Source organism: Amycolatopsis iheyensis (assembly GCF_024703995.1).
Lineage (GTDB): Bacteria > Actinomycetota > Actinomycetes > Mycobacteriales > Pseudonocardiaceae > Amycolatopsis > Amycolatopsis iheyensis.
In genome coordinates, this window is record NZ_JAMXQV010000029.1 from 54848 (window position 1) to 110671 (window position 55824).

Sequence of the window (55824 nt, forward strand, 5' to 3'; positions counted from 1 at the left end):
CGAGCGCGGAGAAACCGCTTCGAAGCTTCGCGCCCTGGCGGACCGGCGGGGTGAACTTCTACCGCTCAGAGACGCGTGGACCGGCATCACCGTCGAGGTCGCCACGGAAGCCGTCGGTGCGGCTGAAGAAGATCTCGCCCAAACCCGGGTCGATCGCCGAGATGCCGAGCAACGGGTCCGTGAAGCAGAAGCGGAGCTGAATGCGGCACGGGCGGGCGACGGCGGCCCGGCCGGCGCGGCGCTCGCCCGGCTGCGCTCACGGGACATCCCGGCGGCATTGCTGCTCGACGAGATCACGCTGGCTTCGGAAGTACGTGCATCGTGGGAGCCGCGCTTGTGGCCGCACCGTCATGCCGTGGTGGTCGGCCCGGATGACGAGGCAGCGGCGCTGGGGCTGATCGGGACCTTCCCCGGCATCGGCATCGTCGTTGCCGACGCGCCGCTCACCGCACTGCCGGCGCGGCTGCCCGAGGGCGTCACCGCCGACGTGCCGGTGGCCCGGTTCCTGAACACCCTCGAGGCCAGGACCGACTTCGTGACCGTACCCGAACGAGCGGTCGACTCGGCACTCGGCGAAGCCGTCATCGGCCGCTTCGACGAAGAAATCGCCGGACGAGCCGCTCGGGTCGCCGCGGCGGAACGCAAAGTCCAACGCACCACGGCAGAACTCGAGGAAGCCCGCATCGCGCAAGGGACGGCGGCGCTGGCCCTCGACGCAGCACGCGAAGCCCTCGGCGCCGCGAAAGCCGCCGCCGAACTGGACTCGATGGCTGAAGAAGAACGCGCCTTGCAAGCAGTCATTGCCGAGCTGGATACCGCTCTGGAGACGTTGCACTCGGCCGTCGACGAGGCGCAAGAAGCGTGGCTCGCGGCCGCGACTGCCGTGCAAAGCCACCAGCTGCAGGTCAATGCCGCAGCGGCAGCAGTGGACCAGCTCGACCGGGAACTGCGTGGGATCCGGGACAAACTCGGGCAGCGGCGAACCGAACGGGACAACCTCAACGTCTCCTACTGGCTGGCCGGGTGGGCTGATACCCCGGATGCCGCTACGGAATTGCTGGACGCACAACCGGACCGCGTCCGGGTGTTGCGGCCACGATCCCTGCGGCACCGTGCGGCGGAAAAGCTCAAAGAAGCCCTCGACGCCTACCTCGATGCGTCTCCGCGCGTCCCAGCCGAGCTTGCCGAAGCGAAGGAACGGCGACAGCGCTTCGCCGACGGCGAACCAGGGGTCGCCGCGCGCGACTCGGACTTCACGAGCATCGCCCAGCCGCTGCGGGACCTGCTCGACTCGCGCAAGGACTCGGACCGCATCCTGGAAGACCGCATCGTGCGGTCGCAGCGGGAACGAGCCACCCAGATCGAGGAGATGACCGCCGAAACCACGGCACTGGACGAGGAGATGGAACGGCTCCAGGACGCGATCAGCAGCCGGCTCGAAGCCTCCCTCGACAAGATCAGCAAGGCCCTCGACCGGCTCAACCGAGCTCGCGGTGGCTTCGGTGCCGAGCTGCGCGTCACCCAGACCCGACCGCCGACTGCCACCTCCCCGTGGACCTGGGAGGTCTCACCCCGATGGCGGCGGTCGCCCTCCGGCGGGATGGTCTCCTACCGCGAAGTCGCGAACGGGGCGCAGGTGAAGGTCTTCGCCATCCAGCTCGTGCTGGCCGCGCTCCTCGCCGCGGACGGCGCCCGGGGCCGGGTCCTGGTGCTGGACGAGCTCGGCAACAGCCTCGGCGACGTCAACCGCAAGGACGTCCTGCGGGACCTCAACGAAGTGGCCGCCCAGCAGCAGGTCACGATCCTCGGCACGTGCCAGGACTCGGTGATCGGCGACGCCGCCGGGGTGTGCGGGGAGATCCTCTGGTTCTGCCACCAAGCACACACCGAGGCCTACAACCAGCCGACCCGTGTCTGGGGCTACGACGCGAACGGTGAACGAGTGGAACTCGTGCGCGACTGGCTCACCGCCGGACGGTCCCTTGTCTGACCAGCGCATCCCGATCGACGGCCTGCCCGCCGGAGTCGTCGCCACCGCCGTCGCACGCAAAGACGGCAGCATCCCCCGAGACCGACGCGGCCGGACGAAAACGACGCATGTCCGGCTCACGTCCGGCGGTACCGGCGTCCCGCCGGGAAGGCCGATCGACGGCATCGCGGCCAACGACCTGAAGTGGGTCCTCGACAGCTCCCGGAGGTACTGGAGTTCCCTCGAGCGGCGCTTCGGTCCGGCCGCGCGCGACGTGGTGCTGCGCTTGACGGCAGCTGGAGTCGTCGACGCCCTGTGCTCGGTCGGCGAAGACCTCCGCATCGACACCGTACGGCGCTGGGATCTCACAGCTGCTTGGGAAGCCCACCGGCGAACCTGCGAGGATCACGAACAGAACCGCGCTGAAACCTGGCGGTCCCGCGCGGAAGCCGCGGCCGGGCGTGTCGTGGCGATCGATCCGGGGCTGGCGCAGGCGCTGACGAGCAACCCGTCGGCGAACGCGCGGTTGGCCGTCCTCGTCCACGCCGCCGAAGACCTCGCCGACGGCATCACCCACGACGGGCCACGCGCCTTCAGCCAAGCCCACTTCGACGGCACGAAGGACCGCGAGGACGCCGCGGACATCCTGGCCGCGTGCGGCGTCCAGCAGAGCACCCTGCTGGCACTCGGCGTGCTCCGGAGCGCGTACCTCGGTCTCGGCGGCCCGATGGTCGTTCAGGACCCGAACGGACAGGAGTTCTCTCTTGCGGGCCTGGCCGGACCGGTCCGGTTCCGCGCCACCGGCTTGTCTCTGCTCGCTCCCGCGATCGTCGGCGGCACCCCGACGATGGCCGTGATCGAAAACCTGCAGGCGGCCGAGGCGGTGTGCGACCGCTTCCCCGAGGTCGCGGTGACGTGGTGTGCGGGGCAGCCCGCTGAGGTGGTCGTCGGCCTCATCGCGAAGCTCGCCGCCGGTGTCGAGCACGTGATCGTGGCGACCGATGCCGACCTCGGCGGTGTCCGCATCGCGAACCGGATCGTCACGGCGTTGACCGGCCAGCCGGATGTGCTGATCGTCGATGCCGGCGCTCATGCCCACCCTGCGCGATCACCATTCGGCAGAGCAAGCATCGATGGCCTCACCGCGCTAGCCGAAGGGCCCGGTCCGATCGCCCAGTTCGCCGAAGCCTGCCTCAACCGCGGTTATCCGGTCGAACAGGAAGCGACCATCCGAGCGGCGCTCAACGCAATCCTAGGATCATGACTGCTGTCCTCGCCAGCTGGGATCGACAGCGGGCGCCACCAGCGGTTCGACGTACACCGGGCCACCGATCCGATATCTCCCGGTAACCGATCACGGATGGCCAGTCACACCGGCTCGTCCAGGCCGATCAAATCACTCCGGCTTTCCCGCAGCCACCTCCCGGCCGGTTGCCGGGCCGGACCGGAAGCCAGCTGACCGAAATACTGTTACCTAAAGATTCTATTGCAGTATGCAACACTTGTCCTGGCTTCGCGAATCAGCTGAGCACGAAGTACCGCAGCCAGAGGCAGGGCGCGGCGATCAGCACGGTCCTCGTAGTACAGCTCGATCGGCGCGGAGTTCTCGTGGCCGACGGTCACGCTGGGCATGGGGTCCTCCAAGCGGTCGAATTACCTCGTCCACAATTTGGCGCCCGCGACCGACCTGCCTTAAACACCTGCGTCGCCCAGCCATGTGTCTCCACGGCCTTGCCCGAAATATGAAGCAGTTGCCCGATTTCGCGATAGGGCAGCGACCATGCGCAAGACGGCGCGGAAAGATCCACCGCCGGCAGTACCCGCTCCGCCAACCGATGTCCCTTCCAGTGCCAAACCATCCGTGGTCATCGACATCGAAGCTAGGGCGCCGGGATGACCTCGACGACTCCCTCGGTGGTTCCGGTGACGAACAGGGTGCCGGTACCGGGGTCGACGGCGACCGTGTTCGGTTGCCGCACCGTGGGCAGCCTGCTCGTCTCCCGCGGTGACGCGCCGGACAAGTCGATGCCGACCACCTCGTTCCGCGCGGTCAGCGTCACCCACAGCCGGTCCCGGGCCGGGTCATAGGTGACGCCGTAGGGCTTGCCAGGCAACGCGAGGCGGCCCAAGGCGTGCGCGGGAGCAGCGGGGTCGTAGGTCAGCACGGCATCGCCACGGGTATCGGTGACGGCGAGGTGGCCGCGGCGGTCGGCGACGACGTGGGTCGGCCCGGCTCCGGCCGGCAGCCGCGCGACGCGGGTCAGCGACGCGGCGTCGTAGACGGTCAGGTCGTTCTGCCGGACGTCGACCAGGGACACGAGGGTGCCGACCGGGGCCAGACCGGCCGGCTGGGTGACATCGGTGAAGGTGTGCACGACGCGGCCGTCCTCGACCACGGCGACGCTGCGGCCGTTCTCGTTGGCCACGAAGATCCTGCCGTTGCCGGCGCGCGTCGCGTCGTGCGGCGACGAACCGGTCGGGACACTGCCGGTGACCCGGCCCGAATCCGGCGCGACGGTCAGCAGCCGTCCGGACGTCTCGGCCGGCACCAAGACCGGGCCGCCGGGTGCGGCCAGCTGAAGGTGCCGCACGTGCCCCGGCAGCGCCACCGAGGTGACCACGGCACCGGTGCCGGCGTCGAGCAGCACCAGCCGATCCGGATTGCGCACAGCCACGGCCACCCGATGGGTCACGCCGTCGGCGACGATGCCTTCGGGCAGACCGCCGACCGGCACCGTGCGTCCGGCTGGAGCCCGGGCGACCGGCGGGGCAACCGCCGGTTCGGCGGCCGGCGGCAGCTGCGGCGGCGCCGGTGACGGGGGGTTCGTGCCGCAACCCGCCGTCAGCAGGACAACACAGAGCAGGACGCGAATTCGTGTCATGGTGGGCACACCGTAATCCCGTTGGCCGCGACGAGCCGCGCCCGTAATCGACCGGTAAGAAAATATGGACGGTTCCCTTTTTGCCGATGTTTAAACATCGGCAACCGAATAAATATCGGACTGACTTTTTGCGCGTTTTCACCAATCCGCGTCGCCGGTGCGGCCGAACTCCCGCTATGGAAGCCGAGTGCGACGTGATCCTTCCCTGTCTGAACGAGGCCGAGGCATTGCCGGCGGTGCTGGCCTCGATGCCGCGCGGCTGCCACCCGGTGGTGGTCGACAACGGTTCGACCGACGCCACCGCCGAGGTCGCCCGAGTCTGCGGTGCCCGGGTCGTCAGCGAACCGCGCCGCGGCTACGGCGCGGCGGTCCACGCCGGAATCCTGGCCGCTCGGGGCGCGTTCGTCGCGGTGCTCGACGCCGATGGGTCCATGGATCCCGCGGTGCTGCCGGACCTGCTGCGCCCGGTCGCCGAGGGCCGGGCCGACCTCGTGGTGGGGCGGCGGCGGGTCGCCGAGCGCGGGGTCCAGCCGTGGCACACCCGGGCCGGCAACGCGGCCGTGGCCTGGCAGTTGCGCCGCCGTGGCGCCCCCGTGCACGACATCGCCGCCGCACGTGTTGCCCGCCGCGACGAACTGCTCGGCCTCGACGTCCGCGACCGCGGCTTCGGCTACCCGCTGGAGCTCCTGCTGCGCGCCGCCCGGGCCCGCTGGCGCATCCAGGAAGTCGACATCGCCTACCGCGCCCGCGCCGGCGGCCGGTCCAAGGTGTCGGGCTCGGTGCGCGGAACCGTCCGCGCCGTCCGGGACATGACCCGGGTGGTGGTCCGCGCCCGATGACCGACGTCCTCGTGCTCATCCTGGCCAAAGCACCACGATCGGGCCGGGTGAAGACGCGGCTCTGCCCGCCGGCGACTCCCGACCAGGCCGCCAGGATCGCCGCCGCCGCGTTGCTGGACACCCTCGACACCGTGCGAGCGCTCCCGTGGGCCCAGCCGGTCGTCGCACTCGCCGGGGATTTCGCCGACGGCGTCGCCGCGCGGGAACTCGCCCAGGCGACGCGGGACGTCCCCGTGGTCAGCCAGCGAGGCACGACCCTCGGGCACCGCATCGCCGCCGCCCACGCCGACGCGGCGAAGCTGTTTCCCGCCGCCGCGGTCCTGCAGATTGCGATGGACACCCCGCAGGTGACACCGACGCTGCTGACCGGCTGCCGCGACGTACTGTTCGCCCCCGGGGTCGACGCCGTGCTCGGCGCGGCCGACGACGGTGGCTGGTGGCTGCTGGGCCTGCACGACCCCCGCCACGCCGAAACGATCGCGACGGTACCGACCTCGCGACCGGACACCGGCATCCGCGCTCACGAAGCGTTGCAGTCGAACGGTTTCCGGGTCTGCGCGATGTCCACTTTGGCCGACATCGACACGATGCCGGTGGCCCGCGAGGTCGCCGGAACGCTGCCCGGCTCGCGGTTCGCCGCCGCCGTGGAGGAGGTCCGGTGACCACGCCCGTGGACCGGCACGCCCCCGGCCGGGCGTTCGACGTCGCGCTGCGCGGCGCCGCGACGACGTTGGAGCTGGACGACGATCGAGTACTGCCCCTGCATCCCCGCCGCTTGGCACCGGCCGGCCTGCCGCGGCGACCGCTGGCTGCTCGGCCGCTGCCGAGGCCGCACCCTCGACCTCGGCTGCGGGCCCGGACGGCTGGTCGCCCACCTCGTCGCGCACGGGCTTCCGGCGCTGGGCGCCGACAGCTCGGCAACGGCCATCCGCCTCTGCCACGATCGCGGCGCCCCCGCGATCCAGCGCGACGTGTTCGCAGCCTTGCCCGGCGAAGGCGACTGGGACACCGCCCTGCTGGCCGACGGCAACATCGGCATCGGCGGCGACCCCCTGCGCCTGCTGCGCCGAACCCGTGGCCTGCTGCGACCGGCCGGCCGGCTGCTGGTGGAGACCGAACCCGACGGCGGGCTGTGGCGCGGCCAGGCCCGGCTGCGCGACCACCAGGGCAGCACCGGCTCCTGGTTCCCCTGGGCGACCGTGGACCCGGAGGCGCTGCGCCGGCTGGCCAGCGCGGCCGGCTTCCGGGTGGGCGCGAGCTGGGCGCGGCACGACCGCTGGTTCACCGAGGTCCGACCGGGCACCGATCGTGGACGTGTATCCCCTCACTGACCGGGTACCCGCCGCCAAACGGGTGATCGGGGTGGGCCAATGACAGTAACGGACATGCGCCGGGATTCGCAGCCGGCTTGCCACCTGAGGGTGGCCGACGGGGCGATCTCCCTCCACGTGGTCGGCGCGGTGCCGGAGGAAATCGGCGCGGCGCAGGTGATCGGCGAGCTGGCGGAGGCAATCGAACTGTGCCACGGCACGGTCCTGCTCGACCTCACCCGCTGCCGCATCGACCGGGACCTCGCCGTCACAGTGGTCCACGAAGCCCGGGTGCAGGCCGGTCAGTGCCGTTGCCGGTTGCGTGTCCTGGCCGGCGATCCGAACGTCGCGGCCGCGGTCACCCGAGCCGCGGCAGAACGCACCGCGCACCCGGTGGGTGTGCGATGACCGCCGTGGCCGGGGCGTCACCGGAGTGGGCACGACCGGTCAAGGTCCCGGCCGCGGACCGGCTCCTGGCGACGACCTACCTCGTGGTCCGGCGATCCGGTCTGCGGGACCGAGCCGTCCACCGAACCTGGCGCAAGGTGCTTCGCCGGCTGGGCACCGACATCGGCGTGGACGACCCGCACGTCCAGGGACACGCTCTCGACGCGATCTGTGCCGAGCTGTCCGGCACCACCGCGCCCGCCGCGCTCGAGGCGGCGGTCGCGGACGCGGTCCTGCTGGACGGAATGCTGTCCTTGCCGCCGAGGCAACGCTTCGCGCTGCACGCGGCCCTGGCCTGGCAATGGTCGGTCACCGACATCGCCACGCACACCGGCTGGACCCGCTGCCAGGTGCACCGGCTCCTGCGTGCCGGCCTGACCACCGTGACCGCGCGCAGCCGGCCATCCGCGCTCGGAACTCCGCCGTGACCAGCGGGCCGACCGGTTCCAGCTCGCCCCGCGAACCGGACGAGGCGAGCTACGGCTTCCCGGTCGCGGCGTGGCGGTGGCTGGCCCGGCACCGGCCGCCCGGACCATTCGGCGGACGCGCGTGGCGCAGCCCGCTGCGCGGGCCGTGGCTGACCTCGGTGTTCGGCGCGGCGCTGCTGGTCACGCTGCCGATCGTCATCCTCACCGGGCTTCTGTCCTACCTCGCCTACGGCCCCCAGTTCGGCCAGGCCCTGCCCGCCGGCGTCGGCTGGCTCCGGCTGCCCCCGCTGACCTGGCCCGCCGAGCCGTCCTGGCTCTACCGGCTCACCCAGGGGCTGCACGTCGGCCTCGGGCTCGTGCTGATCCCGCTCGTGCTGGCCAAACTGTGGCCGGTCGCCCCGAAGCTGTTCACCTGGCCACCCGCCCGCTCGATCGCCCAAGTGCTGGAACGGCTCTCGCTCCTGCTGCTGGTCGGGGGCATCCTGTTCGAAATCGCCACCGGCGTGCTCAACATCCAGTACGACTACCTGTTCGGCTTCAGCTTCTACACCGCGCACTACTACGGCACCTGGGTGTTCACCGCCGCCTTCCTCGCCCACGTCGCCCTCAAGCTGCCCCGCATGATCCGCGCGCTGCGCTCCCGCTCCTGGCGCGCCGAACTGCGCACCACCCGCGCCGAGACCCGCCCGGAACCCCTCGATCAAGACGGCCTGGTCGCCCACGATCCCGCGGCACCGACGCTGAGCCGCCGCGGCGCCCTCGCCGTGGTCGGCGGCGGTGCGCTGCTCGTCTTCGGCCTGACGGCCGGGCAGACCATCGGCGGCATCACCCGCCGGACGGCGCTGCTGCTCCCCCGCGGCCGCGACGTCGGCGACGGCCCGAACGGCTTCCCCGTCAACCGCACCGCCACCGCCGCCGGCATCGACCCGGCCGCCATCGGTCCTCAGTGGACACTCGAGCTGACCGGTGGGCCCCAGCCCGTGCGCCTGACCCTCGCGGCGCTGGCCGCGCTGCCCTAGTCCACCGCCGAGCTGCCGATCGCCTGCGTCGAGCTCGACCGTCAACCGCACGACCACGGCCTCCCCGAGCCGGGAAGCCACGACTTCGGCCAGGCCGTTGCAGTCGCCGTTCATGAAACCCCTCGTCGCACGCAAGAGGACTTCCCGTTCGGGAACCGAAGTTCAGCGTCGCACGGGCGAGCACGCCCCGCAGCGCCGCGCCCGGTACGCCGCCATCATCGACCGGTCGAACACAGAATCCGGGCCGGGCCACCCCAACCGACGCACGATGAAGCATTCGATTTCGGATGCGAGAGGACAACTGAACGCGGAGCGTGTTCAGGCAGTAGCGGTCAAATCCTGACCGCTACTTCAGGCAAAGTGAGGTCAGCTACTCGAACGAACCGCAGGGAGCACCGATGGCAGTAACCACACTCACCCACCTCAACTTCACCGGCAACGCCCGGTCGGCGCTGGAGTTCTACCAGTCCGTGTTCGGTGGCCATCTCATGGTCATGGCGCACGGCACTCAGCTCGAGAGCCAGACCGACGACCGCGACACCGGCTACGTGCCGATGGCCGCGGACGACCCCGACGCCGGCCGCGTCGCCTTCGGCATGGTGGTAGCCGAAAACGGGTTCCGCATCGCCGCCTACGACGTCCTCGGCACCACCGGCACCAACCCGGCCGGAGGCATCGCCGCACCGCCGGGCCAGGCAGCACCGCGCGCCCGCGGCGTCACCCACACCGAGCCTTTCTTCGTGCTGCTCAACGGCGACTCCCTCGACGAGCTGACCCCGCTGTGGAACGGCCTGTCCCAGAACGGCACCGTGATCGCCGACCTCGGCCCCGCCCCGTTCGCGCCGGTTTACGGCATGGTCACCGACCGGTTCGGCATCACCTGGGTCTTCGGCCTCACCCAGGGTGGCTGATCCCGGGGTTCAGGCTTCGAACCCCGCCAGCGGCCGTACCTCGATCGGCACGCCGATCGCGGCCGTCACGCGACCGGCCCACTCCAGGGCGGCGTCGAGGTCCACCGCCTCGACGAGGTAGAAGCCGCCGAGGTGCTCCTTGCCCTCGGCGAAGGGACCGTCGGTGACCAGCAGTTCGCCGGCGGACTCCCGCACCACCCGCGCCGCTCCGGGTTCGCTGAGACGGGCACTGAAGAGCCACGACCGGGCCGACTTGAGATCCTTCTCGACCTCGCCGAGGCAGGACATCGACTGGCGCATTTCCTCCTCAGTGGGCGGTTCGCGCACTTCGCCGTCGACGCCGTGCACGGACAGCAAGAACTGGGCCATGACATCGCTCCTCCCGACGGACCTCTGCCGCCGCTCACCGTCGATACGAACGAGCGTGACCCGGATCGACAGGTCTCACCGAGCTGTTTCGCCAGTGTCCGGCACGGCTGGCCACAAGCGAAGCGGCGCGGGCATCCGCGCCGAGATCGACGACAGGCCCGCATTCAGCAGCCGGATCGCCCGCGGTCCGGCAGCCGGCCGAAGACGCGGACGAGAACGAGCAGTGCCCGGACAATCTGGTAACCGAAAACCAGGTGGAACAACAGTTGCTGATTCGTCCACCTGGTTCCCTCCGACGGCCGGCGAAGATCCTCCGGAGTCCGCCGTCCACGAGTTCATGAAACGCCGCCCGATCCTTCTCCCACTGCTCGTGCACTGCCTGACGATCCATCGTTCCGCCCTCCCCACATACGGAGTTCGCAGCGGTCAAGCGTCGCACACGCGGCAAGACGATCGACGAAATGCTCGCACGACCGCCGCATTCGCAGCGCAAACGGGGTCCCACTGCCGCGTTCGCGGAGGCCCGACCGATAACATCGATCATCTCCGATCGATTACGACATTCGTTGCTAGGAAACGGTTCCGACACTCTCTAGTGTGGATCGACGTGTGTCGATGGAGTCGCGCGCTGTGCCCGTTTCGTCTTCTGGGGGTAGGTCCTTATGGACGATTTCACCGGTCTGTCACGCAGAGGTTTCGTACAAGGCGCCGTCATCAGCGGCGCCTCCCTGTTCGTCAACCCGGCGCTCGCCGCCGCTGACCCCGGCTCGGCGGAGATCCCGAAAGCCGGACGCCCAACCGGTGGGGAGCTCAGCTTCACCACCGACTCCGCCGCGCTGCACCCGGACACCGTGGTCTCCACGGCCTGCCAGTTCTGCAACTCGAACTGCCGCCTCAAGGTCGGCCTCCGGGCCGGGCGGGTCATCAGCGTCTCCGGCGATCCGGATGACCCGGTACAGGCCGGGAACTTCTGCGTGAAGGCGTCGATGATGCCGGAGCTGGCCTACAGCCCGCTCAGGTTGAGCACTCCCCTGCGCCGCGTGTCCGGCGCCAAGGGGTCGAAGGACTCGAAGTTCGAGCCGATCTCCTGGGACGACGCCCTCGACCTCGTCGCCGACCGGCTCCTGCAGCTGCGCGACAGCGGCCAGGTCAAGACCATCGCCAATCGGACCACCGGGCGGCTCCCCCGTGGCACCGGCTCGCTGGTCGCGCGGCTGTTCGCGCTGCTCGGCAGCCCGAACAACACCGACGTCGGCCCCGTCTGCAACGACGCCGGCGGGAACGCTCTCGCCGCCACCTTCGGGCTTGGCAACTTCACCAACGGCTATGGCGTCGACGCCGCCACCGGGCGCGAAGACCTCGGCGCCGCCCAGTACTTCCTCTTCCTCGGCACCAATCAGGCCGAGACGCACCCGGTCACCTTCGACTACCTGCTCAGAAGCAGAGCGAAAACCAAGGCGAAGCTGGTCGTCGTCGATCCGCGGCGGACGCCGACCGGCGCGGCCGCCGACACCTGGATCGCCCCGAAGCCGCACACCGACTCCGCGCTCGTGCTCGGCATGCTCCAGCACATCATCGTCCGCAACCTCCACGACAAGGTGTTCGTGCAACGCTGGGTGCTCGGGTTCGCCGAGCTGCGCGACCACGTCAAGGACTACACCCCGGACTGGGCCGCCGGCGTCACCGGCGTGCCCGCCGCGACGATCCGGCAGCTCGCCGAGGACTACGCCACGGCCAAGCCCGCCGCGATCTTCTGCAACGCCGGGATCTCCCACCAGCTCGGCGCCTTCGACACCTACCGCGTCCTGACCTTCCTGGCCGCGATCACCGGCAACATCGGCGTCCCGGGCGGCGGCTGCAACTTTCATGCACAACACCTGGCCCGGCGACCTGCGCCTGCCCGAGCTCACGGTCAGCACGCCGCCGCTGGAGCAGGCGCTGCCGGTCGGGCCGGACTACTTCGCCGAGTCCATCCTCACCGGCCGCCCGTACCCGCTGAAGGCCCTCATCACCGAGGGCAACCCGCTCATCTCGTCAGCGAACACGAACAAGGTGCGCGCGGCGTTCAAGAAGCTGGACTTCTACGTCTACACCGGCCTGTTCATGGAGGAAGCGGCCTACTACGCCGACGTCATCCTGCCGGTCACCAGCGGCCTGGAGCTCGACGGCGTCTACATGCGACGCGACGACCGTGCGATCCGCTGGCAGCACGCCGCGGTGCCGCGGGTCGGGCAGTCCAAGCCGGACTGGGAGATCTGGATCGACCTCGCCCACGCCTTCGGCCGCCGCGACCGCAAGAAGCCCACCAGCTACTGGACCGACGCGTTCCCCCAGAGCTGGAAGGACTACTCGAAGCTGTGGGCGGAGTTCGTGAAGCACACCCCGGCGATGGGCGGGATGACGCAGGAGCGGATGGACGCCCGCGCCGAGCCGCTGCGCTGGCCGTGCCCGAGCCCGTCGCACCCCGGCGTGAGCACTCTCTACCTGGACCACCCCTCCTGGTACGAAGCGGCGGCCGCGCTCGGCGCGCCGGGCAAGCGGTTCCTCACCCCGAGCGGGAACGTCGAGATCTTCACCCCCGAGCTGGACCGCAAGCTCGCCGCATCCGGCCACCGGGCGCTGCCGGTCTTCTACACCCACCCCGAGGTGACCGGCGCGAACCCGACGATCGCCTACGAGCCCGGGTTCGTCACCAACCCGGTCAACCCGCAGGCGGTGACGCACAAGGTCCGCCTCGGCGTCCCGGGCTCGGACGCGGTGCACCGGGACTTCCCGCTGATGGGCATGACCGGACGGCCGAGCGTCGTGCACTTCGCGAGCGTGACGCACTGGACGCCGACCGGCGAGCAGCTCAACGGGATCCGCCTGGTCCAGGTGCACCCCGACACCGCGCGGCGGTTCGGGATCGGCGACCGCGACACCGTCGTGGTGGAGAGCCCGCGAGGGAAGGTGACCGGGACGGCGTTGTTCTGGCCGGCGATCCGGCCGGACACGATCTTCGTGCCCAACACCTTCGGCCCGGCCCAGCAGGTCGGCGACCAGTTCGGCGACCCGCGCTACGAGGCCGCCAACGGGCTGGTCGACGACGGCCTCTACGACAACCTGTCCGGCCAGCAGGCGTACAAGTGCTTCGCCTGCCGGATCAGCAAGGCCTGAGCGTTCAGAGCTGGGAGGCGCGGCGCCGTTCGAGCAGGACGGTGTCTCGCCACCGGCCGTCCAGCTCGCCGATGCGCTCGCGGATGCCGACGGTGCGGAACCCGGCGCCGTGGTGCAGGGCGACGCTGTTGCGGTTTTCGGGGAAGATCGACGTCTGCAGCGTCCACAGCTCGCCCTCGTCGGCGGCGGCGACCAGGTGGTGCATGAGGGCCTTCCCGACGCCGCGGCCGCGGAACTTCTCCCCCACGTACACCGAGGTCTCGGCGACCCCGGCGTAGCAGTCGCGAGTGGACACCGACCCGGCTGCGGCCCAGCCGGCGATCTGCCCGTCGACCTCGGCGATCCAGCGGTGTCCGCGCAGCCACTTGGCCTCCAGCTCGGCGCGCGGCGGGACCTCGGTTTCGAAGGTCGCGTCGCCGGTGGCGATGCCCTCACCGTAGATGCGCCGCACGGCCGGCCAATCTTTGGCGCGCAGCGGCCGGATGGTGACGTCCGGGACGAGGTCGCCGGGCTCGGTGGGCTTGGGTGCGAGCAGACCCATCACGACGTCGGCGGCGTGCGGGAGGCTCACCGCGCAGGAGGCGTTGACCGACACGAGAGTGGCGGTGCCGACCTTGCGCAACCGCACGAAACCGACGTCGGCGAGCTTGCGGACGTGGTGGGAACAGTTGGACTGGCTGATCGCCATCTGCTCGGTGATCTCCCCGATGGTGACGGCCTTGCCCGCGGCCGCGACGGCGTGCAGGATCCGCACCCGCGTGGTGTCGGCGAGGCACGCGAACCATTCGGCGTAGGTCGCGGCGTCCTCGACGGGCAGCAGCGCAGCGTCCGGCGCGGTCGTCGTCATACCCCGATTGTGCCTCACCCGGGTGAGGGATCGACGGCCGTCGATGGTTCAGCTGCTGTGCAGCTCGACGAGCTCCTCGGCGTCAGCCAGGTCGGCGACCACCTGGCTGTGGTCGTCGCCGACGGCGATGACGTGTCCGTAGCGGGCGAGGTAGGCCCTCGGCGGGAGGGCGAGCTTCGTGCCGGGCCCGGCGGTGCCGAGGGCCTCGTGGACAGTGGGTCCGAACCGCTCGGGGTGCACCGCGGTGGCGGCTACCTCGCAGTCGTGGGCCGGGTAGAGGAAGCGGATCGCGGCGGTCCGGCGCAGCGGGCGCCGCGGGGCCGGTGGGCGGCCGACGGCGACCTGACCAGCGGCGACGACCGGGTCGGCGCCGCCGGCGAGGATGCCGAGCCGCGGGATGAAGTCGCCGCCGAGGCGAGCGTTGATCTCGACCAGACGCGGCCCGCGCGGCGTCAGCTTGAACTCGGTGTGGGTGGCGCCGTGGGTGAAGCCGATGCCCTTGTGGACCTGGTCGAGCTGGTCGAGCAGCGCGGCGTCTTCGAACAGCGGGTCGTCCGCGTCGACGACGTGGCCGGTCTCCTCGAAGAACGGCTCGAAGCCGGTCTGCTTGCGGGCGATCACCAGGGGGTGGCAGACGCCCTGGTCGACGACGGCGTCGACGCTGATCTCGGGCCCGGTGAGCAGCTGCTCGACCAGCACGTCCGCGTCGTACCGCGGCACGCCGGGCCAGGACGCTCCGGCGGCCGCGGTGAACGCCTCGGCGACCTGCTCGGCGGTGTCGGCGCGCAGGACGCCGAGGCTGCCGGCCAGGCCGCGGGCCTTGACCACCACCGGGTAGCCGATGTTCCCGGCCGCGGCGACGGCGTCCTCGGCCGAGGCGACCGGGCGGGACGTCGGCTGAGGGACCCCCGCCTCGGCGAGCACGGCCCGGGTCGAGGCCTTGTCCCGGCACGCCTGGACGGCTTCGGGCGGGCTGCCTGGGAGTCCGGCCTCCTGTGCGAAGGCGGCGACCGCGGTGACCAGGGATTCGTCGTAGGTGAGCACGCCGTCGGGCCGGAACTCGAGCTCGCGCACAGCCGACGCCAGCGCGTCCGGCGAACGGGTGTCGACGACGGTGACGCCGTCGACGTGTTCGGTCTGCCAGGTCGGCTCGACCGAGTCGAGCAGCCACAGCCGGAAGTGCGGCCGCAGCGCGGCGAGGATGTACTCGCGGTAGCGGCGGTCCCCGCTGCCGACCAGCAACAGCGCCGGGTGCTCGGTCACGACGTCCTTTCCAGCGGAATCGGATCGTTCCCGTCGCGGGTGGCCAGCAGGCCGAGGACGACGTTGGCGGCGGTGGGCAGGCCGACTTCGCAGCTGTGGTTGATCGCGTAGAGGATGCTGGTCCCGGCTCGGCGGCGGGTCACGAACCGGACCTGGGACAGGATCTTCAGGTGGTGCGAGACGGTGGGCTGGGAGATGCCGAGGTGGTCCACGATCGCGCCGACGGGAACCGGGTCACGTTGCTGGGCCAGGAAGTGCACGATCATGACCCGGTTCGCGTCCGACAGCGCGTGGAACCAGCGGGCGTAGGACTCGGCGGTCTCCCGCTCCAGCTTGTGCTCGCTCACTCCCCCAGGCTAGCGAGCCAAGATGAACACCAGCGCCGCGACGACACCGGCGACGGGCGGGGTGACCAGCCAGGCGATCAGGAAGTTGCGGATCGTCCCGCCGGAGATCCGGCTGAGATTCGGGCCGGCGGATCCGGCGATCGCCCCGGTGGACACGTGCGTGGTCGACATCGGCAGCCCTGCACCGGCACCGACCCCGACGAGGGCGGCGGTGGTGAGGTTGGCGAGGAAGCCTTCGCGGTGGTTCATCTTGACCACGCCTTCGCCGAGCTTCTCCGCGACCCGCATCCCGCCCAGCAGCGATCCGGCGGCCATCGCGGCGGTCACCAGGACCATGATGTGCCACGGCTTCATCCCGGCCGGCACCAGGGCGAACGCGCCGATGGCGACGATCTTCGGGGTGTCGTTGAGGCCGCGGGCGAAGCCGGTGGCGCCGCTGGTGAACCAGTGCGCCGCGGTCATGATCCGGGACGAGGTCTTTTCCGGCGTCACCGCGGGAGCGGTCTGCACGGCGACGTCGCCGCCCTCGGAAGCCGGCGTGGCCGAGGGGGTACTCGCGGCTCGGCGCTTGTTCGCGGCACCAGTGGCGACCGCGAGGATCATCGTGATGGCGTAGGCCACGACGATGCTGACCAGCAACGGCGTGACGAGCTTGCTGCCGACGGCGCTCCAGGACACGCCGCCGGTGCTCATCAGCAAGCCCGCACCGACCATGCCGCCGATGAGGGCGTGGGTGGTGGAGACCGGCAGCCGCAGCACGGTGGCCAGGCCGACCCAGAACGCGGCGCCGGCGAGCACGGCGACGGCGAACGCGTCGGTGGTGGCGCCGGTGATGATGCCCTTGGAGAACAGGGCGGTCATCTTCGACGCGAGACCGAGCGAGCAGACGCAGCCGATCAGCGTCGTGATCGTGCCCCAGATGATCGCTGTCTTGTACTTGGTGACCCCGGCTCCCGCCAGGGTCGCGACGCCCTTGGGCACGTCGTTGCTGCCGTTGACCGCGGCCAGGGCGGCCACGAGAACGAACACGATTATCGCGGTGAAAGACATCCGTACTCCCCTCAGTGATCGAAAACCTCGATGTTCAGCAGCAACCGCTGTTCGGTCCGCAGTCGTCGGCACCGGGCTTGCGGGCGCGGATGATCGCGGAGTGCATGCCGTCGGCGGCGTCCTGGGTGAACACGACCTCGGCGCCGGTCAGCCCGACCTCGGCCAGCAACGAGAGGTACTCGGCCTTCGACAAGGCGCCGGCGATGCACTGGCTGACGCCGCCGCGCTCGGCCCGGTCGGCGGGCGTGAGGTGGTCCTCGGCGACGACGTCGGTGATCCCGAGCCGGCCACCGGGCGCGAGCACGCGCGCCATCTCGGCGAACACCGCGGGTTTGTCCACCGACAGGTTGATCACGCAGTTGGAGATGATGACGTCGACGGTGGCCGCGGGGAGCGGGATCTGCTCGATAGTGCCCTTGAGCAGGATGACGTTGTCGCTCTCGGCGTCTTCGATGTTCTGCCGGGCGACGGCGAGCATCTCCTCGAGGAAGTCCAGGCCGAAGACCTGCCCGTCCGGGCCGACGCGGCGCGCGGACAGGATGAGGTCCAGCCCGGCGCCGGAGCCGAGGTCCAGGACGGTCTCGCCGTCGCGCAGCTCGGCCACGGCGGTCGGGTTGCCGCAGCCGAGGCTGGCCAGCAGCGCGGCGTCGGAGGCTTCATCGGCGCCGATGTCGCCGTAGGCGCCAGGCCCGAACCGTGTCGGGTCCGGCGCGCAGCAGCTCTTCGCCTCCGCGGCCTCGGCGGCCTTCCCTCGGTAGTAGTCCTGGATCTCGGTGGTGGTGTCGGTCATGGTCGTCTTTCGGGTCAGGCGCCGGTGGCGGCGAGCCGGTGGACCGGGGTGGGGTAACCGGGTTTGAACGACACCGGCGCGGTGGCCGCAGAACGGGCACCGGTGGCGGCGTTCGCCGTGGCCACGGCATCGCGGACAGCAGCATCGAGTTCGGCGGGCTCGCAGGCGACGCGGGCGTTGACGATCACCCGGGCCGTCGTGGCCGGCTTCTCGGCGGCCCGGTCGACCGTCGGCTCGGCGCCGGCCGCGGTGAGGCTGAGTTTGGCGAAGTCGCCGTTGGCGGCCTCGACGGTGAGCTTGGCGTGCCCGACAACGGCGCCCGCGCAGCTCGCCCAGCTGCCCAGGGTCGCGAGCATCTGCCGGCCCCACGCGGTGAGGTCGAGCGGCGCTTCCGAGGTCAGCTGCACGTCCTGGTTCATCCAGGCCAGCTGAGCCTCGGCGGCGGCGTAGCGGTCGTAGTCGACCTGCAGGTCGACCGCCTGGTTGCCGGACGGGCCGTCCCACGCCTTCACCAGCTCGTCGACGCGGTCGCCGGACTTGGCGCTGTAGCCGACGACCGCCGCGTTCGGGTAGTCGGCGGCCAGCCGCGTCATCAGCTCGGTGGCGCGATCCGGCGCGATGGTGTCGAGCTTGTTCACGGCGATGACGTCGGCCTCGATGAGCTGCTGCCGGAACAGGTACGACAGGTCCGACTCCGGCTCGCCCCGCTGTGTCGCGCGGTCGAAAGCCATATACCGCAAGGGGTCAATGACTGTCGTGAGTGGACTGACGACCATGCTGTCGCCGTAGTAGGCGCGCAGCGGCCGCACCACGGTCGCCTGCAGGTCCGTGCACGAACCAACCGCCTCGGCGATCACCGTGTCCACCGGGGTGTCGCCGGCACCGTCGACGAGAGCGCGGATGGTGTCGACGAGGTCCTCGAAGCGGCAGCAGAAGCAGCCACCGGTGACTTCCGCGACGGAGTCGAGCTTGCTGCGCACGAGCGCGGTGTCGACGAGCTCGACACCCTGGTCGTTGGTGATCACCGCGACGCGCCGTCCCTGCTGTTGCAGAGCCTGTGCGGTGGCGATCATGGTGGTGGTCTTGCCGGCCCCGAGGAACCCGGTCAGCGGCACGAAGGTGATCACAGCAGGTCCTCCAGGGTGTGGTCAGCCGTCGGAGCAGCAGGCGCCGGAGCCCCTGGAGACGACCGGCAGCGGGGTGTGGGTGGCCGGGGCGTCGCCGAACGCGACGCGGCGGCTGGCGCCGAAGGCGTCCATCCACCGCGCGACCTGCGGACGCAGCTCGGGGTCGGACATGACCATCGCCGTAGTCACCGGACGCGGGCTGCAGCCGCGCAGCGCCTTGGCCTGGTGCGCGCCGGCGCCGAACTCGACCGTGCGGAGGCCCTCGGCGTAGGCGTCGCGGACCGGCGCGTCGAGCACGAGCGCGAAGTAGATGCCGCTGCGCTCGCCGATCGCGGCGTAGTCGAAGCCGGCCCACTTGGGGAAGAGCCGGTGGTGCTTGCGGATCACGACGCAAATGGCGACCAGGGCGTCGTCCTTGGTGCCGAGGTAGGCCCGGACGTCGGAGCCCGCGTCGATCAACGCGGTCAGCATCTCGGCGATGTGCGCGGGCTCTTCGCCGGCGCCGTTCTTCTCCCGGTTGAGGCAGGTCAGCTCGGCGATCCGGGCGACGTGGGGACGGATGGCCTCACCGTCCACGCGCTCGACGTGCACACCGGCCGCCTCGGCGCGGCGGACGTCGCTCTTGATCCGCTGCCGCTTCTTCAGTGGGAGCGCGGCGAGGTGCCCGTCCCAGGAATCGGCGTCGAGCCGCAGATAGTCCTCATAGCCCCAGAAGGTGCTGTGGCCACCGACCTGGTCCAGTGCGGTGACGAGCGCGTCGTTGCCGCTGCGCCCGGAGATCCAGGGAGCGACGATGCAGCGGATGCCCTGCGCGAACGCCGCCGGCGCCAGCTCGGCAACGAGCTGTGCCATCAGGTTCGGCGTCCAGAAGTTGTAGGCCACCTCGGTGCGGTAACCCAGCGGCGAGCCGAGCAGCAAGGCGGGGAAGAACGGATCGACGCCGAGCGCGTCGACCTCGCCGCTGATGCAGGCGTCCGTCTGCGCGCCGCAGCAGACCTCCTCCCCGCTCGGTGCCTGCCAGCCGAGGTAGGTCCGCGGCTCGTGGTCGACCACCGGCGGCACGGTCATCACATACCCGGGCAGCAGCGCGAGTTCGCCCCGCGCCCGGGTCGCGATCGTGTGCCACGGCTGCAAGTCGGTCAGCGCCTTCTCGCTGGCGCTCAGCCACGTCGGGCCGAGGTAGGGGAAGACGTCGGTGAGGTCGGCCAGCTCCCCCGCCCAGTCCATGTCCGGCAACCCCTGGCCCGTGCTCACCACGACCCGCGGCGATCCGCCCATCGTTCCTGTCCCTCCGATCGGTCTTCAGCACTTCACGCAGCAACGGACCTTGCCGACGTCCTCGGCGTCGGCACGGCGCTCGATCCACAGCTGTTCGACGCGGCGGTCCGGGTGCGTCCATTCGACCCACAGCCCGCGGTCGACGGTGGCGATGTCCTCCATCCAGGGCGACGACAGCAGCGGCGATCCCTTGAACAGCAGCAGCCGGGTCTGCAGAGCTGTCGGGTCGGTGACCTTCGCCAGCCCGGTCTCGATGAGGAAGTCCTCGAAGGTGAGCAGTTCGTCGTACTCCACCCAGGGGGTGAACGGGATGAACGTCGGGTACAGCACGAACCCGATGCGTTCGGCCTCGGCGATCGCGGCGCGCATGTGGTCGACGTCGATGTGCTTGTCGAAGATCCGCAGGATCCGGTTCGACGGGAACTCCAGCGCCGAGGTGACCTTCACCAGTCCGAGCGACACGAGCTCGGTGAGTTCCTTCTGGTAGCTGAGGATGTGGTCGACGCGGGTGGTGAACTCGAAGGTGATCGGGCCGATCTCCTTGACCAGGCGGCGGACGACGCCGGCGCCGATGGTGCGGGAGTTGAAGAACTCGGCGTCGATGAAGCAGAAGTGCCGCACGCCTTCCTCGGCCAGCTGGAGGCAGTCGGCCAGGACGGTGTCGGCGTTGTACGCGGCGACTCCGCCGTCATAGGCGCCGTACACCGAGCAGTACGTACATTTGTGGTGGCAGCCGCGCGTGGTCTCTACGTTGCCCATCAACCCGTATGGTGAATGGTGCGCCGGATAATGCACCAAGGACGGGAACAAATCACGAGCCGGCGCCGGGACGGTGATGCGCCGGTGCGGCGGTTTCGGCCGCATTCCCTGCGCGGTCATCGATGCCGGCACGGTGGCGACCTCGCGCTCGCCGCGGGCGACCTCGGCGAGTTCGGTCGCGACGAGCTCTGGTTCTTCCATCACGATGGCGTCGACCGTTTCGAGGAACCTGCGGTGGTTCATCTGGGCGTACTGCCCGAACGCGACCAGCTTGGCGCCACCGAAGGATTCTCGCAGCCGGGCGGAGAGGTTCAGGCCGCGCTCGACGCCCTCGAACTGCTGCACCGACAGCAGGACCAGGTCGAACTCGCCTTCCGGTACGACGTCCGGGTTCTTGTGGGCGTCCCAGCCGACGACGTCGGCACCTTGCGCCCGCATCGCGGCACCGGCGCAGGCGGAAGTCAGCGGCTGAAGCTCGGCTTCGAAAGCGGACGCGACGAGTACACGCGCAGCGGGCATGCTTCCCCCACAACTGAATCGGACAAAAAGGATTTGGTTCCCCCAGCGGAACCGGCCCGGCGGCGGGCCTCTCCTCGTACGAGGCATCACGATTGCACGCTTCAGCGATACATGTCAATGGATCGATAAACGCAGGTAGATCACGGTTTTCAAGGTCGGAATTCATCCTTTCGGACGTTGTGATCACGCCCGCGCCGGACTCCGCGGAGGACATCCCCCGACCATCGGCGGGTATGGACCGAGGTCCTTTCATCGACTAGCATCGATTAAAGCTGGGGGCAGCTGCACGTCCTCCGCATCGCGAAATCCGGTCCCCGATGTCAAGGATGGTGGCATGGACAAGATCCTCGAGGTCCTGCGCTTGGCCTGGGAGAATTTGGTCGACCTGAGCATCTTCTTCTTCATCGCCCTGGCCATCGCGGCGATGGTCGACCTGCTCTACCTCGACGTCGTCGCGCGCCGCTCGTTCCGCAAGCACGGGTTGCTGGGTGTCCTGTTCACCACGTGCCTCGGCGCGTTCAGCCCGTTCTGCTCCTTCACCGTCATCCCGTTGATCCGCAAGCTGTTGCGGGGCGGCGTGCCGCTGTCGGCGGTGATGTCGTTCTGGATCGCCTCTCCCGCCATGGATCCGCCGATCTTCGCGTTGACCGCGAAGGAGATCGGCCTTCCGCTGGCGACCGCCCGCCTGCTGGGCGCGCTCGTGCTCGCGATCGGCGCTGGTGTCATCATCCTGCTCGTCGAGAAGCGCGGCGGCTTCAAGGACGTCCTGCGCCCGGAGAAGAAGCCGGCTGTCGACGAACGGGAGCGCGCCGCCGCGCCGGCCGAGGTCGCGGTGGCCACCAGTGGCGGCAGCGGCACGACCGTCCTCACCGAGGCACCCGCGACGACCGGCGGCACGGCGCCCGAGGACGACGATGACGACGGCGCCCCGTGGTGGCCGCAGGCGAAGGCGAGCCTCAAGTCGAAGCGGAACTGGCGCATCACCGGCCGGAACTTCCTGCGCGACACGGTATCCCTGGGCAAGTGGCTGGTCTTCGCGTGCGTCTTCGAAGGCGTCATCCGCGTCTACGTCCCGAACGGCATCATCACCAGCATCCTCGGCGGCGACAAGGGCTGGCTGGCCATCCCGCTCGCGGCGGTCATCAGCATTCCGTTGTACCTCAACGGTGTCGGTGCGATCCCGATCGTCGGTGGCCTGCTGGCGAAGGGCATGGCGCAGGGCGCGGCGGTGACGTTCCTGCTCGCGGGGTCCGTCACGACCATCCCGGCCATGGTCGCGGTTCGCAGCGTGGTCAACAACAAGGTGTTCGCGCTGTACATCGCGTTCGGCATGCTCGGCAGCATCCTGCTCGGCTTCCTCGCCCAGCTGCTCTTGTGAACTTGTGCCGGGCGGGCGGCACCCCTCCCGCCCGCCCGGCACGACCACAGCGAATCCGTTGACGTGGAAGGACTTCACTTGTCCGTACCCGAGGTTCTGTTCGTCTGCATCCACAACGCCGGTCGCTCGCAGATGGCGGCGGCCTTCCTGCGCCACCATGGCGGTGACCGGGTCGTCGTGCGCTCGGCGGGCTCCGCACCGGCCGACACCGTGAATCCGGCCGTCGTCCTGGTCATGGCCGAGCGCGGCATCGACATCTCCGGCGAGCATCCGAAGAAGCTGACCACCGAGAGCGTGGAACGCTCCGACGTCGTCATCACGATGGGCTGCGGAGACGCCTGCCCGATCGTTCCCGGGACGCGCTACCTGGACTGGAAGCTCGAAGATCCCGCCGGACGCCCCGCCGAGGAGATCCGCCCGGTCCGCGACGACATCGAGCGGCGGGTTCAGGATTTGCTTTCGGAGCTGACCGGCGCGACGGCGGGCCGGGCCGCGAGCGATACCGGGACCGCGGCGACGGTGAGCGCGCCGAGCACGAGGAACGCCGTCGAGTAGCTGCCGGTGAGCGCGGCCAGCGCCGCACCGGCATATGGCGCGACCGCCGACATGGTCACCATCGGCGCGGACAGCAGGCCGCTGAGCCGCCCGTACCCGGCGGTGCCCCACCGGTCGGCGACCGCGGTCGCCTGCAGCAGCGTGAACACCCCGCGCGCCATCCCGGCCAGCACTGAGGCGCAAACGAGGGTCACCCCCGAGGTCAGCACGCCCAGCAAGGTGGTCGTGGCCGCGAGCACGACGATGACGACGGCAGTGCGGGTCCGGACGCCGGTGCGGTTCACCAGCGTCGCGAACCCCAGCCGCCCGGCGACCTGGCCGGCCCCACCCAGGCCGAGCGCGATCGCGGCCATGCCCGTCGACAGCCCGCGCTCGGCGAGCAGTGCTACGAGGTTGACGACGACGGCGTAGGTACCGAGCGCGGTCAGGCTGAACGCAGCGACCAGTGCGAGGAACGCCGGACTCCGCGCTTCGCTGCGCGGCCTCGACGGCAGCTCGACGTCGGCGACGACCGGCGGCCATTCGCGGCGAAGCCCGAACCAGTGGCCTGGGACGGTGACGACGGCGAGCACGACCGCGAGGACGAGGTAGGTGCTCCGCCAGTTCAGGTGCTCGACCAGCAGCGCGGTCAGCGGGGCGAACACGGTACTGGCGAACCCGGCGACGAGCGTCAGCGTCGTCAAGGCCCGGACGCGGCGAGGACCGTACCAGCGGGTGAGCGCGGCGAACGCCGGCGGGTAGAACGTCGCGGCCATCGCCAGCCCGGCGCAGACCCAGCCGAGGAAGAACCACGGCAACGTGCGCGCGGTCGCGATCACCACCACCGCCACCACGCCGACCACGGACCCGGCGGTCATCAGCAGGCGTGGACCCCGCCGATCAAGCAGCCGTCCCACCGCGATGCCCGTCACGGCGGAGACGAGCAGCGCGACCGACAGCGCCGCGGTGAGCGCGGCCGGCGACCACCCGGTATCGCGAGCGATGGCCGGGACCAGCACGGGAAAGGCGTAGAACAGCACGCCCCAGCTGATGATCTCGGTGACGCAGAGGACGGCCAGCACCGCGCCGAGCTTGCGGTCGGTCAACGGAGCTCGGCGAGCAGCTCCCGCACCCGCCGATCGATCTCGTCCCGGATCGGCCGGACGTCCTCGACGCCCTTGCCCGCCGGGTCTTCCAGCTGCCAGTCCAGGTACCGCTTGCCGGGGAAGATCGGGCAGGCATCCCCGCAGCCCATCGTGATCACGACGTCGGCGGCCTCGACCGCGTCGGTCGTCAGCTTCTTCGGCACCTCGCGAGAAAGGTCGAGCCCGACCTCGGCCATCGCCTCGCGCACGGCGGGGTTGATGCTGTCGGCGGGCGCGGAGCCGGCCGAACGCACGTCGACTGCGCCACCGGCGTGGTGGGCGAGCAGCGCGGCGGCCATCTGGGAGCGGCCGGCGTTGTGCACGCAGACGAAGAGGACTTCAGGCTTGCCGGTCACGGGTGTTCTCCCCTTCGACGTGCGGGACGGGCAGCATCGTCGCGATGATCGCGGCGAAGACGAGGCCGCACACCGCCGCGACGGCCAGGCCGGTGAACGACCACAACACCAGTACCCAGACCACGCCCGCGAGCGCGCCGGCCGCTTGGCGATGGCGAAGCATCCACGTCCAGGTGCGTGTCATCGGGGGCTCCTTGCGAAGCGGCGGGTCAGGTAGCCGGCGATCAGCGGGATGCCGAGGAAGATCAGCACGCTCTTGGCGATCTGCCATCCGGACACGGCGAGGTCGGCCTGCGGGAGGCCAAGCCAGCCCGGCAGGACCGAGAGGTAGAACCAGCCGAGCAGCCCGAACGCGATCACCTGGAACACCGAGTTCAGCGCGACCAGCACGGCGGCGGCTTCCCGGTCGCCGCACGCGAGGTCGTTCCAGATGATCACCATGGCGATGCAGCGGGCGAGGCCGACGATGATCAGCCCGGTCCGGTACTCGGTCAGGTCCGGCAGCAGCAGCCAGGCGAGGGCGAACATCAGCGCCGGGCCGATGATCCAGTTCAGCACCAGGGAGGGCCACAGCAGCCGCCGGTCGCGGGTGACGGTGCCGAGCCGGTCGTAGCGGACCTTCGCCAGGACCGGGTACATCATGACCAGCAGTCCGAGCGCGATCGGCAGCGAAATGCCGTCGACCTGCACCGCGGACAGCGCGGTGTTCAGGCCGGGTATCCAGCGGCCGGCGAGCAGCCCGGCGACCATCGCGGCCGCGATCCACACCGGCAGGAACTTGTCCAGGGTGGACAGTCGCGGCGGCGCCTCGGCGATCGTGGTCACGCGGTGACCGTCTCGCTCGTGGTCGTGAGCACCGCCGACAGTCGCGCCAGCACCTCGGGGTGCACGCGGTAGTAGATCCAGGTGCCGCGCCGGTCCCCGGTGACCAGCCCGGACTCGCGCAGCACCTTCAGGTGGTGGGAGATGGTCGGGCCGGTCAGGTCGAAGGCGTCGGTCAGGTCGCACACGCACGCCTCACCTCCGGCGTGGGAGGCGATCAGCGACAGCAGCCGCAGCCGGACCGGGTCGGCCATCGCCTTGAACAGGTGCGACAGCTCGACTGCCTGGTCCTGCGTCAGCGGCTCCCGGGCCAGGGGCGCGCAGCAGGCGTCCATCGCGACGAGCGGCAGTTGCTTAGACATGCCTCTATATTGACAGATTCACATATAGACGGCAATCTAAGTTCGTCTACTTAGACAGATATCTATCCAAGGAGGCAGTGAAGATGTCACGGGTACAGCTGGCCCTGCGGGTCGGGGACCTGGCCGGATCGATCGACTTCTACTCGAAGCTGTTCGGGACCGACCCGGCGAAGCTCCGGCCGGGCTACGCGAACTTCGCGATCGAGGAGCCGGCGCTGAAGCTGGTTCTGCTGGAGGGCGAGCCGGGCCAGGAGACGGTGATGGACCACCTCGGCGTCGAGGTCGAATCGAGCGACCAGGTCAACGCCGCGACTCAGCGGCTGACCGGCGAGGGGCTCGAGACGCTCACCGAGGACGACACCACGTGCTGCTACGCGGTGCAGGACAAGGTGTGGGTGCACGGACCGGGCAAGGAGCCATGGGAGGTCTACACGGTCAAGGGTGACTCGACGACGTACGGCACCGGCAGCGCGGCATTGGTTACCCCGGCGACGTGCTGCACGCCGGACGCGGAGACCGGCGCGACGGCCAAGCCGGAGGGTTGCTGCAACTGAAGCCCCGGAGCCGGTGCGCAATCGAGGGGCGCACCGGCTCCGCTCAGCTGCCGACCCGCGTGCTGCGGCGTTCGATCATCACGACGTCCCGCCACAAGCCGTGATACTGCCCAACGCGTTCGCGGACGCCGATCTCCCGAAATCCGGCCCGGCGATGCAGTTCCCGGCTGGCGGTGTTCTCGGGGAAGACGCCGCTCTACTTGTGCCAGAACTTCACGCCGCTCCACGTGACCGTGATCGGCCCCGCGCCGCTCGAGGTGCGGTAGCTGCCGAACTTGTCGTAGTAGCTGCCCGATGGGCTCGAGATCGTCTGCTTCAGCGAGCCGTTGAGGTACACCTTGTGCGAGCTGCCGACCTGGTTGATCGTGTTGACCCGCACCGACGTGCCGACGGTCGCGCCGCTGCCGAGCGTCGCCCCGCCTTCCACTGCGTACATCCGGCCGCCCTTCTCCACGGCCAGCAGGAAGTACGGGCCCGCGTTCGAGCCGTCCCGGAACGTCTGCTTGAGACTGATCCGGGAGCCGGTCATGCTGGTGATCTTGAAGGACCCCTCGAACTGGTGGGTGCCGCCGCTGTAGGTGTCGTACCGGCGTTCCGCCCGCTGCTCACCGCTGGTCGAGGAGCAGGTGAGCTTGAAGGTCAGCCCGGAAACCTGGCCGCACCCCTTCTGCTGGGTGTTGTAACCCGGCGAGTCCGAGACCCACGGGCCCGTCCCGACCTGGGCGCCCGCTGCCGGGGCCAGCACCGCCAGCCCCGTCACGACCGCCGCGAGCACGCCCGCGCCGCGAAGTCTGCGCACCGTCAACCTCCTGTGTCACTCGAGGCGGCGGTACGCCGGACACCGGTCCAGACCTTTTGTCTCGACGTTACTGTCCTGACGTGGCCATGACTGTACGAGCCCGGCCGGTCACGGACAAGACCCGCTTCAGTCCCGCGGGGTGAGCAGGACGATCGGGATCACGCGCTCGGTCTTCGCCGCGTACTCGTCGTAGAGCGGGAAGATGCCCGCCATCTCCGGCCAGAGCACCTCGCGCTCGGCGGGGGTCGCGACCCGGGCGCGGGCGGTGAACCGGCGGGGGCCGACCTGCACCCCGACGCTCGGCTCGGCCTCGAGGTTCTTGAACCACGCGGGATCGTCGTCGGAGCCCGCCTTGGAGGCGACGACCACGAAGTCGTCCCCCGAGGTGCCGTAGATCAGGCAGGTGCGGCGGGGCTCGCCGGTCCGGCGGCCGGTCGTGGCGAGGATGAGGGTGAACACGCCGCCGGACTCGTGCCCCTGGGCGCCGTCCGAGGCGAGGTAGGCGCGGGTCTGCTCGGCCACCCAGTCCCAGGCCGAGTCGGTGGCGCGGTCGAGGTCGTCGGCGACGGCCATGGTGGTGGTCCTTTCGTTCCAGTGCTCCAGCCGGGTTCTCGGACCACGTACCCGGAGTGTTCCAGCCGGATCGTCGCACTGCGAACTTTTTTCCCGGGCGGTGTCGAATCCGGTCGAGCCCGTTCGACACACTGGCGCAAGCAGGCCGAGACCACGTAGGAGCACCCCATGCGCACCCTCATCGCCACCGCCTTCGTCTCGCTCGACGGGGTCGTCGAAGCCCCCGGTGGCGAGTCCGGTTACCGCAACACCGGCTGGACGTTCAAGGACATCGAGTTCGACCCGGCGGCCTACGAGCTCAAGGGCCGCGAGCAGGGTGAATCCGCGGCGATGCTGATGGGCCGGGTCAGCTACGAGGCGTTCTCGCCGGTGTGGCCGGGCATGACCGAGGAGTTCGCCGGCTACAACGCCATGCCCAAGTACGTCGTGTCGACGACGCTCGCCGAGTCCGACCTCGTGGCGAACTGGGGCGAGACGACGATCCTGCGTTCACTCGACGACGTCGCCGCGCTGAAGGAGACCGAGGGCGGCCCGATCACCGTCCACGGCAGCGCCACCCTGAACCGCGCCCTGGCCGACGCCGGCCTGCTCGACCGCTACCACCTGCTGGTGTTCCCGGTCCTGCTCGGCGCGGGCAAGCGGCTGTTCAGCGACGCCGACAAGGACAAGCAGAACCTGAAGGTCGTCGAGGCCGAGACGTACGGCAACGGGATCCAGAAGCTCGTCTACGACGTGATTCACTAGAACAGGTGTTCGATCCTGGTGTAGGCTGGAGGTCATGACGCCGGGCCTCCAGTCTTCACTGTTCGACACCCAGGAGTCGGTCTCCCTGCGCACGCTCGCGCCGGAGCGGACCGACCTGGGCTCGGGCGCGTGGGTCGACGTCCAGCCGGGCTGGCTGGCGGGTGCGGACGAGCTGTTCACGGCGCTGGTCGAGGGCGTGCCGTGGCAGGCGGAGAAGCGGAAGATGTACGACCGCGTGGTCGCCGTGCCGCGGCTGCTCAGCTACTACCGCGAGAACGTGCCACTCCCCCATCCGGTGCTGGCGGCGGCGCGGGAGGCGTTGAGCAAGCACTACCTGCGGGAGCTGCGCGAGCCGTTCCGCACGGCGGGCTTGTGTTACTACCGCGATGGCCGCGACAGCGTCGCGTGGCACGGCGACCGCATCGGCCGCGGGGCGCGGGAAGACACCATGGTCGCGATCCTTTCGGTGGGCGCCGCGCGCAACCTGGCCTTGCGTCCGCGCGGTGGCGGCGGCAAGACGCTGGCCCGGCCGTTGGGGCACGGCGATCTGCTCGTGATGGGCGGGAGCTGCCAGCGGACCTGGGAGCATGCGGTGCCCAAGACGGCCAAGGCGGTGGGGCCGCGGATCAGCATCCAGTTCCGGCCGCGCGGGGTGAACTGAGCCCCCGGGCCGGGCCTTGATCCACAGAGGACTCCGTACGATGTCGGCGTGTTCTCCCTCGCCGAACCGCCGCTCTTCGCCCGGCTCCGGTCGGCCCGCCGCGTCCTCATCGCCGGCGCCGGTGGCGGTTTCGACGTCTACGCCGGGCTTCCCCTCGCCGCCGCCCTCAGGACCCAAGGCAAAGAGGTCCACCTCGCCAACCTCGCCTTCAGCGACCTGAACCGGCTCGACCTCGACGACTGGCTCTCCCCCGACGTCGCCCGGGTGCGGCCCGGCAGCGCCGGCGACGACGCCTACTTCCCGGAGCGGACCCTCGCCCGCTGGCTCGAGTCCCGCGGGTGGCCGGCGGTCGTCCACGCCTTCCCCCGCACCGGCGTCCAGCCGCTGCGGGATGCCTACGAAAGCCTCGCCGCGCACCTGGCCGTCGACGCCGTCGTGCTCGTCGACGGCGGCACCGACATCCTGCTGCGCGGGGACGAGTCCGGTCTCGGCACGCCCGAAGAGGACATGACCAGCCTCGCCGCGGTCGCCACGCTCGACGGTGTCGACAAGCTGGTCGTCAGCCTCGGCTTCGGCATCGACGCCTTCCACGGCGTCTGCCACGCCCACGTGCTGGAGAACCTCGCCACCCTCGAGCGGGCCGGCGGGTTCCTCGGCGCGCTCTCGATTCCGTCCGGCTCACCGGAAGCCGAGGCCTACCTGGACGCCGTCGCGCATGCGCAGCGGGCCACGCCGAGCCGGCCGAGCATCGTGCAGGGGCAGATCGCCGCCGCGTTGCGGGGCGAGTTCGGGGACGTCCGGTTCACCACGCGCACCGCGGGCAGCGAGCTGTTCGTGAACCCGCTGATGGGCGTCTACTTCAGCGCGGACCTCACGACCCTCGCCGCCGGAGTCGGCTACCTGGCCGACCTCGCGACCACGAACACCGCCCCCGAGGTCGCGCTGGCCATCGAAGCGCACCGCGACGGCGTCAAACGGCGGCCGCGGCGGGCCATCTCGCATTGACGGCTCAGTCCACCAGCACCGGGAGCTCGTCCAGGCCGTACACAATGGACACCTTGCGGAACGACAGCTCCTCCGCAGGCACCGCCAGCCGCAGGTCCGGGAACCGCCGGACCAGCGCCGGGTACGCCGTGCGCAGCTCCATCCTGGCCAGCTCCGCGCCGATGCAGCGGTGGATCCCGTAGCTGAACGCCAGGTGCGACGTCGGCTCGCGGGTGGCGTCGAACTCCTCCATCCCCGCGCCCAGCTTCGGGTCGCGGTCCGCCGCCGACAGCGACACCAGCACGATGTCGCCCTCGCTGATCTTGACGCCCGCGATCTCCATGTCTTCCTTGGCGAAGCGCGGGAACGCCATCTGCACCACCGTCAGGTAGCGCAGCAGCTCCTCGACGAACCGGTGCACGGACTCGTCGTCGCCGCGGACCGCTTCGAACGCCGTTTCGTCGCGCAGCAGCACCAGCGCGCCGAGCGCGAGCATGCTCGCCGTGGTCTCCAGGCCACCGGTGAGGACCCCGTCGGCCAGGCCGGCCAGCTCGCGGTCGTCGATCTCGTCGCCGTGTTCCTTGATCAGCATGCCGAGCAGGCCGTCGCCGGGCTCTTCGCGCTGCTTCTTGACGATGTCGAGCAGGTAGGTGAGCGACTCCGACATCGCACCCAGCGACGCGCTCGCGCCGCCGAAGAGGTCGAACCGGGCGGTGCTCAGCCGCTGGAAGTCCTCACGGTCCTCATAGGACACGCCGAGCAGCTCGCAGATGGTCAGCGACGGGATCGGCAGCGCGAACGCCTGCCACAGGTCGACCGGCCCGGTCGCCTTCGCCATGGCGTCGAGCTGCTCGGTGACGATCTCGTCGATCCGCGGGGTCAGCCGGCTCAGCCGGCGCATGGTGAACTCGGGCGTGAGCAGCTTCCGGAGCCGGGTGTGCACCGGCGGGTCCGCGAAGCCGAGCCCGCCCGGGTTCTGGTCCTCGGTCACCCCCGCGTTGCCCACCAGGTTGGTGAAGTCGCTGGAGAACCCGGTCGCCTTGCCGAGGACGGCCTTCGCCTCGTCGTAACCCGTGACCAACCAGGCGTTCATCCCGAACGGCAGGTCGAGCTTGCTGATCGGGGCCTCGGCGCGGATCGCCCCGATCTCGGCGACCGGGTCGAGACCTTCGCGCTTGAGCGGCAGCAGCGCCGAATCGGGCAGGATGGACGACATCTTCTCGAGGTCGAAGCCCTTTTTGGACTGCCAGGCGAGGTACCGGCGCCCGACCCAGCCCAGGACCCGTGAGCGGAGACTCCCCATGTCTTCGACAGTACCGCACTAGCCCGATCGGGTGACCGACGGCGAGACGGGCCTCACGCGGGCAAGCTGGACCGCGTGTCCGGGTACGACGAGTGGCAGTGGGTGACCGAGCACCCTTCGACCTTCGAGGACGACGGGCGGCTCACGTTCGTCCGCGACACCACGGCCGACGCGGTCTTCCGCGCCCACGGCCTCGACCCGGCGCGGGCCCGGCCGCGGAAGCTGATCGAGACGTGGGGCCCCTCGGGCCTGCCCCACGACGGGCGCCCGTGCGTCCGGCTCGCGACCGAGGGCGCGTGGACCGCGGTGATCCAGCCCGTGCGCGCGAGCGCGGACGGGGCCGGCCGACCGTCGCCCCTGGCGGCGTTGGGCCCCGAAGTCTTCTCGGTCGCCCTGAACACCATGGGCCCCGGCGAGCTGAGCCACTTCCTCGACGGGCGCCCGCGGTTCGTCATGGGGCTCGGCGAGCCGTACGACTCGCGCACCGGAGACCTCGCCGAGCGCTGGGCCGGGCCCCTGCGGGCCGCCGGGTTCTTCACCGCGTCCAGGCCGCCCTCTCCGGCCGCCGAGCTCGTCGCCGCCCTCGCGATGGGGTCGCGGGAGCTCGGCTTCACCCTGTCCGCCGAGCGGTGCCGCGGGCCGTTGCCCACGGTCTACCGGTGACCACCCGGCGGTAGCTCCCGGTTCTCCGTGATCAGCCCGTGTTCGCTGGCCGCGTAGTGGAAGTACGGCCGGCCCCGGTCGTCGGTGCCGGTGAAGAGGGTCTTCGACCGGCCGTCCGCCTCGGTGTTCACGCCGTTGGTGCGGGCCAGCACCCCCGACGCGGACAACCATTCACGCGAAGCCCCCACCGGCCGCCAGTTCCGGCCGTCGCCGGTCAGGTCGCCGAGGATCTTCGTCATCTCGGCCGCGCCGGAGATGCGCAGGTTCTGGTCGTCGGTGATGTTCGCCGTGGCGTCGGTCGTCAGCGGGTAGGACCAGGTGTGCCGGGCGGCCGCGCGTACCCGGCCGTCCACAGTGGACGTCGAGGTCTGCTGGCCGGCGTCGCCCTGGACGACGTGCTGGGTGAAGCCGCCACCGGTGACGTCGTCGCTGTTGCGGTAGTCGCGGGTCCGCTCGACGCGCGTGTAGACGCGGCCGGCGGAGGTGTCGACGTACCCGGCGGTCACGTCGTGGCGCTTCGCCGTCACGGTGACGTTCACGCCGTCCTTGATGTCCCGCACCGTTTCCTGCCGCGCCGGGGCCGCCGCGACGTCGTGCTGGGTGAGGGCGCCGGACGTCGTCGCGGCGTTTTTGTCGGTGTAGAGCAGTAGCGTCGGGACGACGGTGAACTCACCGCCGATGTCCGGGAAGGAGAAGGAGAGATCGTGCGTCCCACCATCCACGAGCCGGCCCGCGAAGGGCGTGATGTCGTAGGTCTCGGCGTGCAGGCTGAAGGTGTCGATCGCGACGATCGGGCGCCACAGCTGCGGCACGATCCCGCCGGAGTAGATGTGCGGGAAGGTGAACGCGCTGCCCGCGCCGGTCCCGTCGATCGCGAAGTTCGCTTCGCGGTAGGGCCCCTTCCCGCAGAGCCCGGCGGCCGGGTACTTCGCCGAGACGGCGTCGGGCACGTCGTCGAACCACTGCTCGTCGCAGGCGTGCCCTTCGAGCGTCACCTCGAGGTAGGCGCGGGTGATGTTGCGCGGCAGGTCCTTCGCGGTGAAGTGCACGGTGGGCGCGGCCGGCGTCGCGTCGACGTGCCCGAAGCCGGCGACGTGGTCGGCGGTCTCGGGCGCGGGGTGCTTCCGGTCGGCCTGGTAGTAGGTGAGCGTCACGGTCTGGGCGTAGACGCCGGTGTAGATCGGCGAGTTGTAGTTCTCGATGCCGCCGTGGAAGGGCTGCGGCGTGCGCAGCAGCACCGCGTAGGGCGTCAGGTCCTTGTCGAAGTGGTAGGTGATCGGGCGGGTGCCCTCCCCGCTGGGCTCCTCGGTCGTCCCCCACCAGACCTCGGTCTGCCCGATCCGCAGGTCGCCGATCCGGTCGTACTGGCGGCCGCTGACGGTCACCGTCTGGTCCAGCACGACCTTCGCCCACGGCCCGGCGCAGGCCTTCGGCGGCGCGAGCGTGCCCTCGTAGAACCGCGGGGTGCCGTCGGCGGCGTTGGAGCGGAAGGCGTCGGCCAGCGTGACGGTGCAGTGCGGGGTGTCCGGCCTGGTCACCGGCGGCGCGGCCGTCACGGGATTGTCGGTGCTCCCCTCCACAACGGGCCCGGCGGAAAGGGGCGCGGCCGAGGCGACCGCCCCGGCGAACACCCACGTCAGCACCACGGAAAGGACGATCGTGAAGATCCGCACCCGGACTCCTCCCTGCGGCAGGCACACCGCAGCGAAGCCTAGTGCGGTAATCGTGCGACGAACGGCGGGAAACCGTGAGAGGCTCGGCACCGGAATCGGGAGGAACCGGACATGACAGCCGCGCTCATCGGGCGGGCGCACCCCGCCGCCGCGCTGCGGACCGAGCTCGACCGGGCCGTGGCGAGCCACGGCGGCCTGGTCCTGGTCACCGGCGAGGCCGGCATCGGCAAGACCACGCTCGTCACCGGCCTGGCCGAAGACGCCCGCCGGCGCGGCGCTTGGGTGCTGGCCGGCACGTGCTGGGACTCCGACAGCGCGCCCGGGTACTGGCCGTGGGTCCAGGTGGTCCGGGCGCTGCGGCGTGCGCTGCCGGAAGAGGAGTGGGCGCGGCTCGACACGGCGACGCTGTCGGCGCTGCTCGGCGAATCCCCGGGCTCGGACGGCTTCCGGCTGCACGACGCGGTCACGACCGCGCTGGCCGCGGCGGCGCACGATCGCCCGGTCGTGGTGGTGCTCGACGACCTGCACTGGGCCGACGCGGCGTCGCTGCGGCTGCTGGAGTTCGCCGCGCGGCACACGTGGTTCGAGCGGCTGCTGCTCGTCGGCGCGTACCGCGATGTGGAGGCCGAGGCACCCGGTCATCCGCTGCGCGAGCTCGTCCTGCCGCTGGTGGCGAAGGCGACCACGGTGACGTTGACCGGGCTGGCGCCGAGCGAGGTGGCCGAGCTGATGAGCCGCACCGCGGGCACCGAGCCGGATCCCGCGCTGGCCGCCGAGGTGCACCTGCGGACCGGCGGCAACCCGTTCTTCGTCGAGCAGACCGCGCGGCTCTGGCACAGCGGCAGCCCGGTGTCGGCGGTCGCGCCGGGGGTGCGGGATGCGTTGCGGCGGCGGCTTTCCCTGCTGCCCGCGCCGGTCACGCGGCTGCTGACCGACGCGGCGGTGCTGGGCCGGGAGTTCCACCGCCGGATCCTCGCGGTGCTGGCCGGGGTGCCGGTGCCGGAAGTCGACCAGCTGCTGGCCCGCGCGGCCGCGGCACGCCTGGTGACCGCGCTCGGCGAAGGCCGGTTCGCCTTTGCGCACGACCTCGTGCGCGAGGCGCGCTACGCCGAGCTGGAGCCGGCCGAGGTCCGGCGAAGACACGCCGCGGTGGTCCACGCGCTCGACGCGGCTCCCGACCTGGCGCCGCTGGTGTTCGCGGCCGACCGCGCCCGGCACGCCTACCTCGCCGGCGCCGAGGTCGAGCCCGCGCGGGCGGTCGAGCTGCTGGTGGCCGCGGCGCGCGACGCGAGCGCCCGGCTGGCGAACGACGAGTCCGTCGGCCACTACCGGCGGGCACTGGAGCGGGCCACCGAGCCGCGGCGGCGCGTCGTGCTCGCGCTCGATCTGGGCACGGTGCTGACCCGCTGCGGTGATGGCGAAGAGGCGTGGCGTGTCTTCGAAGAGGCCGTCGCGCTGGTGCGCGAACTCGACGACGACAGTTTGCTCGCGCGGGCCGCGCTCACCCTGTCCCGCACCGCGCCGACCGGGGCGCGCCTCGCGTGGACGTCGGATCTCCTGGTGGCGGCGCACGAACGGCTGGCGGGGAAGCCCGCGGAGCCGTTGTCGCTGGACCGCGTCACGCTGGAGCTGGCCGCGCGGGCCGCGGTGCTGGCGCGCGACGGCGAAGACGATCAGGAGCTGTCGTTCACGCTGTGGGCGCGCCACGACCTGATCTGGGGTCCGGGCACCGCCCGGGAGCGGGAGCGGCTGACCGACGAGCTGGCGGTGCTGGCCCGGCGGACGGGTGATCGTGAGAACGAGTTCTTCGCGTCGTCGCTGAAGTGGGTCGCGCTGCTGGAGCAGGGCGACCCGCGCTACCTCGAGCAGTACCGGTCGTTTCAGGGGCTGACGGCCGGCAGCGGCCTGCCCTTCGCCGAGTTCGCGGCGTTGCTGGACCGCAGCATCGTCAGTGCGCTGCGCGGCCGGTTCGCCGAGGCGCACGCGGATCTCGACCGCGTCGAAGCGACGTACGGGCGCGAGCTGGGGTACATGGTGGACCAGGTGCGCTGGAGCCACCTGCTGCTGCAGGGCCGTTTCGACGACCTGGCCGCGTGCACGGCCCGGCTGGCCGCGGGCGACCACCCGCACCCGGACCTGCTGGCGGCGCTGACGGCGGTCCGGCAAGGCGACGCGACCCGCACGGTGATGGGCCCGTTCTCCCGCGAGTTCGCCCCGATGTGGCTGCGCTACCAGGCCCAGGCGGCGGCGCTGACCGGCGATCGCGAAGCGTGCTCGCGGCTGCTGACCGAGCTCACGCCGCACTCCGGCGAGTGGCTGGTGGCGCTGTACGGCTGCGAGATCAGCGGCCCGGTGGACCTCTGGGCGGGGCTGCTCGAAGCCGCGCTCGGCCACCAGGATGCGGCGATCTCGCGCCTGACGGCGGCAGCGGCTTCGGCGGACCGCCTGCGCCTGCGCCCGTGGGCGGCGGAGGTCCGGGCCCGCCTGGCCGCGGTGCTGTCCGAGCGCAACGCTCCCGGCGACGCGGACCGGGCGGCCGCGTTGACGGCGGTGGTCCGGGCCGAGGCGTCGGAGCTGGGCATGCCACACCTCGCCGCGCCACCGGCGGCCCCCGCAGCGGTCCCGGCCAACGAGTTCCGCCGCACGGACGAGGTGTGGACACTGCGGTTCGCGGGCCGTGAGATCCGGGTGCCGGACGCGAAAGGCCTGCGAGACTTGCACATCCTGCTCGGCTCCCCCGGCACGGAGATCCCGGCGGTCCGCTTGCTGGCCCCGGAGGCCGACACAGCGCCCACCCTGGGCGGCGACCCGGTCTTGGACGAGACGGCGAAGTCGGCGTACCGCCACCGCCTGGACCACTTGGACACCCGGATCGACGAAGCCGCGGCCCTGGGCAAGGACAGCCTGGCGGCGGACCTGGACCGAGAACGCGAGGCACTGCTGGCGGAACTGCGAAGGGCAGCGGGCCTGGGCGGCCGAACCCGCCGCCTGGGCGACGAGGCCGAGCGAGCCAGGAAGGCGGTGACGGCCCGGATCCGCGACACACTGCGCAAGCTGGCGGACTCGCACCCGGAGCTGGCCAAGCACCTGAACACAACGGTGACAACGGGTTCGTCGTGCCGTTACGCGCCGGGGGCTGACATCCGGTGGCGCCTGTGAGGCCGTAACAGCAGCGGCCGCCGGCCGACCCTCTTGTCATGACGATGACCGATCTGGCCCCCTTGACGCTCCCGGAGTGGGCGGTTCCCACAGCTCCTCGCCGGCAGTCGGTCGAGGAGCACCGCATCGGCATCCAGGCGAAGTGGTGGCGCACGGAACTGGACCGGCGGGGCCTTCCCGGCGAGCGTCCGGCCGGGCCGTGCCTGACGCGCGCCGAAGTGTGGGCGCCGGCCGACGACGTGTTCACCCTGCTGTGGCGTACCTTGGCGTGGGGCTCCGGCTCGCACCTACGGCTGAACGCGCGGCGCCTGGACAGCATCAAGGCCGATGTCCACGGCGCGGAAGCTGTCCTGACCGAAGCCGCGGAAGCCTCGCGCCGGGATCCGGCATACGCCTTCGACCTCCTGCGCCCGGGGCAGCGGAACAGGTTCCGTGCGTTCGGCCCCTCCTTCTTCACGAAGTTCTTGTACTTCGCAGGCGGCGGCGACCCGGACCACCCGTGCCTCATCCTCGACCGCGTGGTCGCGACCGCGCTGCGCGACCACTGCGGCTGGGAATCACTCCACCGCGCCGGGCCTTGGCCGGCCGTGACCTACGAGCGGTACTGCACCCTGCTCGCCCGCTGGGCCACGACCGCCGGCCACGCAGCCGACGAACTCGAACTCACCCTCTTCACTTCCGGTTGTAGAGCCGCATGGTCAACGTCCCGAACACTGCCACCAGCAGCACCGACGCGCCCAGCGTGATCAGCACCGCCGGCACGTCCCACGACCCCGCCATCATGGACCGCACGCCGGTCACCAGGTGGGAGATCGGGTTGATGTCCACGAACACCCGCAACCAGCCCGGCATCGTCGCCGGGCTGACGTAGATGTTCGACAGGAACGTCAGCGGGAAGATCACCATCATGCTCACCCCCATCACCGACTTCTCGCTCCGCAGCAGCAGCCCGAACATCGTCCACACCCACGAAAACGCGAACGAGAACACCAGCAGCAGCGCCACCCCCGCGGCCACCCCCGGGAACCCGCCGCCCGGGCGGAAGCCCAGCACCAGGCCCACCACCATGATCACCACCGACGCGATCAGGTACCGGAGCACGTCGCCCAGGAGGTAGCCCACCATCGCCGACGGGCGCCAGATCGGGAGCGTCCGGAAGCGGTCGAACACGCCCTTCTCGATGTCCGTGTTCACCGCTATCCCCGTGTACATCGTGATCATCACGACGCTGCTCGCGAGGATGCCCGGCAGGAAGAACTGCAGGTACTCCCCCGGCGAGCCGGCCAGCGCGCCGCCGAAGAGGTACGTGAACATCAGTGTCATCATGATCGGGAACGCCGTCACGTCGAACAGCTGCTCCGGCACGTGCTTGATCTTCAGCACCGCGCGCCAGCCGAAGGTCAGCGACGTCGAGAGCGCGCCCGGGCGCGGCGGCCGCCGGGTGGCGACCAGCACGGCCGCCAGGTCTTCCGGCTTCGGTGCGGCGAGTTCGGTTTCCTTGACTGCGGTGGCGCTCACGCTGCTTCCTCTCCGCTCGCGGTGTGGTCGGTCAGGGCCAGGAACACCTCGTCGAGGCTGGGCTGGCCGAGTGCGAAACTGTCGACGGTGATGCCGGCGGCCGCCAGCTCGGCCAACGCTCGGGCGGACTGCTCCGCGGCCGCCGCCTCGCCCGCCGCGGCGGTGAGCCTCGCAGTCAGCGCCACCGGGTCGGGCTCGTGCTGGATCGCCGCGTCGACCGCCCGGGACAGCACGGCTTCCGCGGCCTCGCGCTGCGCGGCATCGCGCAGACGTAGGTGGATCGCGCCCGCGCCGACCGACGCCTTCAGCTCCCCTTGCGTGCCCTCGGCGATCACGCGGCCGTGGTCGATCACCGCGATCCGCGACGCCAGCTGATCGGCCTCGTCGAGGTACTGCGTGGTCAGCAGCACGGTCGTGCCCTGCGCGACGATCGCGCGCACGATGTCCCAGACCTGGTTGCGGCTGCGCGGATCCAGCCCGGTCGTCGGCTCGTCGAGGAACAGCAGGTCCGGCGTGTTGAGGATGCTCGCGGTGATGTCGAGCCGCCGCCGCATGCCGCCGGAGTAGTGCTTGACCTGCTTGTCGGCGGCCTCGGTCAGGCCGAACGCCGCGAGCAGCTGCGCGGCCCGCTCGCGCGCCGCGGGCCGGGTGTGGCCAAGCAACCTTCCCAGCAGCACCAGGTTTTCCGCACCGGTCAGGTCTTCGTCCACCGACGCGTACTGCCCGGTGAGGCTGACCCGGCCGCGCACGGCGTCGGCCTCGCGGACGACGTCGCGGCCGAACACTCGCGCCTCGCCGTCGTCCGGGCGCAGCAGGGTGGCGAGCATGCGGACGGTCGTGGTCTTGCCGGCGCCGTTGGGGCCGAGGACGCCGTAGACGGTGCCGGCCGGCACCACGAGGTCGACCCCGTCGACGGCCCGGGTGTCGCCGAAAACCTTGACGAGGCCGGTGGTTTCGATCGCGGGTGAGTTCATCTGCGGTCCTTTCACGCGCAGTAGGGACGGGCCCGGCGGGCGTCGCGCAGCGCGAGCCCCCACCAGGTGAGTTCGTCGAGCAGGGCCGGGACGCACTCGTCTTCGAACGACGGGGCGAGCAGGTCGAGGGCCACCGCGTCGCGCATCGTCACGGCGTGCAGCTCCAGGAAGACCTCCCGCAGCTGCGCGACGGCGTGGCGGCCGCGGGCGCGGTAGCCGTAGGAGACGAAGCCGACCGGCTTCGCGCGCCACTCGTCGTAGGCGAAGTCGATCGCCTGCTTGAGCGGGCCGGGAAAGCTGCGGTTGTACTCGGGCGTGACGACGACGTACGCCTCCGCCCGGGCGACGCGCTCCCGGAACCGGGTCAGCCCCGGCGTCGGCGCCGCCGGGTACGCCGCCGGGAGCTCCGCCTCGGCGAGGTCGACCGGGTCGAGGTCGAGCCCCGCCCGCCGGGCCGCCGTGGCCGTGAACCACCGGCCCACGCGCGCGCCGGCGCGGCCTTCGCGGGTGCTGCCGATCAGCACCACCACCCGCAGCGGCGGCCCACTGTCCATTCCGGTCTCCTCTCGCCTGCTACCGGGAAGGCGCGAGATGCGCCGCCAGATCGAATCTGGCTGAAACGTTTCATCCGCGTGGTAGGCTCACGCTTTCTCGGCGAGGGGGTGCGTTGGTCGGCATCAAGGACGTGGCGAAGCGGGCAGGCGTTTCGATCGGCACGGTGTCCAATGTGGTCAACCGGCCGCACGTGGTCGCCGCGGCCACCCGGAACCGGGTGCTGTCGGTGATCGAGGAGCTGGGGTACGTCCGCGACGAGTCCGCGCGGCAGCTGCGCGCCGGCCGCAGCCGGATCATGGGACTGCTGGTGCTCGACCTCGGCAACCCGTTCTTCGTCGACGTCGCGCGCGGCGCCGAACAGGCCGCGCACGCCGAGGGCCTCAACATCATCACCTGCAACAGCGGCCAGCGGTCCGACCTCGAAGCGTCCTACCTCGCGATGTTCGCTGAGCAGCGGGTCCGCGGCGTGCTGCTGAGCCCGGTCGCGACCTCCGGCGAGGCCCTGCGCGCGTTCCGGCGCAGCGGCACGCCGTACGTCTTCGTCGACCGGAAGGCGCCGACGTCGGAGGCGAGTTCGGTGGCGGTGGACGACATCGCGGGCGGCGCGCTGGCCGGCCGCCACCTGCTGGAGACCGGCCACCACCGGATCGCGTTCGTCAACGGGCCGGCGATCCTCGCCCAGTGCCGCGACCGCGAGCAGGGCGTCCGCTCGGCGCTGACGGGCTCGTCGGCGGAGCTGACGGTGCTGGAGGCGATCGGCCTGGACGTCACGTCCGGCCGCGACGCCGGCGCGCGCCTGCTCGGCATGAGCCCCCGCCCCACGGCGGTGTTCTGCGCGAACGACCTGCTGGCGCTGGGCGTGCTGCAGGCGATGGTGGGCGCGGGCGTCCGGGTGCCGGACGAGATGGCGATCATCGGCTACGACGACATCGAGTTCGCGGGCGCGGCGGCGGTCCCGCTGACGTCGGTCCGCCAGCCGGCGCAACGCCTCGGCCGCACGGCGGCGGAGCTGCTGCTGGCGGAAACGGCGGAGACGACGGCGGAGCGCCAGGCGGTGGTGTTCACCCCGGAACTGGTCGTCCGCGAGTCGACCCGGGTGCGCCGCTAGCCTCGGCGAGTCGCGCGGTCTACCCGGCCAGTCGCGGGTAGAGCGGTGGCTCGCGCGTTCCGACGTCCTTGGTGATCTGCGTGCGCAGCTCACTGGTGCGCCTCTGCAATACCCTGAAGTCGACCGTGCCGAGCGCCCCGTCGGAGCCGGTTCGCTCGGCCGCCTTCTTCAGCGAATTCATGAAGGCGAAGTACTTCTCGCGAGCCGCCGCCGACAAATACATCCCGCCGCCCTGGAAATACCAGTCGGTGAGCCGATCGATCAGTTCGGCCGCCCCGTCACCGGTCACCGCGGTCGGCCGATAGCGGGAGAACGACTGTGTCCAGGACCACAGTTCCGCGTACGCCTTGAGCCGCTGGGAGCGCAGACCTCGGTCGTACTCGACGTGCAGTTCATGGCGCACTTTCCAAGCCGTCACGAAGTACGTGAGCAGACCCGTCACCAACGCGGCGGCGACCGCGCCCGCGATTCCGATGAGCAGAGATCCCACCTTCGCACTCCCTACATGAGGCCGAGGGCCCTGTCGTCGATGTCTCCCGACTCCTCCGGCGGCACCCGGGTCGCGTACAGCTCCGCCCTCGCCTGGGCCCGCCGTTGCGCGCCGTGCGCCGAAACGCCGAAAATGGCGCCGGGAATCGCTCCGACGACGATCCCGACGATCGGACCAGCCGCACTCCAGACGGCGTCGAAGTGTGACAGGTCGCCGCTGGCCCGCCAGAACATCACTCCGACCAGGCCCAGGAAACCGAGTACGACGATCGCGGTCGGCCAGCTGACTCGCTGCATGGACACCTCCATTGCCTTCGGTTGTTCAGGGCGGTAGTCGGTTCGCCTCCGGTCGGTGCTACAGCGGCGATCGAATCGTTGCGCGACCGCGGAGCGGCCGAGACGGCCGGCGGCCAGACAAGGCGAGATAAATCGGTTGGCGGCCCGTGCGAGACTGTCGACCATGGGGCTGCTGTCTTGACCGACCGATGGGTGCGGCTGCAGGCCGTCGCGGTGTCCGGTTCCGCTGCCGAAGGGCTGATGCTCGCCGCGCTTCCGCTGCTTGCCGTCTCGCTCACCACCGATCCGCGGGAGATCTCGCTCGTCAACATCGCCGGGCAGGCGCCGTGGCTGCTGCTCTCCCTCTTCGCCGGCGTGCTCATCGACCGGGTGCGGCGGACCACCGTGCTCGCCTGGGCCTACGCCGTGCAGGTCGGGGCCGCGCTCGTGCTCGGCGCCGTCGGGGTGGCCGGGTTGCTGAGCCTGCCCGTGCTGCTCGTCGTCGCGTTCGTCGTCACCTCCGCGCAGGTGCTCGGGGACGGCGCCAGCGGGGCGCTCGTGCCCGAGGTCGTCGAGCCGGATCGGCTCGCCCACGCCAATGCGCGGCTCACCGTGATCGACCGGGGTGTCGTGCAGTTCGTCGTGCCGCCGCTGACCGGGTTCCTGATCATCGCCGGCGCCGGCGCGCCCGCGTGGCTGGCGGCCGCCTGCGCGCTGGCCGCGCTCCTCATGGCGCGGCGCATCCCGTCCGAGTCGAGGACCCTCGCGCGGACCCACCCGCTGCGGGACCTCTCGGCCGGGCTCACGCACCTGGTCCGGACGCCGCTGCTGCGGTCGATCACCATCAACGTCGCGCTCGGGTCGTTCGCGGCCAGCGCGAGCAACTCGATGCTCGTGCTGTACGCGACGCAGATCCTGCATGTCGGCTCGGTCGGGTACGGCCTGCTGCTCGCCTGCCTCGCGGTCGGCTGGGTGGCCTCTTCCTTCGTGGTGCAGAAGATCGTCGACCGCTTCGGGTACTCGTGGTCGATGCGCGGCTCGCAGGGCCTCGGCGCGGTGGCGCCGCTGCTGCTGGCCGTGCTGCCGCCGTGGCCGCCGCTGATCGGCGTCGTGCTGGTCTTCCTGACCTCGACGGTGCTGGTCTGGAACGTCTGCTCGCAGTCCAGCCGCCAGCGCTTCACCCCGGCCCCGCTGCTGGGCCGCGTGCTGACCAGCCACCGCGCGCTCGCCTGGGGCCTGACCCCGCTCGGCGCGCTGACCGGCGGCCTGATCGCGGCGCACTGGAGCCTGCGGGGCGTCTGGCTGGTGGTGGCGGCGATCCAGGCCCTCAGCGCGGTGCTGGTCTGGTTCCAGCTCTCCCCCGCGGCCTTCCGCCGCACCGAGCTCGCCATGGCGCGGGCCTGACGTGCGCACCGCGGCGACGTTCCGGCTGCACGGCCCCCCGGCCGAGGTGACCCGCCGCCTCGGTGTCCGCCCGAGCACCGCGACGGACTCCCTGTGGTGCCTTACTTCGCCACCGTCGGACAGCGAACTGGCCGTACACCTGACCCGGCTGCTCGACGTCCTCGAGCCCCACCGGGCCGCGCTGTGGGAGCTCGCCGAGGCCGGCCACCCCGCCGACTGGTTCTGCCTGGTCGCCTCGCACGCCACCGAGCACGCCGTCGAACTCGACCGCCGCCTGCTCGGACGGCTGCTCACGCTGCCCGGCGAGCTGCTGCTCGACGTCTGCGGCGACGAACGCGACTGAAGCCGGGTGGCGGGCCGGGTCGGGGCACCGGCTCGCCACCCGGACGGCTACTCGCCCAGCGCCAGGGCCACCGCGCCGAGCAGCGCCGCGTCCTGGTCGAACCGGGCCGAGACCAGCTCCGGCGGGAACGGCACCGCGTGCGCGAGGCGGTCGGCCAGTGCCGGGAGCAGCACGTCCGCCGACCGGACCAGCCCGCCGCCGACCGCGATGCGCTGTGGGTCCAAGGCGATCGCCAGGTTGGCCACGTGCATCGACAGCTCGTCGAGCGCCGCCGTGACCAGCTCCTTCGCCTCGACGTTCTCCTTGGCCATGGCGAACAGCTCCCCCGCGGTGACCGGACGGCCGAGCAGAGCACTCGCCCGGCCGCCCAGCCCACGCCCACCGACGGCTTCCTCGAGCGGCGCCGCTCCGCTCGCGAAACCCTCGGTGTCCTGCGGCGAGAGCAGGTTGTACCCGATCTCGCCCGCAGCTCCGTTGGCGCCGGTCAGCAACCGGCCGCCGACCAGCACCGCCGCCGCGATGCCGGTGCCCAGCGACAGGAACACCGCCGGGTCGGCGCCGGCCAGCGCGCCCCACCGCCATTCCGCCAGCGCCGCGGCCTTCGCGTCCGTGCCGACCGCGATCGGCACGTCCGGGAACTCCGCGGCCACCAGCTCCGCCAGGTGCAGCTGTTCCCAGCCCGGCACGTTCGGGGCCAGCAGGATCTCCTCCGGCAGCACGATTCCCGGGCTGACGACACCGATGGCGACGGGCGACGCGCCGGCCTCGGCCAGCAGGGACCGGGCCCCGGCCAGCGCCCGCACCACCACCTGCTCGGCCCCCGCCTGCGCGTCGGTGTCCAGCCGGCGCGTGGCCAGCAGGGCGCCGTCGTGGCCGGCGAGCCCCAGCGCCACCTTCGTGCCGCCGAAGTCGATCCCGAGAATTGGTTTGCCGCTCACTCCGCAGCCCCTCCTGTCCCCCGGACCACGATCCGGCCGGTGTTGAACCCGTCGACGCTGATCACCGGCGCCGCGCCGCGCAGGTCGGCCGCCTTGTAGGTGACGGTCAGCGTCTGGGACTGGCCCGGCCACAGCGTGATGTCGTTGTCGTTCCAGGTCGCGTTGGCGAGCTGGTTGTCCCCCGGCCCTTCGCGCCCGTCCGGCGTCCCGCGCCGGACGTCGGCCCGCAGGAAGAACGCCGCTCCCGGTGTCTTCGAGGTGTTGGTCACGGTCACCGTGGTGACCAGGTCACCGCCGTGCGCCCGCGTCGACGCCACCGCGCTGACCTGCGACTTCGGCAGGCTCTGCAGGGCCTGCAGGTTGCTGTACTGCGACAGCGTCGCCTGCGGGTTGCCCAGCGTCTTGCCCCAGTCGACGACGTCCTTCTGCGTCGAGAGCCAGTAGACGTTGCGGTCGACGACCTTCCCGCCCTGCTTCACCTGCAGCTCGACGAAGTAGACCTTCGCGGGAGCCGGCGCCTTGGTCTCGGCCGGCACCTTCGGCTTCAGGACGCCCGTGCGAACGCCCTGCGAACCCAGCGAGATCCCGCCTGCGGTCTGGTCGTCGAGCACCTTGCCCGCGGTGTCGATCACCCGCGCCTGCACCGAAAGCCCGGACTGCGTGCCCGCGCCGAGGTTGTCGAGGGTCACCGAACCGTTGTCGTAGCCGTAGATCGCGTGCAGCGGCTTGTTCGCCTTCTTGGCGCCGAAGAACGCGCCCGCCTGGTCGCCGTCGTCGTTGTAGAGCGACCACAGCAGCGTCGGCCAGCCCTTGTTGAGCTGCCAGTAGACGACGCCGGTCGCCGGGTTGGCCTGGTCCGTCGAATGGTGCAGGAAGGCTTCGAACTGCGAGCGGGTGTTCTCGTAGTTCGCGATGTTCGCGAGGTCCACATAGGACTTCAGCGAGCTCCACTTCCCGTACCGCTGGGTGATCGACTGGTCCAGCGTGTACAGCGTGCCGAACGCGTAGCCGCCGTGGTCCGGCTCGAAGTTGGCGTGGTACTGGTTGTACGCCGGGTCCTGCCACAGCTTCGCCTGCTCGGCCGGCGAGAGGAAGCGCTTGATCGAGTCCAGCGTCGGCACGGTGTGCCCGGCGCTCTGCTCGCTCGCGAAGCCCCAGGAGCCACCCGCGTTGGTCCGCGAGGAGTCGTCGGCGTCGAAGTGCGACGTGTCGTACCAGTAGGCCGGCGGCACCCAGTCGTACGGGCCTTCCTTCTCGCCCGACTGGCCGAGCGTCGGCGTGCTCTTGTACTCCGCCGACGCGATCACCGGCACCTGGAAGTCGGCTTCCTTGAACGCCTTCAGCGTCTCGGACTCCTGGCGCGGCACCGGCTCGTTGTCGCTCCAGCCATAGTTGAAGACGCTCGGATGGCTCCGCTCCATCTGCGCGATCGTGTAGGCCGAGTCGTGCATGATCCGGTAGTCGCGCTCGGTCAGTGTCGAGGCGTCCTCGGGCTGCCAGGCGTCACAGCAGAGGAACCCGCCGATGACGAGCAGCCCGGCGCGGTCGGCCTGGTCGTAGAAGTCCTGCGGCATGTCGTGGCCCTCGAGCCGGACGCCGGACAGGCCCATGTTCTTGATCAGCGCGATCTGGTGCGCGGTGTCGGCGGAGTCGTAGCGCAGGAACAGGTCCGGCGCGAAGCCGCCGCCGCGGAACACGAAGTCCTTGCCGTTGATCGTGAACTGCCGCGCGCCCTCGGGCAGCGGCGCGGACTTGCCGACCAGGCGCGAGGTCACCGTGCGGATGCCGAAGGTGTTCTTCGACGACGTCGAAAGCACGCCGCCCTGCGAGACCGCGGTGCTCAGCGTGTAGAGCGGCTGGTCACCCATCGAGTAGGGCCACCAGACCTGCGGCCGGTTGATCTTGACCGGTGCGAAGGTCACGGTCTGCTTGGTGTTCGCCGGGATCGTCACGCGCTGGTGGATGACGGTCGGCGCCCCCGACGGCGAGGTGATCGTCGCGGCGACGTCGCCGGTCTGCGGCGCGGGCGCGTTGTTGGTGACGTCGACCTTCACCGTCAGCTTCGAGCTGGCCAGGTCGGCCGCGTTGTCCTGCACGACGTGCGCGTTGTCGCCGGTGAGCGCGTCGGACACCTGCAGGGTCGGCGGGAACTGGATGCCGGTGTTGTTGTCCGGCGGGATCTGGCCCCAGTCGACCTGGTCGAGCGTGTACATCTTCGTCGGGTCGTTGGGGTAGACCTTGATCGCCAGGGTGTTCTTGCCCGGCTTGACCAGCTTCGAGACGTCGAACGTGTGCCCGGCGAACGCGCCGCTCACGACGTCCTTGGTGGCGACGAGCTTGCCGTTCACCCAGACGTCGCCCTCACCGACGATGCCGGGAATGGTCAGCTTCGCGTGCTGGCCGGCCTTGATGTCGGGGGTGAAGTCGGCGCGGTACCACCACGGGTCGGAGAACGGCTTCGTGACGACCGGGCCGAGCTTGTCGACGTACCCGAAGCACTTGCGCATGTTGTCGGAGTAGAAGACGTTCGGGCACTTGCCGTTCTGCACCAGCGCGTTGATCTCGGTGCCCGGCGCGCCGGCGTCGTCCGGCTTGACCGGCAGCCAGCCGCGCGTGGCGTACCCGGGCGTGGAGACCTTCTCACCGCCGTCCTTGACGTTCGCGGTGGTCAGGACCTGCCAGCCCTGGGCGCCGATCGTGCTGAAGCCGTGCGGCCGGGCGGTTTGCGCTTCCTGTGCTTCCTGCGCGACGGCGGGCCCGGCGACGCTGAGCACACCGGGGATGAGCAGCAGCGCGGCGGCCGCCACGAGTTTCCGGGTCATGCCTGAGCCCCTTCCGGGTCGGCGGCGAAGGCCTCTTTGATTTCCTTGGGTCCGAACGGCCAGGTGCGCTCGGCCTTGGCGTAGACGAGGTACGCGATCGCGCCGACGGCGATCCAGCCCAGCGACAGCCCGATCGAGAGCCAGGTCGCGGAGACGTAGATGTAGACCCAGCCGACCAGCGCGAGCAGCGTCGGCACCGGGTACAGCCACTGCTTGTAGGGCCGCTTGAGGTGCGGCTGACGGCGGCGCAGCGTCACGATCGCCGCGACCTGCGCCAGCGACTGGATGATGACGAGCGTCGCGACGGCGGCGTTGATGACGTCGGTCAGCGTGAACAGCGAGCCGATGATGGTGATGGCGCCCATGGTGAGCACGCCGGCGGTCGGCAGGTTCAGCTTCGGGTGCAGCTTGCCGAACATCGGCAGGAACACCTTGTCCCGCGCGGCTTCGAACGGCACGCGTGAGCCGCCCAGCAGGCCGGCGAACACCGAGCCGATGGCCGCGACGACGATGAAGACGGTGACGACCTTCGCCGTCGCCGTGCCCCACGCCTGCTCGAGCACGCTGGAGGCGACGGAGGTGGCGTTCTTCAGCTCGTCCAGCGGGATCGAGCCGAGGACGCCGACCTGGAGCAGGAAGTAGAGGCTCATGATGCCGAGGATCGAGAAGAGGATCGACCGCGGGATCGTCCGGCCCGGCTTCTGCACTTCGCCGCCGAGGTAGGCCGTCGTGTTGTAGCCGAGGTAGTCGTAGATCGCGATGATCAGGCCGGCGCCGAGGCCGCCCCAGAACGTGCCCTCACCGGCCGAGCTGAACGCGCCGGGCGTGAACGCGAACGCCTGCGCGCCACTGAAGTGCGAGAACGCCGCGACGATCGTGGTGAGCACCGCGATCAGCATGACCACGAACAGCACGGTCGTGAGCTTGCCGATCTGGCCGATCTTGCGGAACAGCGCGGCCACGATGACGAGCGTGATGCCGACACCGATGATCTTGCCCAGCGGCGTGGTGCCGGCGTCGTCGGTCACGCCGGGGATCAGGTAGCCGAGGTACTGGACGAGGCCGATGATGCCGGTGGACATGATCAGCGGGATGAACAGCACCGCGCTCCAGACGAACAGGAACGGCATCAGCCGCCCGGTGCGGTACTGGAACGCTTCGCGCAGGTACAGGTAGGTGCCGCCGGCGCCCGGCATCGCGGCGCCGAGTTCGGCCCAGATGAGCCCGTCGGCCAGCGCGACGATCGCCCCGATGATCCAGCCGAACATCGCCTGCGGGCCGCCCATGGTGGCGACCATGGCGGGGATCGTGACGAACGGGCCGATACCGCACATCTGGGTCATGTTGATCGCGGTGGCCTGCAGCGGGCCGATCTTGCGTTCAAGGGCCGGTCCGGGCTCCCCTGAACGAGTGGGTGAACTCACGACGTGCCTCCGTCTAGTAGTTAGTAAAGTTTCTTAACATAGAACGAGCGGAGTCGAAAGAGTTCCGTGGATAAACTTGCGGCAACACAGGAGGATTCGTGGGACGAAACGGGCCGCAGGTCGGAACCCCGGCGAGCATGCGGGCGCTGAACCAGCGCCTGGTGCTGGACCGGTTGCGCACGCGAGGTGAGGCGACACGGCCGCAGATCGCCGTCGACACCGGGTTGTCGAAACCCACGGTGGGACAGGCACTCCTCGATCTCGAGCAGCACGGATTGGTCCGAACCACCGGCCGCAGCCTGACCGGACCGGGCCGCGCGGCGGTCGTCTACCAGGCGGCGCCGGACGCGGGACACGTCGTGGGCGTCGACATCGGGCGACGCGTGATCCGGATCGCCGTCGCCGACCTGGAAGGCAGCATCGTCACCCGGCTCGACGAGCCGAACCGGTGCCGCTCCGCGAGCGCTTTGGTGCGCACCGTAAGCGAATCCGTCGAACGCGCGGTGACTTCGGCCGGGCTGGACCCGCACGAAGTCGTCGCGACGGTGGTGGGCACGCCGGGCGTCCCCGACCCGGCGAGCGGGACGGTGCACCGCGCGCCGAACCTGCCGGGCTGGGAGCGGCGCGGGCTGCTGCACGAGCTCGTCGCGACTCTCGCGGCCGGCGGCTCCGACGTCGTGGTGGAGAACGACGCGAACCTGTGCGCGGTCGGCGAGCACGCCCTCGGCGCCGCGCTCGGGGTGGACGTGCTGGTGTGCCTGACGGTCGGCACCGGCATCGGCATGGGCCTGCTGGTCGACGGCCGCCTGTTCCGCGGCGCCCACGGCGCGGCGGGCGAGATCGCCGACCTCCCGTACGGCCCGCTCCCGGACGGCGCGCCGGCCCGGCGCCCGGGCCCGGTCGAGACGGTGGCGGCGGGCCAGGCGGTGCTCGAAGCGGCCCGCTCGCTGGGACTGGCGAAGGCACGCTCGGCGAAGGACGTGTTCCGGCTGGCCCGCGCGGGCGACGCGCTGGCGCTGCGGGTGGTCGAGGACGAAGCCGAGAAGCTCGCGTACGTCGTGTCGGCGGTGACGGCGGTGCTCGACCCGCGCCTGATCGTGCTCGGCGGTGGCATCGGCGGCAACGCGGACCTGCTGGCGGAGCCGATGCGGAAGGCGTTGGCGGCGACGATCCCGGTGGTGCCGGACATCGTGGCGGGCCAGCTGGGCGAGGACGCGGTGCTGGCGGGCGCGATCGCGACGGCGCTGGGCACGGCCCGCGAGCTGGTGTTCGACCGGCGCGGCCTGAGCCGGGCGGCCGGCGCGGCCGGGTAGCGCGGGCGCGAGTCAGTCCGAAGGGCCGCGCAGCGTCAGCACCACCCGCAGCACGTGCTCCACCGCCGTCGGGAAGGCCGCGCCGCGCAGCTCACCGCGCTCCTCCAGGTTGCGCGAGGCGAACTCCAGCACCCGCTCCGGTCCGCCGCGGCGCACGACCAGCGCCGCCAGCTCCTCGAGGTCCAGGTCCGGGTGGTCGAGGCGCGTCAAGGCGAACTCGATGACCAGCTCTTCCGCCGTCATGCCCACCTCCGCCGTCCATCTTAGGCGGCACGGCGACGACGTGATCGTGCTCGGTTTAACACTCTCCCGGCCGCGGATCGAGCGCCGATGCGGTGATGCGGAGCCGGATGGCGGACCACTGCCCGCACACGATCGGCGGGTCGATTGGGCCGTTCGGAGGTGATTTTGCGCGATCGTGTACGGAACGCGAATACCCGGTAACCCGGACGATCCGGTCAGTCATGATGCAGGACCACCCAACGACGGCGATCGGGAGGCGGCGATGGCCCTGCATCGGCAGCAGCGCGTGAGGCGCTCGCGCCACGCCCTCCCCTCCCGCTGGTGGCCGCCGGTCCTCGTCGCCGCGTCCATCGCGGCTGTGATCCCCGGCGACACCGTCGGCGGCCTGCTCGTCGGCACGAGCGTGCTGGTGGCCTTCACCGCCCTCGCCGCGGCTCGGCGCGTCCTCGGCCACGCGGCCGTGCACGTCAACCTGATCCTCGCCGAAGAGCTGGCCGCCGAGCCCACTCAGCGATAGACAACCGGGCGAAAACCACTGTGACCGAGTTCGCTCGCGTTACTGTACCGTCCAGACGGTATAGTAAGAGGCATGACGACGAGCCTGACCACCTCCACCGAGCCGTTGAGCCACCGGCGCCGCTGGGCCGCGCTGGGTGTGCTCGTCGGCGCCGTGCTCCTGCTCGCGGTCGACGGCACCGTGCTCTACCTGGCCGTCCCGTCGCTGACGCGGGAGCTCGCGCCCAGCGCCACCGAGATCCTCTGGATCGGTGACATCTACTCGCTCGCGCTGGCCGGCCTGCTGGTCACCGCGGGCAACCTCGCCGACCGCTTCGGCCGCAAGCGCGTCCTGCTCATCGGCACGGCCGCGTTCGGGCTCGCCTCGGTGCTGGCCGCCTTCTCCCCCACCGCGGGCGTGCTCATCTTCGCGCGGCTGCTGCTGGGCGTCGCCGCGGCGACGATCATGCCTTCGACGCTGTCGATCATCCGCACCCTGTTCGCGGACCCGCGTGAGCGCACCCGCGCCATCGCGATCTGGTCGGCCGGCTCCGGCGGCGGCATCGCGCTCGGCCCGCTCGTCGGCGGTGTCCTGCTCGAGCACTACTGGTGGGGCTCGGTGTTCCTCATCAACGTGCCGATCGTCGTCGGCTTCCTGATCGCCGGCGCGCTGCTGCTGCCGGAGTCCCGCGACCCGCACCCGGGGCGCTTCGACCTCCTGTCGGCCGGCCTGTCGATGGCCGCGATCGTGCCGCTGGTCTACGCCGTCAAGCACGCGGTCGGCTCGGGGATCGACGTGCCGGTCGTCCTCGCGGCCGCGGCCGGGCTGCTCGCCGGGACGGCGTTCATCCGCCGGCAGCGACGCGCGGCGAACCCGCTGATCGACGTGACGCTGTTCCGCCACGGCGCGTTCAGCGGCGCCGTCCTGGCGAACTTCGTCTCGGTCTTCGCGCTGATGGGGCTGCTGTTCTTCTTCTCCCAGTACTTGCAGCTCGTCCGCGGGTTCGGTCCGCTGGAAGCCGGGCTGGCGGAGATGCCGGCCACCCTGGCCTCGATCGTGGTCGTCGCCGCGGTCGGCGTGGTCGTCACGCGGCTCGGCCGGGGCCGCGCCGTCGCCGCCGGCCTCGGGGTGACCGCGCTGGGGCTGCTGATGGTCGCGCTCGCCGAACGCGCGTCGCACTACGGCTGGCTGGGCCTGGCCCTGCTGCCCGTCGGCCTCGGCGTCGGGCTCGCGCTGACGCTGACCGTCGACTCGGTGCTCTCGGCGGTGCCGCGGGACAAGGCCGGCTCGGCGTCGGCGATCTCCGAAACCGCCTACGAGCTCGGCGCGGCGCTCGGCATCGCGATCCTCGGGTCGCTGGTCACGCTGGTGTACCGGGCGTTCCTGCCCGCGGACGTCCCCGGCGAGGTGCGGGACTCCCTCGCCGGCGCGGCGGCGGTCCTCGACCCGGGCTCGGGCCTGGCGCAGACCGCCCGCGAGGCGTTCACCGGCGCCATGCAGGTGACGTCGGTCGCGGCGGCGGCCGTCACCGCCGTCGCCGCGGTGATCGCCTGGCGTACGATTCCGTCCGGAAAGGACTGACGATGCCTCGCAAAGCCGGTCGTGGCCCGGAAGAAACGCGCCGGGCCCTGCTCGACGCCGCCGGACAGGTCGTCCGCACCCGCGGGATCTCGGCGTCGCTCGACGACATCGCCAAGGCGGCCGGGGTGTCGAAAGGCGGTCTGCTGTACCACTTCCCGGCCAAGGACGCGCTGGTGCGCACGCTCGCCCAGGACATCCTCGACCGCTTCCGCGCGGACGTCCTGGCGGCGCTCGACCCGGCCGACACCGCGCCGGGCCGGCTGACCCGCGCGTACGTCCGGGCGTCGCTCGACACCTCCCAGGACGAGGTCGCCGTCCGCGAGGCGATCGCGCTGATCGCCCAGCTGATCGCCATCCCCGAGATCGCGGCGATCGCCCGCGCGGACGCCGAACGCTGGGACACCGACCTGCGCGACGACGGCCTCCCGGACCACGTGGTCACCCTCGTCGTCGCCGCGGCCGACGGCGCCAGCATGGCCCCGGTGTGGGGCGTCGGCATCGACGTGAAGGCGGCGAAACAGCTGGAGCGGCAGTTACTGGACATGACGCGGGACTTGTCAACCCGTAGATAGTGTTGGTAAATCACCATTGCCACGGCCCTACGGAAGTCGGCTCCGGGGCAGGCGAACAGCCGGTAAATTCTCGACAGCGCGCGCAATTCCGGCAAATCCCCGTCCCCACGAGGAGTCTTCCGATGTCGAGGAAGTTCGCCCTGGCCGGCGCAGTTGCGCTGGCCCTCACCGTGACGCCGCTCGCCGCGGGCACCGCGTCGGCCGCCACGCAGCAGGAAGCGGCCGTCACGACGGTGTACTACAGCACCGCCAGCGCGCCGTCGTTCCGCTCGGTCATCAACGCCGGTGCCGCCAACTGGAACCGCAGCGTGACCAACGTCAGACTGGTCGAGCGCAACTCCGGCGCCAGCCTGCGCTACACCGAAGGCAACGACCCGCGCGGGTCCTACGCCTCGACCAACGGGCACGGCAGCGGCACCATCTTCATCGACTACACCCAGGCCCGCCAGTACAACCCGACCCGCATCGCGGCGCACGAGACCGGCCACGCCCTCGGGCTGCCGGACCACTACTCGGGCCCGTGCTCGGAACTGATGTCGGGCGGCGGCCCCGGCCCGTCGTGCACCAACGCGGTGCCGAACGCGGCCGAGCGCAGCCGGGTGAACTCGCTGTGGGCCAACGGCCTCGTGGCGAACCAGCAGCGAGCCGTCGAAACGATCTACGGCTTCTGACCCCACCGAGTGTGGCCCGGACCGCGGTCCGGGCCACACTCGTGTGCTCAGTCGCGGGCGGGTTCCTCGGCGGCGACGTCTTCGGCGATCCGCCAGCCACCCCGGCGGCGCAGCACCAGCACGTAGTAGACCGTCGCCAGGACCACGATGCCCGCCGTGACGATCAGGCTCGGGCGGCCCACCAGCGGGTCCAGCACGTTCTGGTACACCACGAACACCAGCACCGCCAGGGCCAGCACCGGTGCGACGGGGAACCACGGCATCCGGTACCGCGCGTGGGCCGTCGCGCCCGTGCGGCGGCCGTTGATCGCGCCGAGGCACAGGGCCGCGTACACCGCCACGATCGACGTGCTCGTCACCACCAGCAGCACCTGCGGGTCGACGTAGCACAGCAGCGCCGCCACCACGCCGGTGCCGACCGTGGCCACCCACGGCGTGCCGAAGCGCGGGTGCACCGCCGCCAGCGCGCGGTTGACCGCGCCCGGCCACGCGCGGTCGCGGCCGCTGCTGAACACCAGCCGGGAGCTGATCAGCACGATCGCCAGCACCGCGTTCATGATCGCGAGCGCCACCGCCAGGCTGATCACCGTGTCGAGCGTGCTGCCGCCGCGGGCGGAGATGAACGCGGACAGCATGTTCTCCGCGCCGAACAGCTGACCGAGATCGGGCGCGCCCAGCAGCACCGCCGTCACCGGGACGAGCTCGGCGACCACCGTGATGGCGAGCGCCAGCAGGATCGCGCGGGCGATGCCGCGGGGCGCGTCGTGCGTCTCCTCGCCGAAGTACACCGCCGAGCCGTAGCCGTTGTAGGCGAACATCGCGACGGCCATCGCGATCGCGATGGCGCCGACCGTGGCGGGCCCGCCGTCGGCCGCCACCGGGTGGGCCACCAGGTCGGTGAACGGGCGCGCCGGGTGCAGCAGGCCGAGCGCGCTGACCACGACCAGCGCGAGGATCTCGATCGCCAGGAAGATCCCGGTCACCCAGGCGTTCAGCTTGATGTCGAACACCCCGACCACGGCCGCCAGCACGCACGTCGCGGCGGCGACCGTCGGCCCGGGCAGGCCCGGCCACAGCACCCCCAGGTACGTCCCGACGCCGAGCGCGATCACCGCGACGATCAGCACCTGCGTGATGATCATCAGGCCCAGCACGGCGAACCCGGGCAGCCGGCCGAGCGTGCGCGTGACGATCGCGTACTCGCCGCCCGCCAGTGGGAACGCCGACGCGAGCTCCGCGTAGACGAACGCCATGAACACGCCGACGACGGCCGCCGCCGCGAAGCTCAGGAACGCGCCCGTCCCGGCGCCGGTGAGCACCCCCGGCGCGATGATGAACACCGACGACGCGGGACTGATCGCCGAGAGCGTGATGAGCAGGGTGCCGAGGGTGCGCAGTCCGCGGCGCAGCGCAGGAGTGGTCACGACCGGGCCTCCAGTTCTCTGAAGCTCCTTCGAAAAACCGAGTGACCACGGATCAAAGGCGCTCTCAGCCGACAAGTCAAGCCCTTGCTTTTTTCGATGATCGTTCGAAGAATGAGCCGCATGGCACGACCGAGCAGGGCACCCGAGCGCCGGGCCGAGCTGATCGCGGTGGCACGGCGCGCCGTCGTCGAGCGCGGCGTCCTCAACCTGCGGCTGCGGGACATCGCCGACGGCGCGGGTCTGTCGTCGGGCTCGGTGCTCTACTACTTCCCCACCCTCGCCGACCTGCTGCAGGAGGTGCAGCACGAAGCCGTCGAACGGTTCTGCACCCACCGCGAGCAGGCCGCCCGCGGCGGCACCCCGCGCGAGCGGCTCCTCGCGACCATCCGCAGCGGCCTGCCCACCGGCCCGGACGACGAACTGTGCGTCCTGCTCTACGAACTCGGCACGATCGCCCGCCGCGACCCGGTGTACGCCGCCCGCCACATCGCGCTCTACGAGCGCCAGGTCGGCATCTACACCGGGATCCTCGAAGCCGGCGCGGCGACCGGCGAGTTCACCCTGACCGCCGACGCCGTGGCGATCGCGCGGAACCTCGTCGCGCTCGAAGACGGCTACGGCCTGCACCTCACCCAGGCCGTGCCGACGCTCCA

The 55824-nt window shown here is 71.0% G+C and carries 56 protein-coding genes and 2 pseudogenes (2 of these 58 only partly in view); 29 read left to right on the forward strand and 29 right to left on the reverse strand.

Features of this window, described 5'->3' with window-relative positions:
• A protein-coding gene (locus tag M8542_RS39860; RefSeq protein WP_257925559.1) for a coiled-coil domain-containing protein crosses the window boundary here: on the forward strand, positions 1-1990 show its 3' portion. Its footprint begins 1088 nt before the window's first position; 1990 of the gene's 3078 nt are visible here — the last part of the coding sequence; the start codon falls outside the window, past its left edge; it ends in the stop codon at positions 1988-1990.
• Positions 1935-3233 carry a DUF2399 domain-containing protein gene (locus M8542_RS50490; RefSeq protein ID WP_257925560.1) on the forward strand — a complete coding sequence of 433 codons (1299 nt, stop codon included), beginning with the start codon at positions 1935-1937 and terminating at the stop codon, positions 3231-3233. Before M8542_RS39860 ends, M8542_RS50490 begins: the two co-directional genes overlap by 56 nt.
• Before the next feature lie 616 nt (positions 3234-3849).
• On the opposite strand, the gene M8542_RS39870 is transcribed toward M8542_RS50490, so the two are convergent.
• On the reverse strand, positions 3850-4851 hold the full coding sequence (locus tag M8542_RS39870; protein WP_257925561.1) for an NHL repeat-containing protein: 1002 nt from the start codon (positions 4849-4851) through the stop codon (positions 3850-3852).
• A gap of 194 nt (positions 4852-5045) precedes the next feature.
• Here M8542_RS39870 and M8542_RS39875 point away from each other — a divergent pair, with 194 nt between their 5' ends.
• The 7 genes from M8542_RS39875 to M8542_RS39905 all read left to right on the forward strand — a co-directional run bounded on the left by M8542_RS39875 (position 5046) and on the right by M8542_RS39905 (position 9805).
• Complete coding sequence (locus tag M8542_RS39875) at positions 5046-5690, forward strand: glycosyltransferase family 2 protein (RefSeq protein ID WP_257925562.1); 645 nt, start codon at positions 5046-5048, stop codon at positions 5688-5690.
• Positions 5687-6352: a TIGR04282 family arsenosugar biosynthesis glycosyltransferase gene (locus M8542_RS39880; RefSeq protein ID WP_257925563.1), complete on the forward strand. Its 666-nt coding sequence runs from the start codon at positions 5687-5689 to the stop codon at positions 6350-6352. Before M8542_RS39875 ends, M8542_RS39880 begins: the two co-directional genes overlap by 4 nt.
• Before the next feature lie 201 nt (positions 6353-6553).
• Entirely contained in the window at positions 6554-7021 is a 468-nt protein-coding gene (locus M8542_RS39885) for a hypothetical protein (RefSeq protein WP_372508723.1), read from the forward strand.
• A gap of 54 nt (positions 7022-7075) precedes the next feature.
• On the forward strand, positions 7076-7408 hold the full coding sequence (locus tag M8542_RS39890) for a hypothetical protein (protein WP_257925564.1): 333 nt from the start codon (positions 7076-7078) through the stop codon (positions 7406-7408).
• Positions 7405-7875, forward strand: a complete 471-nt coding sequence (locus M8542_RS39895; protein WP_257925565.1) for a hypothetical protein — start codon at positions 7405-7407, stop codon at positions 7873-7875. The genes M8542_RS39890 and M8542_RS39895 overlap by 4 nt, the downstream gene beginning before the upstream one ends.
• Entirely contained in the window at positions 7872-8894 is a 1023-nt protein-coding gene (locus M8542_RS39900; RefSeq protein ID WP_257925566.1) for a hypothetical protein, read from the forward strand. Before M8542_RS39895 ends, M8542_RS39900 begins: the two co-directional genes overlap by 4 nt.
• A gap of 398 nt (positions 8895-9292) precedes the next feature.
• Positions 9293-9805, forward strand: coding sequence for a VOC family protein (locus M8542_RS39905; RefSeq protein ID WP_257925567.1), 513 nt, complete (start codon positions 9293-9295; stop codon positions 9803-9805).
• 9 nt (positions 9806-9814) lie between these two features.
• Here M8542_RS39905 and M8542_RS39910 read toward each other — a convergent pair whose 3' ends face one another.
• On the reverse strand, positions 9815-10174 hold the full coding sequence (locus tag M8542_RS39910) for a YciI family protein (protein ID WP_257925568.1): 360 nt from the start codon (positions 10172-10174) through the stop codon (positions 9815-9817).
• Between the two features lie 662 nt (positions 10175-10836).
• Between M8542_RS39910 and M8542_RS39915 the strand changes: the two are divergent.
• Together M8542_RS39915 and M8542_RS39920 are read left to right on the forward strand one after the other, a co-directional pair.
• Positions 10837-12024: pseudogene (locus M8542_RS39915) on the forward strand (molybdopterin-containing oxidoreductase family protein); the annotation flags it as partial.
• A gap of 16 nt (positions 12025-12040) precedes the next feature.
• A complete protein-coding gene (locus tag M8542_RS39920; protein ID WP_257925570.1) occupies positions 12041-13330 on the forward strand; it encodes a molybdopterin-dependent oxidoreductase in 1290 nt (429 codons plus the stop codon).
• Between the two features lie 4 nt (positions 13331-13334).
• Here M8542_RS39920 and M8542_RS39925 read toward each other — a convergent pair whose 3' ends face one another.
• The 8 genes from M8542_RS39925 to arsL are packed head-to-tail and all read right to left on the reverse strand — an operon-like array spanning position 13335 to position 21310.
• Positions 13335-14177, reverse strand: coding sequence for a helix-turn-helix domain-containing GNAT family N-acetyltransferase (locus M8542_RS39925; protein WP_257925571.1), 843 nt, complete (start codon positions 14175-14177; stop codon positions 13335-13337).
• A 48-nt stretch (positions 14178-14225) separates the two neighbouring features.
• Positions 14226-15440 carry an ATP-grasp domain-containing protein gene (locus M8542_RS39930; RefSeq protein ID WP_257925572.1) on the reverse strand — a complete coding sequence of 405 codons (1215 nt, stop codon included), beginning with the start codon at positions 15438-15440 and terminating at the stop codon, positions 14226-14228.
• On the reverse strand, positions 15437-15787 hold the full coding sequence (locus tag M8542_RS39935) for an ArsR/SmtB family transcription factor (RefSeq protein ID WP_257925573.1): 351 nt from the start codon (positions 15785-15787) through the stop codon (positions 15437-15439). Before M8542_RS39935 ends, M8542_RS39930 begins: the two co-directional genes overlap by 4 nt.
• Before the next feature lie 9 nt (positions 15788-15796).
• A complete protein-coding gene (locus tag M8542_RS39940) occupies positions 15797-16837 on the reverse strand; it encodes an inorganic phosphate transporter (RefSeq protein WP_257925574.1) in 1041 nt (346 codons plus the stop codon).
• A gap of 34 nt (positions 16838-16871) precedes the next feature.
• Positions 16872-17627 (reverse strand): methyltransferase domain-containing protein, encoded by a 756-nt coding sequence (locus M8542_RS39945; protein WP_257925575.1) that lies wholly within the window; start codon positions 17625-17627, stop codon positions 16872-16874.
• Between the two features lie 14 nt (positions 17628-17641).
• Positions 17642-18754, reverse strand: a complete 1113-nt coding sequence (locus M8542_RS39950; RefSeq protein ID WP_257925576.1) for a GTP-binding protein — start codon at positions 18752-18754, stop codon at positions 17642-17644.
• A 21-nt stretch (positions 18755-18775) separates the two neighbouring features.
• The gene (locus tag M8542_RS39955) at positions 18776-20032 is read right to left on the reverse strand and encodes a GNAT family N-acetyltransferase (RefSeq protein WP_257925577.1); all 1257 of its coding nucleotides are present in this window, start codon (positions 20030-20032) and stop codon (positions 18776-18778) included.
• Positions 20033-20056: 24 nt separating this feature from the next.
• Positions 20057-21310, reverse strand: a complete 1254-nt coding sequence (gene arsL / locus M8542_RS39960; protein ID WP_257925578.1) for an arsinothricin biosynthesis radical SAM protein ArsL — start codon at positions 21308-21310, stop codon at positions 20057-20059.
• Between the two features lie 334 nt (positions 21311-21644).
• Between arsL and M8542_RS39965 the strand changes: the two genes are divergently transcribed.
• Both M8542_RS39965 and M8542_RS39970 read left to right on the forward strand, forming a co-directional pair.
• Positions 21645-22688: a permease gene (locus M8542_RS39965; RefSeq protein ID WP_257925579.1), complete on the forward strand. Its 1044-nt coding sequence runs from the start codon at positions 21645-21647 to the stop codon at positions 22686-22688.
• Positions 22689-22766: 78 nt separating this feature from the next.
• The gene (locus tag M8542_RS39970) at positions 22767-23243 is read left to right on the forward strand and encodes an arsenate reductase ArsC (RefSeq protein WP_257925580.1); all 477 of its coding nucleotides are present in this window, start codon (positions 22767-22769) and stop codon (positions 23241-23243) included.
• Here the strand turns inward: M8542_RS39970 and M8542_RS39975 are convergent.
• The 5 genes and pseudogenes from M8542_RS39975 to M8542_RS39995 form a co-directional block, all read right to left on the reverse strand.
• Complete coding sequence (locus M8542_RS39975) at positions 23135-24328, reverse strand: MFS transporter (RefSeq protein WP_257925581.1); 1194 nt, start codon at positions 24326-24328, stop codon at positions 23135-23137. The two genes, M8542_RS39970 and M8542_RS39975, sit on opposite strands and share 109 nt — an antisense overlap.
• Complete coding sequence (locus M8542_RS39980) at positions 24325-24723, reverse strand: arsenate reductase ArsC (protein ID WP_257925582.1); 399 nt, start codon at positions 24721-24723, stop codon at positions 24325-24327. The genes M8542_RS39975 and M8542_RS39980 overlap by 4 nt, the downstream gene beginning before the upstream one ends.
• Positions 24707-24907 carry a hypothetical protein gene (locus M8542_RS39985; RefSeq protein WP_257925583.1) on the reverse strand — a complete coding sequence of 67 codons (201 nt, stop codon included), beginning with the start codon at positions 24905-24907 and terminating at the stop codon, positions 24707-24709. Before M8542_RS39985 ends, M8542_RS39980 begins: the two co-directional genes overlap by 17 nt.
• Before the next feature lie 14 nt (positions 24908-24921).
• A pseudogene (locus tag M8542_RS39990) lies at positions 24922-25548 on the reverse strand (arsenic resistance protein); the annotation flags it as partial.
• A complete protein-coding gene (locus tag M8542_RS39995; protein WP_257925584.1) occupies positions 25545-25907 on the reverse strand; it encodes an ArsR/SmtB family transcription factor in 363 nt (120 codons plus the stop codon). The gene M8542_RS39995 and the pseudogene M8542_RS39990, both read right to left, overlap by 4 nt.
• Before the next feature lie 83 nt (positions 25908-25990).
• On the opposite strand from M8542_RS39995, the gene M8542_RS40000 reads away from it, so the two are divergent.
• Positions 25991-26461 (forward strand): ArsI/CadI family heavy metal resistance metalloenzyme, encoded by a 471-nt coding sequence (locus tag M8542_RS40000; protein ID WP_257925585.1) that lies wholly within the window; start codon positions 25991-25993, stop codon positions 26459-26461.
• 196 nt (positions 26462-26657) lie between these two features.
• Here the strand turns inward: M8542_RS40000 and M8542_RS40005 are convergent, their stop codons facing one another.
• Complete coding sequence (locus M8542_RS40005) at positions 26658-27236, reverse strand: hypothetical protein (protein WP_257925646.1); 579 nt, start codon at positions 27234-27236, stop codon at positions 26658-26660.
• 150 nt (positions 27237-27386) lie between these two features.
• Positions 27387-27833: a nitroreductase family deazaflavin-dependent oxidoreductase gene (locus M8542_RS40010; RefSeq protein WP_257925586.1), complete on the reverse strand. Its 447-nt coding sequence runs from the start codon at positions 27831-27833 to the stop codon at positions 27387-27389.
• Positions 27834-28001: 168 nt separating this feature from the next.
• On the opposite strand from M8542_RS40010, the gene M8542_RS40015 reads away from it, so the two are divergent.
• Genes M8542_RS40015 through M8542_RS40025 form a run of 3 tightly spaced genes read left to right on the forward strand, consistent with a single transcriptional unit; the run spans position 28002 to position 30243 of the window.
• Positions 28002-28577 carry a dihydrofolate reductase family protein gene (locus M8542_RS40015; protein WP_257925587.1) on the forward strand — a complete coding sequence of 192 codons (576 nt, stop codon included), beginning with the start codon at positions 28002-28004 and terminating at the stop codon, positions 28575-28577.
• A 34-nt stretch (positions 28578-28611) separates the two neighbouring features.
• The gene (locus M8542_RS40020) at positions 28612-29238 is read left to right on the forward strand and encodes an alpha-ketoglutarate-dependent dioxygenase AlkB (RefSeq protein ID WP_257925588.1); all 627 of its coding nucleotides are present in this window, start codon (positions 28612-28614) and stop codon (positions 29236-29238) included.
• Between the two features lie 48 nt (positions 29239-29286).
• Complete coding sequence (locus M8542_RS40025; protein WP_257925589.1) at positions 29287-30243, forward strand: DUF1152 domain-containing protein; 957 nt, start codon at positions 29287-29289, stop codon at positions 30241-30243.
• A 4-nt stretch (positions 30244-30247) separates the two neighbouring features.
• Here M8542_RS40025 and M8542_RS40030 read toward each other — a convergent pair whose 3' ends face one another.
• On the reverse strand, positions 30248-31525 hold the full coding sequence (locus tag M8542_RS40030; protein ID WP_257925590.1) for a cytochrome P450: 1278 nt from the start codon (positions 31523-31525) through the stop codon (positions 30248-30250).
• Between the two features lie 75 nt (positions 31526-31600).
• Between M8542_RS40030 and M8542_RS40035 the strand changes: the two genes are divergently transcribed.
• Positions 31601-32188: a hypothetical protein gene (locus M8542_RS40035; RefSeq protein WP_257925591.1), complete on the forward strand. Its 588-nt coding sequence runs from the start codon at positions 31601-31603 to the stop codon at positions 32186-32188.
• Here the strand turns inward: M8542_RS40035 and M8542_RS40040 are convergent.
• Positions 32179-33861, reverse strand: a complete 1683-nt coding sequence (locus M8542_RS40040) for a peptide-N4-asparagine amidase (protein WP_257925592.1) — start codon at positions 33859-33861, stop codon at positions 32179-32181. The two genes, M8542_RS40035 and M8542_RS40040, sit on opposite strands and share 10 nt — an antisense overlap.
• A 111-nt stretch (positions 33862-33972) precedes the next feature.
• Between M8542_RS40040 and M8542_RS40045 the strand changes: the two genes are divergently transcribed.
• The gene (locus M8542_RS40045; RefSeq protein WP_257925593.1) at positions 33973-37020 is read left to right on the forward strand and encodes an ATP-binding protein; all 3048 of its coding nucleotides are present in this window, start codon (positions 33973-33975) and stop codon (positions 37018-37020) included.
• A gap of 38 nt (positions 37021-37058) precedes the next feature.
• Entirely contained in the window at positions 37059-37766 is a 708-nt protein-coding gene (locus M8542_RS40050) for an 8-oxoguanine DNA glycosylase OGG fold protein (protein ID WP_257925594.1), read from the forward strand.
• Here the strand turns inward: M8542_RS40050 and M8542_RS40055 are convergent.
• From M8542_RS40055 to M8542_RS40065, 3 genes are read right to left on the reverse strand one after another with little or no spacing between them, the layout of a single operon-like run.
• Positions 37693-38538, reverse strand: a complete 846-nt coding sequence (locus M8542_RS40055) for an ABC transporter permease (protein ID WP_257925595.1) — start codon at positions 38536-38538, stop codon at positions 37693-37695. The two genes, M8542_RS40050 and M8542_RS40055, sit on opposite strands and share 74 nt — an antisense overlap.
• On the reverse strand, positions 38535-39512 hold the full coding sequence (locus tag M8542_RS40060) for an ATP-binding cassette domain-containing protein (RefSeq protein ID WP_257925596.1): 978 nt from the start codon (positions 39510-39512) through the stop codon (positions 38535-38537). The genes M8542_RS40055 and M8542_RS40060 overlap by 4 nt, the downstream gene beginning before the upstream one ends.
• Positions 39513-39523: 11 nt before the next feature.
• Positions 39524-40066 (reverse strand): NADPH-dependent FMN reductase, encoded by a 543-nt coding sequence (locus M8542_RS40065; RefSeq protein ID WP_257925597.1) that lies wholly within the window; start codon positions 40064-40066, stop codon positions 39524-39526.
• 113 nt (positions 40067-40179) lie between these two features.
• Here M8542_RS40065 and M8542_RS40070 point away from each other — a divergent pair, with 113 nt between their 5' ends.
• A complete protein-coding gene (locus M8542_RS40070) occupies positions 40180-41175 on the forward strand; it encodes a LacI family DNA-binding transcriptional regulator (RefSeq protein WP_257925598.1) in 996 nt (331 codons plus the stop codon).
• A gap of 19 nt (positions 41176-41194) precedes the next feature.
• Here the strand turns inward: M8542_RS40070 and M8542_RS40075 are convergent, their stop codons facing one another.
• Positions 41195-41665 carry a hypothetical protein gene (locus M8542_RS40075; protein WP_257925599.1) on the reverse strand — a complete coding sequence of 157 codons (471 nt, stop codon included), beginning with the start codon at positions 41663-41665 and terminating at the stop codon, positions 41195-41197.
• Between the two features lie 11 nt (positions 41666-41676).
• Positions 41677-41961: a hypothetical protein gene (locus tag M8542_RS40080; RefSeq protein WP_257925600.1), complete on the reverse strand. Its 285-nt coding sequence runs from the start codon at positions 41959-41961 to the stop codon at positions 41677-41679.
• Positions 41962-42138: 177 nt separating this feature from the next.
• Here M8542_RS40080 and M8542_RS40085 point away from each other — a divergent pair, with 177 nt between their 5' ends.
• Positions 42139-43344, forward strand: a complete 1206-nt coding sequence (locus tag M8542_RS40085; RefSeq protein WP_257925601.1) for an MFS transporter — start codon at positions 42139-42141, stop codon at positions 43342-43344.
• A gap of 1 nt (position 43345) precedes the next feature.
• Complete coding sequence (locus M8542_RS40090; RefSeq protein ID WP_257925602.1) at positions 43346-43687, forward strand: DUF4279 domain-containing protein; 342 nt, start codon at positions 43346-43348, stop codon at positions 43685-43687.
• A gap of 47 nt (positions 43688-43734) precedes the next feature.
• Here M8542_RS40090 and M8542_RS40095 read toward each other — a convergent pair whose 3' ends face one another.
• Genes M8542_RS40095 through M8542_RS40105 form a run of 3 tightly spaced genes read right to left on the reverse strand, consistent with a single transcriptional unit; the run spans position 43735 to position 48871 of the window.
• Positions 43735-44625 carry an ROK family protein gene (locus M8542_RS40095; protein WP_257925603.1) on the reverse strand — a complete coding sequence of 297 codons (891 nt, stop codon included), beginning with the start codon at positions 44623-44625 and terminating at the stop codon, positions 43735-43737.
• Positions 44622-47447 carry a glycosyl hydrolase 2 galactose-binding domain-containing protein gene (locus M8542_RS40100; protein ID WP_257925604.1) on the reverse strand — a complete coding sequence of 942 codons (2826 nt, stop codon included), beginning with the start codon at positions 47445-47447 and terminating at the stop codon, positions 44622-44624. The genes M8542_RS40095 and M8542_RS40100 overlap by 4 nt, the downstream gene beginning before the upstream one ends.
• On the reverse strand, positions 47444-48871 hold the full coding sequence (locus M8542_RS40105) for an APC family permease (protein WP_257925605.1): 1428 nt from the start codon (positions 48869-48871) through the stop codon (positions 47444-47446). The genes M8542_RS40100 and M8542_RS40105 overlap by 4 nt, the downstream gene beginning before the upstream one ends.
• 137 nt (positions 48872-49008) lie before the next feature.
• Between M8542_RS40105 and M8542_RS40110 the strand changes: the two genes are divergently transcribed.
• Positions 49009-50184 (forward strand): ROK family transcriptional regulator, encoded by a 1176-nt coding sequence (locus M8542_RS40110; protein ID WP_257925647.1) that lies wholly within the window; start codon positions 49009-49011, stop codon positions 50182-50184.
• 12 nt (positions 50185-50196) lie between these two features.
• Here M8542_RS40110 and M8542_RS40115 read toward each other — a convergent pair whose 3' ends face one another.
• Complete coding sequence (locus tag M8542_RS40115) at positions 50197-50427, reverse strand: hypothetical protein (protein ID WP_257925606.1); 231 nt, start codon at positions 50425-50427, stop codon at positions 50197-50199.
• A gap of 262 nt (positions 50428-50689) precedes the next feature.
• On the opposite strand from M8542_RS40115, the gene M8542_RS40120 reads away from it, so the two are divergent.
• The 4 genes from M8542_RS40120 (at position 50690) to M8542_RS40135 (ending at position 53747) form a co-directional block, all read left to right on the forward strand.
• A complete protein-coding gene (locus M8542_RS40120) occupies positions 50690-50944 on the forward strand; it encodes a hypothetical protein (RefSeq protein WP_257925607.1) in 255 nt (84 codons plus the stop codon).
• 72 nt (positions 50945-51016) lie between these two features.
• Positions 51017-52504 (forward strand): MFS transporter, encoded by a 1488-nt coding sequence (locus M8542_RS40125; RefSeq protein WP_257925608.1) that lies wholly within the window; start codon positions 51017-51019, stop codon positions 52502-52504.
• 2 nt (positions 52505-52506) lie between these two features.
• Complete coding sequence (locus M8542_RS40130) at positions 52507-53076, forward strand: TetR/AcrR family transcriptional regulator (protein WP_257925609.1); 570 nt, start codon at positions 52507-52509, stop codon at positions 53074-53076.
• A 122-nt stretch (positions 53077-53198) separates the two neighbouring features.
• Positions 53199-53747, forward strand: coding sequence for a snapalysin family zinc-dependent metalloprotease (locus M8542_RS40135; RefSeq protein WP_257925610.1), 549 nt, complete (start codon positions 53199-53201; stop codon positions 53745-53747).
• Positions 53748-53794: 47 nt separating this feature from the next.
• Here M8542_RS40135 and M8542_RS40140 read toward each other — a convergent pair whose 3' ends face one another.
• Positions 53795-55171, reverse strand: coding sequence for an APC family permease (locus M8542_RS40140; RefSeq protein ID WP_257925611.1), 1377 nt, complete (start codon positions 55169-55171; stop codon positions 53795-53797).
• Between the two features lie 120 nt (positions 55172-55291).
• Between M8542_RS40140 and M8542_RS40145 the strand changes: the two genes are divergently transcribed.
• Positions 55292-55824 carry the 5' portion of a TetR/AcrR family transcriptional regulator gene (locus tag M8542_RS40145; protein WP_257925612.1) on the forward strand. It continues 70 nt past the right edge of the window, so 533 of the gene's 603 nt are visible here — the first part of the coding sequence; the start codon lies at positions 55292-55294; its stop codon lies off the right edge, out of view.

Excerpts from the sequence above, each read along its gene's own strand:
- M8542_RS39995 (WP_257925584.1), bottom strand. The coding sequence starts at position 25,907 with ATGTCTAAGCAACTGCCGCTCGTCGCGATGGACGCCTGCTGCGCGCCC.
- M8542_RS39920 (WP_257925570.1), top strand. The coding sequence starts at position 12,041 with ATGCACAACACCTGGCCCGGCGACCTGCGCCTGCCCGAGCTCACGGTC.
- M8542_RS40100 (WP_257925604.1), bottom strand. The coding sequence starts at position 47,447 with ATGACCCGGAAACTCGTGGCGGCCGCCGCGCTGCTGCTCATCCCCGGT.
- M8542_RS39905 (WP_257925567.1), top strand. The coding sequence starts at position 9,293 with ATGGCAGTAACCACACTCACCCACCTCAACTTCACCGGCAACGCCCGG.
- M8542_RS39880 (WP_257925563.1), top strand. The coding sequence starts at position 5,687 with ATGACCGACGTCCTCGTGCTCATCCTGGCCAAAGCACCACGATCGGGC.
- M8542_RS40110 (WP_257925647.1), top strand. The coding sequence starts at position 49,009 with ATGCGGGCGCTGAACCAGCGCCTGGTGCTGGACCGGTTGCGCACGCGA.
- M8542_RS40080 (WP_257925600.1), bottom strand. The coding sequence starts at position 41,961 with ATGCAGCGAGTCAGCTGGCCGACCGCGATCGTCGTACTCGGTTTCCTG.
- M8542_RS39925 (WP_257925571.1), bottom strand. The coding sequence starts at position 14,177 with ATGACGACGACCGCGCCGGACGCTGCGCTGCTGCCCGTCGAGGACGCC.
- M8542_RS40010 (WP_257925586.1), bottom strand. The coding sequence starts at position 27,833 with ATGGCCGTCGCCGACGACCTCGACCGCGCCACCGACTCGGCCTGGGAC.
- M8542_RS40045 (WP_257925593.1), top strand. The coding sequence starts at position 33,973 with ATGACAGCCGCGCTCATCGGGCGGGCGCACCCCGCCGCCGCGCTGCGG.
- M8542_RS40050 (WP_257925594.1), top strand. The coding sequence starts at position 37,059 with ATGACGATGACCGATCTGGCCCCCTTGACGCTCCCGGAGTGGGCGGTT.
- M8542_RS40130 (WP_257925609.1), top strand. The coding sequence starts at position 52,507 with ATGCCTCGCAAAGCCGGTCGTGGCCCGGAAGAAACGCGCCGGGCCCTG.
- M8542_RS40020 (WP_257925588.1), top strand. The coding sequence starts at position 28,612 with ATGACGCCGGGCCTCCAGTCTTCACTGTTCGACACCCAGGAGTCGGTC.
- M8542_RS40120 (WP_257925607.1), top strand. The coding sequence starts at position 50,690 with ATGGCCCTGCATCGGCAGCAGCGCGTGAGGCGCTCGCGCCACGCCCTC.
- arsL (WP_257925578.1), bottom strand. The coding sequence starts at position 21,310 with ATGCCCGCTGCGCGTGTACTCGTCGCGTCCGCTTTCGAAGCCGAGCTT.
- M8542_RS39940 (WP_257925574.1), bottom strand. The coding sequence starts at position 16,837 with ATGTCTTTCACCGCGATAATCGTGTTCGTTCTCGTGGCCGCCCTGGCC.
- M8542_RS40125 (WP_257925608.1), top strand. The coding sequence starts at position 51,017 with ATGACGACGAGCCTGACCACCTCCACCGAGCCGTTGAGCCACCGGCGC.
- M8542_RS40135 (WP_257925610.1), top strand. The coding sequence starts at position 53,199 with ATGTCGAGGAAGTTCGCCCTGGCCGGCGCAGTTGCGCTGGCCCTCACC.
- M8542_RS39870 (WP_257925561.1), bottom strand. The coding sequence starts at position 4,851 with ATGACACGAATTCGCGTCCTGCTCTGTGTTGTCCTGCTGACGGCGGGT.
- M8542_RS39890 (WP_257925564.1), top strand. The coding sequence starts at position 7,076 with ATGCGCCGGGATTCGCAGCCGGCTTGCCACCTGAGGGTGGCCGACGGG.
- M8542_RS40000 (WP_257925585.1), top strand. The coding sequence starts at position 25,991 with ATGTCACGGGTACAGCTGGCCCTGCGGGTCGGGGACCTGGCCGGATCG.
- M8542_RS39955 (WP_257925577.1), bottom strand. The coding sequence starts at position 20,032 with ATGGGCGGATCGCCGCGGGTCGTGGTGAGCACGGGCCAGGGGTTGCCG.
- M8542_RS39985 (WP_257925583.1), bottom strand. The coding sequence starts at position 24,907 with ATGACACGCACCTGGACGTGGATGCTTCGCCATCGCCAAGCGGCCGGC.
- M8542_RS40115 (WP_257925606.1), bottom strand. The coding sequence starts at position 50,427 with ATGACGGCGGAAGAGCTGGTCATCGAGTTCGCCTTGACGCGCCTCGAC.
- M8542_RS40015 (WP_257925587.1), top strand. The coding sequence starts at position 28,002 with ATGCGCACCCTCATCGCCACCGCCTTCGTCTCGCTCGACGGGGTCGTC.
- M8542_RS40065 (WP_257925597.1), bottom strand. The coding sequence starts at position 40,066 with ATGGACAGTGGGCCGCCGCTGCGGGTGGTGGTGCTGATCGGCAGCACC.
- M8542_RS40030 (WP_257925590.1), bottom strand. The coding sequence starts at position 31,525 with ATGGGGAGTCTCCGCTCACGGGTCCTGGGCTGGGTCGGGCGCCGGTAC.
- M8542_RS39945 (WP_257925575.1), bottom strand. The coding sequence starts at position 17,627 with ATGACCGACACCACCACCGAGATCCAGGACTACTACCGAGGGAAGGCC.
- M8542_RS40060 (WP_257925596.1), bottom strand. The coding sequence starts at position 39,512 with ATGAACTCACCCGCGATCGAAACCACCGGCCTCGTCAAGGTTTTCGGC.
- M8542_RS39910 (WP_257925568.1), bottom strand. The coding sequence starts at position 10,174 with ATGGCCCAGTTCTTGCTGTCCGTGCACGGCGTCGACGGCGAAGTGCGC.
- M8542_RS39965 (WP_257925579.1), top strand. The coding sequence starts at position 21,645 with ATGGACAAGATCCTCGAGGTCCTGCGCTTGGCCTGGGAGAATTTGGTC.
- M8542_RS39895 (WP_257925565.1), top strand. The coding sequence starts at position 7,405 with ATGACCGCCGTGGCCGGGGCGTCACCGGAGTGGGCACGACCGGTCAAG.